The sequence below is a fragment of the Kordiimonas sp. genome (assembly GCF_048264555.1).
Classification (GTDB): Bacteria; Pseudomonadota; Alphaproteobacteria; order Sphingomonadales; family Kordiimonadaceae; genus Kordiimonas.
On record NZ_JBLXCX010000001.1, the window covers coordinates 623,354 to 681,024 of the forward strand.

42 protein-coding genes and 1 tRNA gene (2 of these 43 running past the window's edge) are annotated in these 57,671 nt (G+C 55.4%); 19 read left to right on the forward strand and 24 right to left on the reverse strand.

Going from position 1 to position 57,671, the window contains the following annotated elements; genetic code table 11:
* Both ACN0XZ_RS03035 and ACN0XZ_RS03040 read right to left on the reverse strand, forming a co-directional pair.
* Window positions 1–430, reverse strand: the 5' portion of a protein-coding gene (locus ACN0XZ_RS03035) for a DUF6916 family protein (protein ID WP_417456235.1). It extends 14 nt beyond the left edge of the window; only the first 430 of its 444 coding nucleotides appear in the window; the start codon lies at window positions 428–430; its stop codon lies off the left edge, out of view.
* Between the two features lie 54 nt (window positions 431–484).
* The gene (locus ACN0XZ_RS03040) at window positions 485–1,120 is read right to left on the reverse strand and encodes a phage tail protein (protein ID WP_417456236.1); all 636 of its coding nucleotides are present in this window, start codon (window positions 1,118–1,120) and stop codon (window positions 485–487) included.
* 539 nt (window positions 1,121–1,659) lie between these two features.
* On the opposite strand from ACN0XZ_RS03040, the gene ACN0XZ_RS03045 reads away from it, so the two are divergent.
* The 6 genes from ACN0XZ_RS03045 (at window position 1,660) to ACN0XZ_RS03070 (ending at window position 14,314) form a co-directional block, all read left to right on the forward strand.
* On the forward strand, window positions 1,660–9,234 hold the full coding sequence (locus ACN0XZ_RS03045) for a VCBS domain-containing protein (RefSeq protein ID WP_417456237.1): 7,575 nt from the start codon (window positions 1,660–1,662) through the stop codon (window positions 9,232–9,234).
* 137 nt (window positions 9,235–9,371) lie between these two features.
* A complete protein-coding gene (locus ACN0XZ_RS03050) occupies window positions 9,372–9,959 on the forward strand; it encodes a hypothetical protein (RefSeq protein WP_417456238.1) in 588 nt (195 codons plus the stop codon).
* Window positions 9,960–10,124: 165 nt separating this feature from the next.
* Complete coding sequence (locus tag ACN0XZ_RS03055; RefSeq protein WP_417456239.1) at window positions 10,125–10,910, forward strand: hypothetical protein; 786 nt, start codon at window positions 10,125–10,127, stop codon at window positions 10,908–10,910.
* 14 nt (window positions 10,911–10,924) lie between these two features.
* Window positions 10,925–12,739: a CHASE domain-containing protein gene (locus tag ACN0XZ_RS03060; RefSeq protein ID WP_417456240.1), complete on the forward strand. Its 1,815-nt coding sequence runs from the start codon at window positions 10,925–10,927 to the stop codon at window positions 12,737–12,739.
* Window position 12,740: 1 nt separating this feature from the next.
* On the forward strand, window positions 12,741–13,226 hold the full coding sequence (locus ACN0XZ_RS03065) for a response regulator (protein ID WP_417456241.1): 486 nt from the start codon (window positions 12,741–12,743) through the stop codon (window positions 13,224–13,226).
* Complete coding sequence (locus tag ACN0XZ_RS03070) at window positions 13,223–14,314, forward strand: sensor histidine kinase (protein WP_417456242.1); 1,092 nt, start codon at window positions 13,223–13,225, stop codon at window positions 14,312–14,314. Before ACN0XZ_RS03065 ends, ACN0XZ_RS03070 begins: the two co-directional genes overlap by 4 nt.
* Window positions 14,315–14,445: 131 nt before the next feature.
* Here the strand turns inward: ACN0XZ_RS03070 and ACN0XZ_RS03075 are convergent.
* A tRNA-Arg gene (locus tag ACN0XZ_RS03075) sits at window positions 14,446–14,522 on the reverse strand.
* Window positions 14,523–14,693: 171 nt separating this feature from the next.
* On the opposite strand from ACN0XZ_RS03075, the gene ACN0XZ_RS03080 reads away from it, so the two are divergent.
* Window positions 14,694–16,223 (forward strand): ATP-binding protein, encoded by a 1,530-nt coding sequence (locus ACN0XZ_RS03080; protein ID WP_417456243.1) that lies wholly within the window; start codon window positions 14,694–14,696, stop codon window positions 16,221–16,223.
* On the opposite strand, the gene ACN0XZ_RS03085 is transcribed toward ACN0XZ_RS03080, so the two are convergent.
* Window positions 16,220–16,954 carry an HAD family hydrolase gene (locus ACN0XZ_RS03085; protein WP_417456244.1) on the reverse strand — a complete coding sequence of 245 codons (735 nt, stop codon included), beginning with the start codon at window positions 16,952–16,954 and terminating at the stop codon, window positions 16,220–16,222. The two genes, ACN0XZ_RS03080 and ACN0XZ_RS03085, sit on opposite strands and share 4 nt — an antisense overlap.
* Entirely contained in the window at window positions 16,951–17,889 is a 939-nt protein-coding gene (locus ACN0XZ_RS03090; RefSeq protein ID WP_417456245.1) for an aminotransferase class IV, read from the reverse strand. The genes ACN0XZ_RS03085 and ACN0XZ_RS03090 overlap by 4 nt, the downstream gene beginning before the upstream one ends.
* Before the next feature lie 68 nt (window positions 17,890–17,957).
* Here ACN0XZ_RS03090 and ACN0XZ_RS03095 point away from each other — a divergent pair, with 68 nt between their 5' ends.
* Window positions 17,958–18,755, forward strand: coding sequence for a thermonuclease family protein (locus ACN0XZ_RS03095; protein ID WP_417456246.1), 798 nt, complete (start codon window positions 17,958–17,960; stop codon window positions 18,753–18,755).
* A gap of 41 nt (window positions 18,756–18,796) precedes the next feature.
* On the opposite strand, the gene ACN0XZ_RS03100 is transcribed toward ACN0XZ_RS03095, so the two are convergent.
* Window positions 18,797–19,678, reverse strand: coding sequence for an RNA polymerase factor sigma-32 (locus ACN0XZ_RS03100; protein WP_417456247.1), 882 nt, complete (start codon window positions 19,676–19,678; stop codon window positions 18,797–18,799).
* A 233-nt stretch (window positions 19,679–19,911) separates the two neighbouring features.
* Here ACN0XZ_RS03100 and ACN0XZ_RS03105 point away from each other — a divergent pair, with 233 nt between their 5' ends.
* Together ACN0XZ_RS03105 and ACN0XZ_RS03110 are read left to right on the forward strand one after the other, a co-directional pair.
* Window positions 19,912–20,295 carry a BlaI/MecI/CopY family transcriptional regulator gene (locus ACN0XZ_RS03105; protein ID WP_417456248.1) on the forward strand — a complete coding sequence of 128 codons (384 nt, stop codon included), beginning with the start codon at window positions 19,912–19,914 and terminating at the stop codon, window positions 20,293–20,295.
* The gene (locus ACN0XZ_RS03110; RefSeq protein ID WP_417456249.1) at window positions 20,285–22,474 is read left to right on the forward strand and encodes a M56 family metallopeptidase; all 2,190 of its coding nucleotides are present in this window, start codon (window positions 20,285–20,287) and stop codon (window positions 22,472–22,474) included. Before ACN0XZ_RS03105 ends, ACN0XZ_RS03110 begins: the two co-directional genes overlap by 11 nt.
* A gap of 98 nt (window positions 22,475–22,572) precedes the next feature.
* Here ACN0XZ_RS03110 and ACN0XZ_RS03115 read toward each other — a convergent pair whose 3' ends face one another.
* From ACN0XZ_RS03115 to ACN0XZ_RS03130, 4 genes are all read right to left on the reverse strand, one after another.
* Entirely contained in the window at window positions 22,573–23,073 is a 501-nt protein-coding gene (locus ACN0XZ_RS03115) for a CarD family transcriptional regulator (protein WP_417456250.1), read from the reverse strand.
* A gap of 467 nt (window positions 23,074–23,540) precedes the next feature.
* Window positions 23,541–23,876 (reverse strand): ferredoxin FdxA, encoded by a 336-nt coding sequence (gene fdxA / locus ACN0XZ_RS03120; protein ID WP_417456251.1) that lies wholly within the window; start codon window positions 23,874–23,876, stop codon window positions 23,541–23,543.
* A gap of 172 nt (window positions 23,877–24,048) precedes the next feature.
* Window positions 24,049–24,450 (reverse strand): RNA-binding S4 domain-containing protein, encoded by a 402-nt coding sequence (locus ACN0XZ_RS03125; RefSeq protein WP_417456252.1) that lies wholly within the window; start codon window positions 24,448–24,450, stop codon window positions 24,049–24,051.
* Window positions 24,451–24,459: 9 nt separating this feature from the next.
* Complete coding sequence (locus tag ACN0XZ_RS03130; RefSeq protein ID WP_417456253.1) at window positions 24,460–27,450, reverse strand: helicase-related protein; 2,991 nt, start codon at window positions 27,448–27,450, stop codon at window positions 24,460–24,462.
* Window positions 27,451–27,544: 94 nt separating this feature from the next.
* On the opposite strand from ACN0XZ_RS03130, the gene ACN0XZ_RS03135 reads away from it, so the two are divergent.
* Together ACN0XZ_RS03135 and rpmB are read left to right on the forward strand one after the other, a co-directional pair.
* Complete coding sequence (locus tag ACN0XZ_RS03135; protein WP_417456254.1) at window positions 27,545–29,287, forward strand: amidase; 1,743 nt, start codon at window positions 27,545–27,547, stop codon at window positions 29,285–29,287.
* Window positions 29,288–29,442: 155 nt separating this feature from the next.
* Entirely contained in the window at window positions 29,443–29,736 is a 294-nt protein-coding gene (rpmB, locus tag ACN0XZ_RS03140) for a 50S ribosomal protein L28 (protein ID WP_417456255.1), read from the forward strand.
* A gap of 101 nt (window positions 29,737–29,837) precedes the next feature.
* Here rpmB and ACN0XZ_RS03145 read toward each other — a convergent pair whose 3' ends face one another.
* From ACN0XZ_RS03145 to cobS, 4 genes are read right to left on the reverse strand one after another with little or no spacing between them, the layout of a single operon-like run.
* Window positions 29,838–30,731, reverse strand: coding sequence for a sulfotransferase family 2 domain-containing protein (locus ACN0XZ_RS03145; protein WP_417456256.1), 894 nt, complete (start codon window positions 30,729–30,731; stop codon window positions 29,838–29,840).
* A gap of 9 nt (window positions 30,732–30,740) precedes the next feature.
* A complete protein-coding gene (locus ACN0XZ_RS03150) occupies window positions 30,741–31,736 on the reverse strand; it encodes an esterase-like activity of phytase family protein (RefSeq protein ID WP_417456257.1) in 996 nt (331 codons plus the stop codon).
* Between the two features lie 6 nt (window positions 31,737–31,742).
* Complete coding sequence (cobT, locus tag ACN0XZ_RS03155; protein WP_417456258.1) at window positions 31,743–33,599, reverse strand: cobaltochelatase subunit CobT; 1,857 nt, start codon at window positions 33,597–33,599, stop codon at window positions 31,743–31,745.
* Window positions 33,600–33,633: 34 nt separating this feature from the next.
* Window positions 33,634–34,632 carry a cobaltochelatase subunit CobS gene (gene cobS, locus ACN0XZ_RS03160; RefSeq protein ID WP_417456259.1) on the reverse strand — a complete coding sequence of 333 codons (999 nt, stop codon included), beginning with the start codon at window positions 34,630–34,632 and terminating at the stop codon, window positions 33,634–33,636.
* Between the two features lie 97 nt (window positions 34,633–34,729).
* Here cobS and ACN0XZ_RS03165 point away from each other — a divergent pair, with 97 nt between their 5' ends.
* Window positions 34,730–35,077: a BolA family protein gene (locus tag ACN0XZ_RS03165; RefSeq protein WP_417456260.1), complete on the forward strand. Its 348-nt coding sequence runs from the start codon at window positions 34,730–34,732 to the stop codon at window positions 35,075–35,077.
* 112 nt (window positions 35,078–35,189) lie between these two features.
* On the forward strand, window positions 35,190–35,822 hold the full coding sequence (locus ACN0XZ_RS03170) for a hypothetical protein (RefSeq protein ID WP_417456261.1): 633 nt from the start codon (window positions 35,190–35,192) through the stop codon (window positions 35,820–35,822).
* Between the two features lie 40 nt (window positions 35,823–35,862).
* Here ACN0XZ_RS03170 and ACN0XZ_RS03175 read toward each other — a convergent pair whose 3' ends face one another.
* Both ACN0XZ_RS03175 and ACN0XZ_RS03180 read right to left on the reverse strand, forming a co-directional pair.
* Complete coding sequence (locus tag ACN0XZ_RS03175; protein ID WP_417456262.1) at window positions 35,863–36,120, reverse strand: DUF3303 domain-containing protein; 258 nt, start codon at window positions 36,118–36,120, stop codon at window positions 35,863–35,865.
* Window positions 36,121–36,488: 368 nt separating this feature from the next.
* Window positions 36,489–39,266 carry a bifunctional aconitate hydratase 2/2-methylisocitrate dehydratase gene (locus tag ACN0XZ_RS03180; RefSeq protein ID WP_417456263.1) on the reverse strand — a complete coding sequence of 926 codons (2,778 nt, stop codon included), beginning with the start codon at window positions 39,264–39,266 and terminating at the stop codon, window positions 36,489–36,491.
* 217 nt (window positions 39,267–39,483) lie between these two features.
* Between ACN0XZ_RS03180 and acnA the strand changes: the two genes are divergently transcribed.
* Window positions 39,484–42,159, forward strand: a complete 2,676-nt coding sequence (acnA, locus tag ACN0XZ_RS03185) for an aconitate hydratase AcnA (protein ID WP_417456264.1) — start codon at window positions 39,484–39,486, stop codon at window positions 42,157–42,159.
* 84 nt (window positions 42,160–42,243) lie between these two features.
* Here the strand turns inward: acnA and ACN0XZ_RS03190 are convergent, their stop codons facing one another.
* A complete protein-coding gene (locus tag ACN0XZ_RS03190; protein ID WP_417456265.1) occupies window positions 42,244–42,840 on the reverse strand; it encodes a hypothetical protein in 597 nt (198 codons plus the stop codon).
* Between the two features lie 87 nt (window positions 42,841–42,927).
* On the opposite strand from ACN0XZ_RS03190, the gene ACN0XZ_RS03195 reads away from it, so the two are divergent.
* A complete protein-coding gene (locus ACN0XZ_RS03195) occupies window positions 42,928–43,689 on the forward strand; it encodes a DUF1223 domain-containing protein (RefSeq protein ID WP_417456266.1) in 762 nt (253 codons plus the stop codon).
* A gap of 281 nt (window positions 43,690–43,970) precedes the next feature.
* Entirely contained in the window at window positions 43,971–45,686 is a 1,716-nt protein-coding gene (locus ACN0XZ_RS03200; protein ID WP_417456267.1) for a DEAD/DEAH box helicase, read from the forward strand.
* Here ACN0XZ_RS03200 and ACN0XZ_RS03205 read toward each other — a convergent pair.
* Window positions 45,683–46,186, reverse strand: coding sequence for a hypothetical protein (locus ACN0XZ_RS03205; RefSeq protein WP_417456268.1), 504 nt, complete (start codon window positions 46,184–46,186; stop codon window positions 45,683–45,685). The genes ACN0XZ_RS03200 and ACN0XZ_RS03205 overlap by 4 nt on opposite strands.
* A 107-nt stretch (window positions 46,187–46,293) precedes the next feature.
* Between ACN0XZ_RS03205 and ACN0XZ_RS03210 the strand changes: the two genes are divergently transcribed.
* Window positions 46,294–47,589: a hypothetical protein gene (locus tag ACN0XZ_RS03210; RefSeq protein WP_417456269.1), complete on the forward strand. Its 1,296-nt coding sequence runs from the start codon at window positions 46,294–46,296 to the stop codon at window positions 47,587–47,589.
* Here ACN0XZ_RS03210 and ACN0XZ_RS03215 read toward each other — a convergent pair.
* The 5 genes from ACN0XZ_RS03215 to ACN0XZ_RS03235 all read right to left on the reverse strand — a co-directional run bounded on the left by ACN0XZ_RS03215 (window position 47,574) and on the right by ACN0XZ_RS03235 (window position 55,612).
* Window positions 47,574–47,876 (reverse strand): hypothetical protein, encoded by a 303-nt coding sequence (locus tag ACN0XZ_RS03215; RefSeq protein WP_417456270.1) that lies wholly within the window; start codon window positions 47,874–47,876, stop codon window positions 47,574–47,576. The two genes, ACN0XZ_RS03210 and ACN0XZ_RS03215, sit on opposite strands and share 16 nt — an antisense overlap.
* A gap of 5 nt (window positions 47,877–47,881) precedes the next feature.
* Window positions 47,882–48,925, reverse strand: coding sequence for a tRNA epoxyqueuosine(34) reductase QueG (gene queG / locus ACN0XZ_RS03220; RefSeq protein WP_417456271.1), 1,044 nt, complete (start codon window positions 48,923–48,925; stop codon window positions 47,882–47,884).
* Window positions 48,926–49,594: a glutathione S-transferase family protein gene (locus ACN0XZ_RS03225; RefSeq protein WP_417456272.1), complete on the reverse strand. Its 669-nt coding sequence runs from the start codon at window positions 49,592–49,594 to the stop codon at window positions 48,926–48,928. It abuts the gene before it with no gap.
* Window positions 49,595–49,658: 64 nt separating this feature from the next.
* The gene (gltB, locus tag ACN0XZ_RS03230) at window positions 49,659–54,167 is read right to left on the reverse strand and encodes a glutamate synthase large subunit (protein ID WP_417456273.1); all 4,509 of its coding nucleotides are present in this window, start codon (window positions 54,165–54,167) and stop codon (window positions 49,659–49,661) included.
* A 17-nt stretch (window positions 54,168–54,184) separates the two neighbouring features.
* A complete protein-coding gene (locus tag ACN0XZ_RS03235; protein ID WP_417456274.1) occupies window positions 54,185–55,612 on the reverse strand; it encodes an NAD(P)-dependent oxidoreductase in 1,428 nt (475 codons plus the stop codon).
* 389 nt (window positions 55,613–56,001) lie between these two features.
* Here ACN0XZ_RS03235 and ACN0XZ_RS03240 point away from each other — a divergent pair, with 389 nt between their 5' ends.
* Window positions 56,002–56,832 carry an undecaprenyl-diphosphate phosphatase gene (locus ACN0XZ_RS03240; protein ID WP_417456275.1) on the forward strand — a complete coding sequence of 277 codons (831 nt, stop codon included), beginning with the start codon at window positions 56,002–56,004 and terminating at the stop codon, window positions 56,830–56,832.
* Here ACN0XZ_RS03240 and ACN0XZ_RS03245 read toward each other — a convergent pair whose 3' ends face one another.
* On the reverse strand, window positions 56,833–57,671 hold the 3' portion of the coding sequence (locus ACN0XZ_RS03245) for a complex I NDUFA9 subunit family protein (RefSeq protein ID WP_417456276.1). 103 nt of this gene lie beyond the right edge of the window; 839 of the gene's 942 nt are visible here — the last part of the coding sequence; its start codon lies off the right edge, out of view; its stop codon occupies window positions 56,833–56,835.

Here is a 57,671-nt window from a genome sequence, read left to right on the forward strand (position 1 = left end):
TTTCATAGAGCACACTCGGCTCCGGTTCGCTTGGTGGCGCGGCATCGTCATCCGAGTCGGCTTTCTTGCCTGCGGCCGCGGCTTTCTTCGCGGCCTTGATGGCCTCCGCCGCTTCCTTGGCCGCCTTCGTATTGAAGTCTTTGCTTTCCGGATTGTCAGACTTGTTGTCCACATAGACGTGCTCAAGAAGGCCGATCTTCTCAAACGTCACATCATAACTGCCGTCAGGCGCCTGATGCGATTCGGTGCCGCTGAGAACAACACTGAAGGGCTTCTTGCGGCAGCTGTCCGGCCGTTCGTCGTCCTTCGTGAGCTTGATCTCATGTACTGCCTGCACGGTCAGTTCAATGTCGGGTCCATCCATGATGGTAATCGTGGCTTTTGTGCCCACGATATCCTTGAAATTTTTCGATGTTACCTTGTCCAGCATGACTATACCTCCTTCGTATAAGGGCTGGAAAATCTGGTGCCCGTCAAATGGAGGTTAGCTGCGGCTTGGGTAATGACCCTGCATGCAGACAGCAAAATTGATGACCGAGCTTGGCTGAACGATCGGGAACGGATTGTTCTGGCCGCTGCTCAGGATGGAGAAGGCGGTCGAATCGAACCCGCCGCCACCCGTGACGGTAACACCACCAATGAGAGCCGTTGAGGTTACATCGGTTGGGGCAAGAAACAGATTATCCTGTACCGCACCAAAGGCATTTCCTGGGCCCGCGATATAATCACCGTCAGCCGGTGTGGCCTTCTTGCCGCCGCTGTTGGACGCCACTTCAACCACGGCCACCGCCGGTGTACCGCCGCCGCCGCTGGCTGTATAGGTGTGCGCGTGGGTATGCGCTGGCAGGTGGGTGCTGTTGAGCGTGACGGTTTCAGTACCCGTTCTCTGGCCCATGATGAAAGGCGGCAGCCCAGGCCCGGTGCCAAAGCCCATTGGCACGCGGCCCCGAAGCTCCGGGAGGCCGAAGGTGCTGCGACCATCGCCCCCGAATGCGGTGCCCAGCAGTGAAAAGAGCGCACTATTCTGCGAGATTGCAATCAGCGCGCCTGCACAGGCGCCGTAATGGAGCGGTGTGAAGTTGAAACCAAGCGCCTCGATGACTCCAAGATAACCTTCCATGGGTCTCTCCCCCTCAAGATTGAAATAAGATATAGCAACCGATAGTAGCAATATTCAATGTTAAGAGACCACATGAGTCAATTTATATTTATAACTTATTGGTGAATTTAGAACATTATTACAAATATAGATTGTGTTACGAGAGCTATGGTCATCGTCGGATTTTCATTTAAATCAGATAACTCAATATCTTACCGACCTGCTAGGCAATGGCGACATCATAAAATATTAACAAAAAGTTAATATCGTATATTTTTTATTAATTACTTATTAATTATTTAGGAACCTTGTCATTATGTTTCTAGTTTTGATTTTTTTGTTATCCAGTTTTTAAGTTAGATAGAATTACGCTAAAATTCTATCATAGTTACTTGTTTTTAATATTTTCCTGCACAATAATTCTGGCGGACGTAATTCTAGTTTCATATGTTGCTCAAAATTAGCAATACAGTTGTGTAAACATTGCTAATTGGTAGAACACATGACTTGAACCGACCAAATAAACCCGATGCGTGTTTTGATGTGTAAAGGCCATTCAAATGAAATTCGATTCCAACTTCAATAATCAAGACATGCAACGCCAAGAGGTTGAGCCCAAGGCGACCCACGCCACATCGGCACCCTCGCATGATGTTGTGGTTGTTGACACCACAGTGGACGGCTACGAAACACTGCTGGCAGGCGTCTCTCCCGGTACCGAGGTGATCTTGATTGGGGCCGAAGGGCTGAGTGAGCTTGCCTCCGCTCTTGAAGGGCGAAGCGATATCGACTCCCTGCAGATCCTCTCACACGGTGACGTCGGCTCACTCCGGCTGGGAAATGACGAGATCAATGCCTCCACTGTCGCAGATCATGCAGATGCGCTCGCGCGCATTGGTGCAGCGCTGAGTGAGGATGGCGACATACTGCTTTATGGCTGTCGCGTAGCTGAAGGTGGTGCGGGCTTTGAGTTCATTCAAATGCTTGCCGATGTGACAGGCGCCGATGTTGCGGCTTCCGACGATTTGACTGGTGCTTCTTCCCTTGGTGGTGACTGGGACCTGGAAGTCAACGTTGGTAACATTGCAGAGACCACCGCCTTTTCCGAAGAAAGCATGGGGGGCTTCGACGCGCTTCTTGCTGCGCCATCCGTCGGCACCGAGGATTTCGGTACAAGCTTCACTTTCTCGCTGGACACCACAAGCGTTGCCAATGTTGCGGGCTCGGGCTTCGACGCCAACGCAAGCGGCAGCTCCGAGATCGACATCACCACATCTCAGCGGTCCGACATGGGCACGGTCAACATCCAAAGCACCAGTCTTATCGGCGAGGATGTGATCTGGAGCGGTAAGTCCGTTGTCTTTGGTGACCTGGAGATCAACCACAACTCACAGACGGTCAACTATATCTCGCTCAGCACCAATGACGACAGTTCGTTCCAGCTGAACGGCTTCGATTTCTGGTACAAGGCGAGCGGAACAAGGACCTTTACCATCACCGGCCATGATGCATCCGGCACCCAGATTTCCGGCGCCACCTTCAGCCTGACCAGCCTGACCGAAGGCACGGATGACGGCGGTCGGCAGTTTGGCTACGCCACCATTTCGGCGGACAATCTTGGCAGCAGCTTCGACAATATCGTGGAATTCCGGATTACGCCGTCCGATACCAGCATGATGCTGATGGGCATCGATGATGTGGTGGTTGCGACCGCTGTTTCCAACGCTGCACCCGAGCTTGGTGGCTCACCGGCAGATACCTCCGCGACGGAAGATGTGGCGACAGCGATTGATCTCTCAAACTACACCATCTCAGATGACGGCGTTGGCGACATCACGCTCACGCTGGCGGTTGACCGTGGCACAATCTCATCGGCTGACGGAAACGGCGCATTCGGCGGTGTGACAATCGCGACCTCAGGCACCACCTCAATGACGCTCGCGGGCTCTGTCGCTGACTTGAATACTTATCTCAATGATACTTCTCACATCCTGTTCACCACGGACCAGAATGACACAACAACCGCTACACTGACCGTAACCCCGAACGACGGCACGATAGACGGCACAGCCGATACCATCTCCATCACCATCACGCCCGCTAATGATGCACCGGTGCTGGATAATTCCGGCGCGCCCACCCTGACCGCCATCAACGAAGACGCGGGCGATGATGACGGCTCTGGCGCCGATGGGGATGACGACGCCACCAACAACGCCAACAACACCGGCACAAGCATTGCCGACATGGTCACCGATGGCTCCATCACCGATGTTGACGGCAGTGCGGTTGAAGCCATTGCGGTCACGAATGTGGATAACACCAATGGTGTTTGGCAGTACTCAACCAATAATGGCTCCAGCTGGACCAATTTTTCAGGCGTCACGGGCAACTCGGTAGATATCGAAAGTGCATCTGTTCTGCTTGATGGAACGCTCACCGGCGCCTCTACCAACCTGATCCGCTTTGTGCCAGATGCGGACTATAACGGCACAGCCACTATCACCTACCGAGCGTGGGACAAATCTTCAGGTTCCGTCGGCAGCACAGCAGACACGAGCACAAACGGCGGCACGACCGCCTTCTCGAGCGCGACCGAAGATGCCACATTGACGATCAACTCCGTCAATGATGAGCCGACGCTGACCGCAACCGGCGAGGACCCGGATTTCACCGAAGGTGGTTCAGCCGTTGATCTCTTCAGCAGTGTGGCACTTTCCACCGTGGACGGTAACGGCGTTGCCAGCTACACCATCACCGTTACCAATGTGACCGACGGCGCGAATGAGATTATCAATGCAGGCGGCAAAGCCTTCGCGCTGACGAACGACACAACGGATACCATAAACGGCGGGTTGATCACTGTTCACGTCGCGATCACCGACACCACAGCCACCCTCACCTTCACCGATTCAAGCGGCTCCCCGGCTGCGAGTGAGAACATTCTGGAAGGCATGTCTTACGAGAACACAAGCGAGAACCCTACCGAGGGTGACCGTGTTGTTACGATCACAAGCCTCAGCGACAATGGCGGTACGGCAAACGGCGGGGACGATACGGCCACGCTATCCCTAAGCTCAACAGTGACCGTAATAGCTGTCAATGATGCGCCAACATCTGCGGATGCACCGACAGACGTGACCGTGCTTGAAGATACCGAAAGCAGTGTTGACCTGTCGGATATTACCTTTGACGACCCGGATAGTGACATTATCACCGTCACGCTTACGGCAAGCGCCGGGACATTCAGTTCGCCTGCTGACGGCGAAGGCGTTGGCTCAGGCGTCACCGAAACCTTACTCAACAGCACCACGATTTCGCTCGTTGGCACCGCCGCCGATATCACCAGCTATCTCGATGACACCGACGCGATCCAATTTACCGGTGCGGAAAACGTCAACGGCGAAGATGCTGCAACCATTACCATCACAGCCAACGATGATGATGGATCGGGCGATGTAACGCTGGACACGATCAACCTCGACATCACAGCCGTGAACGACACGCCGGTGTTTGCAGGCCTTGACGGCACACCGGCCTTCACCGAGGAGGGTGCTGCGGTTACGCTTGATAGCAACGTGACCGTAGCAGATGTGGAGCTTGATGCGCTCAACGGCGGCAATGGGTATTACAGCGGTGCAACACTCACCATTGCCCGGAATGGCGGCGCCAACGCAAATGACAGTTTCAGCTTCGATACGAGCGGCAACACCTTTGTTACCTCCGGCAGTGCAAGCGCAGGTGCGCTCAACACCTTTGTGGACGACGATACCTTCGCCAGCTATACGGTGTCGGGCGGCACACTCACGATTACGTTCACGTCAGCCGCAACGGCGGCCACCACGTCACTTGTCAACGACGTGCTCCAGCATATTCGGTATGAGAACACCAGCGATGACCCAGGCGACAGTGTACAGCTTGACTGGACCTTCAGCGATGGTAACTCAGGCAATGCACAAGGTTCGGGCGACAATCCCGGAACCGATACTGGTTCCACCACGGTGTCCATTACCGAGGTGAATGACGCGCCAACGCTGGATGCCACCGGTAGCAATCCGACCTTCACGGAAGGTGGTGCTGCTTCGGATGTGTTCAATACAGTTACAGCATCGACCATTGAGACTGGCCAAACTATCTCCGGCCTGATCCTGACGGTTACTAATGTTTCCGACACTGAGAATGAAATACTGAATATTGGTAATACTGCAATCACGCTGGACAACGGCGAAGGGGGCACGACAGCCACAAACAGCCTGACCTATTCGGTCAGCGTATCAGACGGCACAGCAACCGTTACCCTGAGCGGCGGCACGATGTCAGCGGCGGCGACACAGACTCTTGTGGATGGCATCAGTTACGAGAATACTTCGGATAACCCCACCACCGGGGCTAACCGGGTGGTTACCATCACTGGCATCACGGATAGTGGCGGCACTGCAGATGGTGGCAGCAACGCGTCTGCACCAAACCTGGTGTCAACAGTGTCTCTCACGGGGGTCAATGACCCCCCGGTTGTCACCGGTGTGGATGGTGACAGCTCAGATGTGATTGTTGGCTCCGGCTCACAGGTCGTATCGCTCTTTAGCGACGCGGACGTCACCAACGTTGATTCCCCTGATTTTAACGGTGGTTTCCTGACCATCACACAGAACACAGGCACCACAAATGGCGATTGGGCCGTGGACGGAACGACCGTTGCTTCTGGTGGCGACGGCACGGTCAGTGCCGGCGAAACCATTGAAGTATCCGGCGTCTCAATCGGTACGGTTGATGCAACCGATGATGGCCAGGGCGGCACCGACTTTACAATTAACTTTAACAGTAATGCGACCCCAGAGCGCGTCGAGACGTTGCTGCAAAACCTGTACTATGGGGCTCCCTCGGGCATTGATGCCCGCACCTTCACATTAACGCTGAACGACGCCGACGGCACGGCGAACAGCGGGGATCAGGACACCACGGCTGACTTCACGATCAATGTGACACCAAACCCGCCCGTTCTTGGCAATCTGGACGGTGACAGCTTTACCTTCACCGAAGGAGACGACGCCACCAACCTTGATGTGGACGGCGATGTTACGCTGACGGACGGTGATTCCACCGACTTTAATGGCGGCAATATCACCATTGATTTCCAATCCGGTCAGACGACGGATGATCGGCTGGTACTCGATACCGGCACGGTAACACTGTCTGCGGGTCAGACGGCGGGCTCAACCGTTACCGTAGGCGGGGTCGTTATCGGTACAATTGAGGCTGGCTCCACCGGCGGTGAAAGTGAAGACCTCGTTATCACCTTCAACAGCAACGCAACACCGGCGCTTGTGCAAACGCTGATCGGTGCCATCCAGTATGACAACGCATCCGATGATGCCCCGACAGACGGCAACCGCGTGATCCGTGTCACGGTTACAGATTCTGACACAAATCCGGCAAGCGATAGTGCGGATATCACCGTCAATGTTGACCCGGTGAACGATACGGCGACATTTGACGGTGACCTCACAGGCACAATGAACGAGGACACCGACACGCTGAGCGGTGACCTTGATGTCACCGACCCCGATACCGATGAAGCGCATGTTGGTGACGACCCGATCAACGGCATGAGTGTGGTGGGCACATACGGCAACCTTGATATCGATGAAAGCGGTGCCTGGACGTACGATCTTGACGAGGACAATGCGGCGGTACAGGCGCTTGCCGACGGCGATACGCTGGGGGACACCCTCACCATCAACTCGGTTGACGGTACTGAGCAAGATATCGTCATCACCATCACTGGCGTCAATGACGCCGCCACTTTTGGTGGCGACCTCACCGGTGCGCTCAATGAAGACGTGGATACCACCATCACGGGCACGGCAACCGTTGACGATGTCGACACCGGTGAAGATGTTTTCACAGCGGGAACCATTAACGGTGCATACGGTGACCTCACCATCGCCGCGAATGGGGACTGGTCGTATGACCTCAATGAAACGCTGGCGGGTGTTCAAGGCCTTGGCGATGGTGACACTCTGGGTGATACGCTCACCGTCACAAGTGACGACGGCACGGAACAGGACATCATCATCACCATCAATGGCGTGAACGATGTCGCCACCTTTGATGGCAACCTCACCGGTACCCTCAATGAAGATGTGGATACCACGATCACCGGCACAGCAACCGTTGACGATATCGACACTGGTGAAGATGTTTTCACTGCGGGAACCGTTAACGGCACATACGGTGACCTCACCATCGCCGCGAATGGGGACTGGTCGTATGACCTCAATGAAACGCTGGCGGGTGTTCAAGGCCTTGGCAATGGCGATACTCTTGGCGACACCCTGACCGTTACCTCCGGTGATGGCACCGAGCAAAATATCACGATCACGATCACAGGCGTGAATGATGTTGCGACCATTGGTGGCGCACTTTCAGTCAGCGTCGATGAAGACGCCACCTATTCGATCGGCGACACAGCCACGGTCACTGATGTGGACACAGGTGAAGATGTCTTCGATGCGGAAGTGATCAACGGTACCTATGGCAACCTGACCATCGCTGCCAATGGCGAATGGTCGTATGACCTCAATGAAAATGACGCCACGGTGCAAGGCCTTGGTGCAGGCGACACACTCGGTGATACACTCACTGTATCGAGCGCTGATGGCACCACTGAGGACATTGTCATTACCATCAATGGGGCAAATGATGCTCCAACCGCTGCTTCCAACTCGGTTGCTGTGGACGAAGATACCACTCACGCGTTGACGGTTGATAATTTCGGTTTCGATGACGCGGATTCTGGCGATAGCCTTACCAGCGTACGCATCGACAGCCTCACATTGGCGAGCGGTGACACCCTCAAACTTTCCGGCACGGATGTTTCTGTAAATGACGTGATATCCGTAAGCGACATCACTGCAGGCAATCTGGTCTACACGCCGGCAGCAGATGCCTTTGGCACCGCGCGCTCCAGTTTCACCTTCTCCGTGCACGACGGTACGACATATGCCGTCAGTGCCTCTACGCTCACGTTCAACGTAGCAGATATTGCAGATGCCGCACCACCGACGAGCCCAACCCTCAGTAATCGGTCCGTGAAGGAAAACGTTGCAGGGGCTGTTGTTGGTACCATTTCGAGTACAGACCCGAACGGGGATAACATCACATTTTCAGTGAACGACAGCCGCTTTGAGGTTGCAGGCACCACGCTGAAGCTTAAAGCTGGTATCAGCCTCGATTTCGAGACGGAGCCAACCGTAGATCTGAGCTTGCGAGCGACCGATTCCACCGGTCTCTCAATCATTCGCGTCGTTCGGTTGTCCGTTGTCGACACCGACGAACCCACTAGCAAAAAAGGTGGTGAAACCGCTGATACCCTCTCTGGCACCAACAGTGGTGACACTCTGGATGGTGCCAATGGCGATGACACACTTGATGGCGGTGAAGGTAACGACACCCTGCTAGGCGGCAACGGCAATGATACGCTGTTTGGTGGCGATGATGACGATTCCCTCAGGGGTGACGCGGGTGACGACACCCTTGACGGCGGTACCGGCAACGATACGCTGCGGGGCGGCGACGGCAACGACACCCTCGAAGGGAACGACGGTGACGACCACCTCTGGGGCGGCAAAGCTGAGGTTGCCAACGACAGCCTCGCGGGCGGCGGCGGAAACGACCGGATGGGTGGCGGCCGCGGCAATGACATCATCGAGGGGGGAGACGGCGACGACACCCTTTATGGTTATATTGGCGATGATACTCTCTTGGGTGGTGATGGTAGCGATCTCATTTTCAACGGCCTTGGCGATGATAGCGTTGATGGCGGTTCTGGCAGCGATATTCTCTGGGCCAGCGCGGGTGATGATATACTCACCGGCGGTGACGGTGGTGATACCTTCGTCTTTGGCGCACTCGCTGGCAATGACACCATCACGGATTTCAGCACAGAAGAAGACACACTTGACCTCAGCCTCTCAGGCGCAGGGTTTACAAGTGCAGGCGACGTGACGGATGCCTCAATCGAGACCATCGTGGGCGGTGAAGCAGGCGTGTTGATCGACCTTGGTGGCGGAGAAAGTGTCTTCCTCATGGGGCTGTCCCTTGATGACCTCAGCGGTGCACAAATTCTGATCTAGATCAGGATAAACCATAGCTGCCACGGCTCCATGAAATGGGGCCGTGGTAGGCATGCATGTGTCTCGCCCGTTCGAAATCCTGTTTTCGGTCGCCTCACTGGGCCCGATCCTATAGCCTATAGCGTATGGCCTATTCTTTGAGACAAACGCGATCTCGCCTTCCGCGTAGCCCTATTGTTGCGGCTCTGTTTTTCCTGACATTTATTATAGCGCCTGCCGCAATGCCGCCTGTCGCGGCAGACGAGGAAAAACCACCTCTCCCGACAGATGAAGATGTGCGCACCGCCTATGGGGTGTTGATGGAATGGGGCACCGCGTATCAGAAGGGCGATTACCTTCAGCAGTGGCGCCTGACCGATTTCCGCATCCGGCACTGGCATGACCGCAAGCGTTTCAGGAAATGGATGCGACGTGCCCGCAAGCGTGACGGCAAGCTTCTCTCTTTCAAGGTTGAAAAGGCGCTGCCCCTCTATGCAACACAACTGCCTTGCACAGAAATGGGCCACTGCTACCGGAAGGATGTGGATGTCATCCTTTTCCTGATCGCCAGCAAATATGAAAAAGCCTATCCGCCGCAACCCGAGTATATCGTCATGGCCCGCTCAAAAGAGGGGTGGCGCTTCGGTGGTGGCACTTTCCCGAACCGCCCGATGGGGGAAACATCGCTTATCCTCGACCGCAAGGACGAGCGGCGCTATGAGCCGAGCTTAGAAATCATGAAATAGACAGTCACGCCTATGCACTCACGCCGTGGCGGTTAACTGCCAGATGAAGTTTGTGAGTGGCTAAAATGGCGGAAACGTGCCTTAAACCCGCATCCCTAACCTTTCATTAAGAGCTCAATGGTATCTCTACAACCGGGGGTCATTCTAGCGAGAAAGTTCTCAGGCATGACAGACAGGATTGAGGCGCCAAGCGCGGCGGCAATGTGGGATACACGAAACACCGGCAAAACCCTCAAAAGGTTGGCAGGTGTATTGATCCTATGCGCAGTGACGGTCGCAGCGCAGGCCGCAAGCAATCAAAAGCGCGGCGCATTTCTGGATTTCAATTACTACCCCTATATGAGCGAAACCAAGAACGACAATTTTTTGACCATCAATGCGGGCGCGAAGCTTGGCCATGGATTGTCATATTTCAGCTTGAACAATTTCGGCCAGATCAAAGGCACGGCGGGCGCCCCGGACCAAAATACATTCTATACCGAGCAAAATCTGCGGTGGGCTTTCTCAGAAGAGCTTCCACTCGACCTGACACTGCAATTGAATTTTAGGAATGGCGCCAATAATGACCGGCACCGTTTGGGGGTAAGATGGCGCCTGAATGACACCAAAGCCTTTGCTGATTTTTTCAAGTCTGTGGGCCTTGTGTATGCCATCAACCTTCATCTCGTGCAGTTCGACCACGAAGACCCCTACGTCTGGCAGATCGAACACGCTTTCAACCTGAAACTTCCCGCCCTCAGCGACCGCATCTATATCGCGGGGTTTGTCGACCACACTTTCAACCAGGACCTGCCCGATACCTTTCCCGCGCGGCCCATTGTAGGCGAAGTTCAGGCTGGCGTCCGGCTGTTTGACCAGTTGCACGCCGTGGCAGAGTACCGCATCAACGAATACCGCCGCTCGGATGTGGATAATCTCGCCCTTGGGCTTCAGTATAAAATCGTTTGGTAATGAAGGGGCAAAAGATGCACGAAACCATCAGCAATGCCATCCCTGACCCAAACGCGGGCGCACAAGCCCGCCGGGCACTGGTGCGCGGTACAATGCTGCACTGGAGCCACTGGCTGGTTGTGGGTTGCTCCTTACTGCTAACATTTGGGGCATGGTATATTTCAGACCAGCAAGTGAAAGAAAAAAACCGGCTGGAGTTTGAACGGCAGGCCGAACAGGCTGTGGACCTTGTCGTCGAACGCATGCAGCTTTATGAAAATGCCCTTTGGGGCGGGGTCGCGTTTATTGATGCAAGCGATAGTGTGGTAACCCATGCATCATGGAACGGATATGCAGAAAGCCTGCACATTGAAAGAGCTTATCCCGGCATCAATGGTATTGGTGTAATTTTTAACGTCACACCCGCAGGCCTGCCAGCCTATCTGGCCCGTGAGCGCGCGATGAGACCAGAATATTCAATTCACCCTGAGCACAACCAAAGTGAATTTTGGCCGATCACCTACATCGAACCTGAAGCCCCAAACAGTAAGGCAGTCGGGCTGGATATGGCGTTTGAGACAAACCGTTACACAGGTATAAAAAAAGCCCGGGATACGGGTACCGCTCAGGTAACAGGGCCAATCACACTCGTGCAGGATTCGAGGCAAACCCCAGGTTTCCTTTTTTACGCTCCTTTCTACCGGGACGGCGCAAAACCCTCCAACCTTGATGACCGGCGATCACAAATTGTCGGTGTAACCTATGCGCCCTTCATCATGAGCAAGCTGATGCAGGGCACGCTTTCAAGTGGTAACCGTCAGGTTCAGGTCAAAATCAGTGATGGTCCTGACCTGCTATACGATGACGCCCACTCCGAAAACGACAGTCAGGCTAGCGTTGACCCCACGCCGCTTTTTTCAACTGTTTTTGAGGTAGATATGTATGGCCGCATATGGTCTTTCAACATCGATTCCAATGCTGCGTTCCGCACAGCCTACCAAAGCAGCCAACCCCTCATCATCCTTTTTGGCGGCATCATCATTGATATAATGCTCATTAGCCTGTTCTTCGTGCTGGTGCGGGCAAATCGCCGGGCCCTGAGTTATGCCGATGACATGACCATTGAACTGCAGCACCAGTCAGACCTGCTGGCTAAATCCAATCAGGAACTGGAGCAATTCGCCTATATCGCCTCACACGACCTGAAGGAACCGCTGCGGGGCATGTCCAATCACGCGCGTTTCCTGCTGGAAGACTATGAAGACAAACTTGGGTCTGATGGTGCAAAGCGCCTCAAGCGCATGACTATCCTGGCCGATAAACAGGAGCGCTTAATAAAAGACCTGCTGTATTATGCGCGACTTGGCCGCACGGAAGACGCCCGCCGGGTTGTCGACATCAATCTTAAAATTGAGGACGTGCGCGAAAGGTTGCATGAGCTTTTCACGGAACAGAATGTTGCACTCACCTGCGATGACAACTTCCCCCAGATTCATTGCGATGCGACAAAGGCAAAGATTGTTCTTTACAACCTTATTTTGAATGGTGTGAAATACAATAACTCTCAGGTGAAGAAAATTCACGTCGGGTTTTTACCGCTAATGCAGCAGGGCAAAATCGTTCATGAAAATGTCCTCTATGTCCAAGACAATGGCATAGGTATTCCCAAGGAGTTCCACGAACAGGTGTTCCGGATCTTCAAACGGCTCCATAACGAAAAGGAATACGGAGGAGGCACAGGTGCCGGCCTCACAATTGTAAAAAAGATTATCGACCTACATGGTGGAAGTATCTGGCTACAGTCATCTAAGGGTGAAGGCACCACAGTTTATTTTACCTTCGGAAAGTAACATGCAAACAAACCGCGTTCCCATATCCAGTAAAGCGCCTATTCTATTGGTCGAAGATAGCGACGACGATTATGAAGCCGCTATCAGAGCCTTTCAGAAGTCAGGCAACCTGAGCAACGAGATTATCCGCTGCCGGTCCGGCGAAGAAACGCTGGATTATCTTTTCCAGCGGGGTGAGTTTGGCCCGGCTCCCGGCGTGCATGCTCCGCGCCCTGGCCTGATTTTGCTAGACCTTAACATGCCGGGCGTTGACGGCCGCGCTGTGCTCAAGATCATCAAGGGGGACCGGCGGCTCAATGAAATCCCGGTCATTGTCATGACAACGTCAGACGATGAACGGGACGTGTCGGAATGTTATGGGCACGGCGCAAATTCTTATATCAAAAAGCCAATCGACCTCGATGGTTTCTTTCACGCTATCAAGCGTTTGAAAGAATTCTGGTTTGAGATTGCCTTGCTGCCCAAGGATATACATGACCGCCTATGAATAAATCTATCAATGTGCTGATCATCGACGACGATGAGGATGGACGTTTTGCGTTCAGACGCTTTCTGACGCAGCTGAGCGGGTTTGAGGCCAACGTCATCGAAGCCGAGACCGGCGAAGACGGCTTGGACATGTATCGGTCGAATAGTTTTGACGTTGTTTTGCTGGATTATTCGCTTCCCGGCATCAGCGGTATTGATGTTCTGGAGAAGCTGAAACAGTTGGATGCAGATGCGCCTGTCATCATGTTAACGGGCCTGGGTGATGAAAATGTCGCCGTGGAAGTAATGAAGCTGGGAGCGGTCGACTATCTGCCTAAAGACAGGGTCAGCACAGACTCAATGCACCGGGCAGTGACACACGCCATTGAACAGACTGAGTTGAAGCGTCAGGTTAGAACCCAGCGTCACGAGCTTGAAACCTTCGCCAATGTGCTCGCGCACGACCTCAAAACACCGCTCAACGGTGTGATGGGTTTTGCGGAGCTACTGCTTCTGAAATCCGAAGAAACAGATGAATACAACAATATAAAACAAGAGATACGTTTCATATATCAGTCCGCCCACCATATGAACGCGCTGATAAGCTCGCTTCAGCAGTATGCCAATGGTGGCTTGGAGCTGGAGGCCCATGAGTTCGACCTTCAAGAAGCTTTGGACCAGGCAAAAAATAATCTAGCAACCACCATTGCTGAACATAAGGCTGTTATCCATGTTGATACGAACATCCCACGTATTTTCGGGTGTAAAAGCCAAATCATTCAGCTTTTTCAAAACCTTATAGCGAATGGCATAAAATATTGCGAAGCCACAACGCCCGAGATCATCATCCGCGCGGGGGATACGGGCGATGGGACTGTTATAACAGTGAAAGACAACGGGATAGGCATTCGGGAAGACCAGACCAAAGACATATTCACCGCCTTTTCTCGCCTTCATGCAGATCAGGAAGTGTACGAGGGTACAGGGCTTGGTCTGGCAACATGCAAACGTATCGTTGAGCGCCATAATGGTCGCATATGGTGTACATCGCAACTTGGGCACGGAAGTACGTTCCATGTTTATCTACCCGCCCAGGTAAACCGATAGACCTTGTTCCGGATTTTGCTGCAACACAGACACGCCACCTGCCTTCGCGACTTTATTGGCTCAGGCTTCACACACCCAAAAAATGCGCAGCCATCATGAGGGACTTCAATTGAGCCTAAAGGGAGAGATGGTGGTGACCCCGACTGGATTCGAACCAGTGGCCTACAGATTAGGAATCTGTCGCTCTATCCTGCTGAGCTACGGGGCCTCACAAACAGCGCTTTTCCTGTAACCCCAACCGGCGCGCCCGTCAACTATCCTAAGGATATGTTGGTAAAACACCAAGGGGCCGGTTAAGCTCACTTTTCTCCGGGAGCATTACTGAAAATTAAGGTTTCTGCTCTTTGATGGCACTTGGGGGTCTATCAGGAAATTACGTTTGAGTTTTCGTAGGCTTGTTGCACCGGTTTTTGTGGCTGTCGCGGTTAGTATCGCGGCACTTGTTGCGCTTGCTGCTTTTGCGGCGCGGCAACAGGATGCGGCTGCGCTCGCCGCGGAAAAACAAGTGCTCCAGCAAGAAATGCGTAGCATCCATGGCTCACTGGCGGTGCTCGCGGAAGATAACGCCTGGTGGGATGCTGCGGTCGAGAACATCTCCCTTGAGGAGAATATCGACTGGATCGACAGCACGCTTGGCGAATCTGTTATCGGTATCAGTCAAATCCAGGGGGTGTTTATCGTCCGGCGGGACGGCACCATGGCGTATGGCAATTTTGTCGCGGCCCTGCCGCCACCGCATGTGTTTTTGGATGCAGGGTTTGCAAACCTCGCGAAAACCATAGAGATACCGGAAAATTTCAAGCCCAGCAGCACGTCTGGCCTTCTGGAGATTGACGGAGACCTGATCGCCTTTGGCGCCAGCATGGTGCAGGCGGGGGAAGTGAAGTCACTGCCGCCAATCCCCGATGAAAAACGCGCGCTTATCATCTTCGTATCGCTTGTGGACAAAGACGACATTGAACGCATCGGCGAAGACAATGCAGTCAAGGGTCTCAAGTTCACCACCACACCGAGCGCCGAAGATAATACCTTGCCTGTCCTCTCCCACAATGGTGACCTGATTGGGCATCTGTGCTGGCGGCCCTCAGCACCCGGCAGTGAAATGCTCCGCTACATGGTGTTGCCTGCCAGCATACTGCTTGTCATCGTGATCATCGCGCTGGGGCGATTCCTCAGGCAGGCCAACAAAGTGCTGGAAGAGCTGGCCCGCGCAGACAAGGCCAAATCGGCTTTCCTCGCTTCCACCAGCCATGAGATACGCACGCCACTCAACTCCATTATTGGCTTTACGGAGCTGATCTCGCTTGAGCTCTACGGCAAGGTTGAGGGTGAAAAGAACAAGGAATATCTGCAACTGATCAGGGAAAGCGGCGAACACCTGCTCTCAATCATCAATGATATTCTCGACATCTCCAAGCTGGAGGCCGACCGGTTCGAAATTTATGCGGAGAATGTTGATCCGCGCGCCGTGGTTGCGTCTGCATGCAAGCTGGTATCTGCGCCCGCACTTGAACGCGGCGTAACACTGAGCACCGACTGCCTGCCCGCCGAAACACTCTCGGACGAGCGCATCATGCGCCAGGTTCTGATCAACCTGCTTTCAAACGCGATCAAGTTCACTGAACCTGGTGGCAGCGTGACAGTGACGGGCCTGAGCCGTGGTCGCTTCTACGACATCACCATCACAGACACCGGCATTGGCATGAGCGAACACCAGATCGAAACGGCGCTCTCACTTTTTGGTCAGGTTGAAGGGGAGCTTTCACGCCAACATTCAGGCACAGGTCTTGGTCTGCCGCTTGTCACGCGCTTTATGGACCTCCTTAACGGTCAGTTCGACATTTCATCCAAACCCGGTGCGGGCACAACCGTCACCGTACGCTTCCCGCTATACCGTGAAGACGCCTAAGTGATCTTGTGGGCGCGCATGCGCTCATAAAGCGGAAGGGCTTGATCTGCGATGCGTTCAAGCGCTGCGTTAAGATGAACCTTCTCGCTTTCCTCACGCTTCATAAAACCGGTAGATTTTTGCACATTTTCGTACCACCACGGTGCCCACACGCCGTCGGTATCGCGCGCGCCTGAGGGCCAGCTCAACATCGCCTGATCAAACGCGATGCCCAGCGCCTCGCACAGTCGGCCAAGATAAAACTCGGGGTCCCGCAGGATATCGCTCCCCTCTATCACCGGCGGGGCAGAACCGAGCCTGTCTGCCTCACGCTCAAAAATATCAACCTGCCTTACGAGGCCGATGTCGTCGAGGGTAACCTCAGCCCGGCTTTTCACATAGCTCGCCAGCATGGCGCGCGGGTCACGGATGAGAAATGCATGCTTAAGGGTTCGCGCCCAAGCCCAATCAAGGCTCCCAACCATGTGGTGGCACATATGCTTCTGATAAAAAATGTCATAGCCGTCTGGCACAGCGGCGGTCAGGTCGTTTGCTACCTGCCGCCAGTCCGTGCTCTGGGCCTTGAGAACAAGCTGCCGCCCCGGATGATCTATCCCGGTTTCTTGAAGGAAACAGGCATAAAACGGTTCATCCACCACCATGGTATCAGGCCGGTTTTCAAACGACCGCATGAGGGCCGTTGATATATTCCTCGGCCCCGACCACATGGCGATGCGGATCACATCCCTCACGCGTCGCGCCCTTTTGACGCCTCGTCCTCAATACGTTTGATGTAGAGCTTGCGCAGCTTTGCCACCATCGGCCCGGGCATGGGTGGCGTGTCACCCTCCCCAATTATGCGCCCGTCCACTTCTCCAACGGGTACGAGCCCAGCAAAGGTGCCGGTGACAAAAGCCTCATCGGCACCATAAACATCCGTGAGGCTGAAATCTTTCTCAAAAACCGGGATGCCCGCTTCTTTCGCGAGGGTGATCACCGTGCCCCGCGTGATGCCGCCCAGACAATATTTCCCGCTTGAGGTCCACAGCTCCCCGTCCCGCACGATGAAGAAATGCGTGCTGTTGCATGTGGCCACAAAACCGTGGGGGTCGAGCATCAAGGCTTCATCAGCCCCGGCTTTTGCGGCCTGAATGCAGGCGGTGATACAGTTCAGTTTTGAATGGCTGTTGAGCTTTGGGTCCTGCACGTCAGGGAAACCCCGCCGCACGTGGGCCGTGAACAGACGAATACCCCGGTCCAGCGTTTCTTTAAGCGGCGCTTTATATTCAGGAATAATCACAATGGTGGCGGGGCCAATGGTGACCCGAGGGTCCTGATACGGCGTCGCTTTGATACCCCGCGTGACCATCAGGCGGATATGCACACCGTCATGCATCTTGTTGGCGTCAATCGTGTCATAGAGCCGCTTGGTGAGTTCAGCCTTCGTGAGCCCGATATCCATATCAATGGCCTTGGCACCCTCATAAAGCCGCTTGAGGTGCTGGCTAAGGAACACCAATGTGCCGTGATGCAGGCGCAGACCCTCCCACACCCCATCACCAAGAATATAACCGCTATCAAAGACGGAGACTTTGGCCTCATCGCGCGGAAACAGCTCCCCGCTCACGTTGATCAAAATATCCCGGTTTCTTGGATCGTCGATATAGTCATGGGTGCCGTGCGCCACAGAGATTCTCTTTCTTGTCAAATTCGGGGTTTGGTGTAACTGTTCAAGCCTCAGCTGGAGGATGAAACATGCTGAAAGCGCTTGCAATCCTTATTCTTGCCGCACCTGCCGCTTTGGCAGAAGACCTGAGCCTCGACACCAGCGGCCTTCAGGATTGTGGCACCACAACCGCCGCTGAAACGCTTGGTGGTGCCAGGTTCAAAACACCGGAAGGGCTTACGGTCAAACTTGCGCTCGTCAAGGCGCCCGAGTTTTGGGAGCCATCAAGCGAATACACCAGCTGGCCGCATGCCGTTGAAGCCAAAAAACACCTGATGGAGGTGCTGCGCGACCAAACCGTAACGCTTTACTGCGAAGGACAGAAAACCAACCGCCTGGGTGAACTTGTGGCCCACGCAGTAATGCCGGACGGCAGCTGGCTTCAACATAACCTTGTGCGTGACGGGCATGTTTTTGTTTTCCCCAGTCCCACCCGCAGACGTGGCCTTGATAAGCTTTATGATGCCGAGCTGGAAGCACGCGCCGGGAAAAAAGGCCTATGGATATTCAAAAACCTGCAACCGGTTGCCGCCACCGGCAACAGCGTGAAAGCGGGCTGGTTCCAGATCGTGGAAGGTGTGGTGGTTGATGCCGCAAAGGTGCGCGATACCATCTTCCTCAACTTCGGGGACGACTGGCGCACGGATTTCACCGTTGAGATCCCGGCGCTCACCACGCGGTATTTTGACCGCATCGGGCTCGACCCCCTAAGCCTTGAAGGCCAGCATATTGAAGTGCGCGGCTGGATCGATTTTAAATCTGGGCCGCGACTATTATTGCAAGGCCCCGGACAAATCCGGATCATAAAACACGAAAGCCAGCCCTGAGACGCGCTGGCTTTCTGGTAGTGGTTCAGATGGTAGATGGGTTAGCTGCCTGCAAGCCCCGCAAGCACCGGGTCACCCACATCTTGCATCAAAGCTTGCTTCAGCTTGCCAAGCGCCTGGGCCTCCAGCTGGCGTACCCGCTCCTTGGAAATACCGAGCTGAGTACCAAGGACCGCGAGGGTCACACCATCTTCACGGAGCTGACGCTCACGAATGATAAAGCTTTCCCGCTCGGTCAGATGCCTCATGGCACGCTCAATCAAAGCAGCTTTTTTGCTGCTGTCATGGTTTTCCATATAAAGATCATCTGGCCGTGGCGAATCGCTCACGAGAAGATCCTGCCATTCCTGCGCGCTTTCATCAGCTACCGGCGCATTCAACGACCGGTCAACACCTGAAAGCCTGCCCTCCATGGCCTCAACATCGCGAAGCCGCACGCCCATCTCATCGGCGATCTCGTTCCTGGCTCCCATAGAAAGCGGCCGGTCCGGGTCAACGCCCATACGGGCCTTGAGGCGCTTCAGGTTAAAGAACAAAGCTTTGTGGGCGCTTGTGGTGCCGGTGCGTACGATCGACCAGTTCCTGAGAACATAGTCCTGCACAGCGGCACGAACCCACCAGCTTGCGTATGTTGAGAAACGCACGTCCCGCTCCGGCTCAAACCGGTATGCGGCCTCCATAAGGCCAACAGTGCCTTCCTGAATGAGATCAGCAACCGGCAAGCCATAATGCCGGTAGCGGCTGGCTGCCGCAATCGCGAGACGCAAATGCGCTTCGGTCAATTTTTTGAGGGCTCGCTCGTCCCGTTCCATTTGCCACGCAAGCGCCAGTTCGCCTTCTTCTTCCCTGTCCAGCATTGGCGCACGCATTGCGAAACGAATTAAGCGGCGATCTTCCCCAGTGGCCCAGTTTCCTCGGCTCACTCTCACCTCCCAATTTTTAATGACCTTGATTAATGGATCGCATTATGACGAAGTTTTTTTGGCTTTGCAGCAACTTTTTTTAATGTCTGCATAAATTCGGCGTGAGCGCCGGGAATCCTCAACTTTGTTGCAAAACAGGTCTGGGAGAAGCATTCAACGCACGCCGAATCGCGTCGATTACAGATGTAAACATAAAGCTTGCTATTATTGATTACATGTGTAAACGTAATCTCATGAGCGAGGAAAAAAAACAAATCAGCATAGCTGAAAGCAAGGTGATGGAAACGCTTTGGCGTGCCTATCCCCTAAGCGCGGAAGACGTCACCAACGGCGTTGCCGCTGAACAGAACTGGAGTGTTGGCACCGTTAAATCGCTGCTGAACCGCCTTCTGTCGAAAGGCGCCATATCGGCAGAAAAAGACGGCAGACGCTACCTATACAGCCCGGTCCTGAGCCACGACGACTATATAACCCATGAAGGCCAAGGGGTGCTGGACCGTCTTTTTGACGGCCGAGTCTCTGCCCTCCTGACCCATTTTTCCCAGCATGAAAAGCTAAGCGGCGAAGACATCGCGGAGCTAAAAAAACTGATAAAGGAGCTGGACGATGACGAGTGATATTTTTACGCACCTCTTTCAAGCCATGGTCGGCACCAGCGCGGGCATATTGGCTGTTCTTCTATTGCGGCGCCATGTGCGTGCGGCCTTTGGCGCCAGAACGGCCTACGCCCTTTGGCTTATTGTGCCAATCGCTCTGATCGCGAGCCTGCTGCCCGCGGAGCTGATTTTCACGCAAACCATGAAACCCACGGTCACAGATAAACCCGCCATCACCAGCATGCGCGAGACCCAGCCTATCGCCCAGGCTATGCCCACACCACAGCAACACACTATTCGGGCGGCTACACCCCACAATACTGAAACGCCAACAGACCTTAGCCCATGGCTTTTTGGTCTCTGGTTTATGGGAGTGGCCGCAAGCCTCACCATCCTTGGGCTCCGGCAGAAGCGCTTTTATAAGCAGCATGGGCTTACAAGCTCCAAGGCCCGTGTGGCTCGTCATGCGAAAGTCGGACCTGCTGTGTTCGGTTTCCTGACACCGCGCATTGTCGTGCCGGACAATTTTACAGCTGCCTATAACGCACTCGAGCGCCGCCTGATTTTGGCACACGAGCAAGCCCACATTCGCGCGGGCGACATGCAGATGAACGCCCTTGCAATCGCGCTAAGGTCCCTCAACTGGTTTAACCCGCTGGCCTATGTGGCGTACGGGCTTTTCCGTACCGATCAGGAACTGGCGTGCGACGAGCGGGTCATGCGCCGGTTTGGCCAACACCGCCGGGCGTATGCGGAAACGCTGCTCAAGTCCCAACTGATGGGTGATCAGGCTCCGCTTGGTTGTGCATGGTTCGGGAATGGGCGTCACCCGCTCACGGATAGGGTGAAACGCCTTGCCCGGCAGGAGCTAAGCCTCGTCCGTCGCGCCCTTGGCATGCTGACCCTCATTGGGGCCACGAGCCTCTCGGGTGTTGCGGCATGGGCTGCTCTTTCAAGCCAGGTTGTCTATATCGCGGACAACAGCGCAGCCACAGATGCGGATGCACCTGTCGCACCGCTTGAGCGGGTAGTGGCAGCAAATTCAAACACCACAGCACTCCAGGACGCACAGGGCGCTGCCCTTGTTGACGCTATCCTTGAAGGCCGCACCCGGCATGCAGAAGCGCTGCTTGGCGCTGGCGTGAATGTGGACTATGACGCGCCGGGCGACGGCACCCCCCTTCTTGTCGCGGCTTTGAAGGGCGATTTCAGCATGGTCAAAACTCTGCTGGATGCCGGGGCAGACGTGAACAAGGTTTCACCCGGCAGCGGCACGCCTCTGCTCGTTGCAGCGCGGAGCGGTAACGAAAGCATGGTTAAAACCCTGCTGGAGGCTGGCGCGGACATCAACAAGGCGGCCCCCGGTGACGGCACACCGCTTCTTGTGGCGGCACGCCGTGGTGACAAATCCATGGTGCAAGCCCTCCTGCAGGCCGGTGCGGATGTAAATGGCTTCTCACCTGGTGACGGCACACCGCTTCTCGTGGCGGCACGGCGCGGCAATACAACCATGGTGAAGGCTCTTCTCGAGGCCGGTGCTGACATCAATCAGGTTGCACCGGGTGACGGTACGCCTCTCCTCGTTGCTGTAAGGGCGGGCGAGACCGCCACTACCGAACTGCTGCTGGAGGCAGGAGCCGATATAAACGGTATCGCCCCCGGTGATGGCACGCCGCTCATTGTTGCTGCCCAGCGCGGTGACGACGTGATGGTCAAGGCCCTCTTGAATGTGGGCGCGGACGTGAACGGCTACGCGCCGGGCGACGGTACGCCGCTTGTAGTCGCCGCGCGCGGCGGTAACCAGAAGATGGTGAGCCTTCTCCTCGACGCTGGCGCGGATGTGAACCTTGCGGCGCCGGGTGATGGCAACCCGCTGATCATGGCATCCGTGGTGGGTAACCTCCCCGTGGTGGAACAGCTTGTTAGCGTTGGCGCGGATGTGAACGGCTTTGTGCTCGGTGACGAAACACCCCTCATTGGTGCGGCGCGGGCCGGACATCTGGATGTAGCTGAGTTCCTGATCGCAAAAGGGGCTGACGTTAACCTTCGGGTAAAAGCCGGCAACGTGTGGAACGGCCGCGTCGCGGGGAGAGCCATTCACCGGTCACCCCTCGGCCAAGCGCTGCGGTACGGCCATGATGATATGGCTGCCCTCCTGCGCAAACATGGTGCTACAGAACCCGTTGAGGAAGAAGAGTAGCGCGATTATCCCAACGGCCAAGCCGAGCCAGTAACCAACAAAAAACCCGCCTCTCATTTGAGGCGGGTTTTTCTATAACTGATCGAGAGAGGAGAGGCTTAAGCAGCCAGCTCTTTCTCAAGCTTAACCATCGCTGCCGCTTCGTCGATATCCTCAACAGCTGCAAGCTCACGAGCCAAACGACCAAGAGCAGATTCGTAAATCTGACGCTCGCTGTATGACTGCTCAGGCTGGTCAGCACCACGGTGAAGGTCGCGAACAACCTCCGCAATGGAAACAAGATCACCAGAGTTGATCTTTGCTTCATATTCCTGTGCCCGACGGCTCCACATCGTGCGTTTGATGCGCGCTTTGCCCTTAAGCGTGGTGAACGCTTCCTTGAGCGTGGCATCATTGGAAAGACGACGCATGCCGCTGGCTTCCGCTTTGCCTGTTGGTACCCGAAGCGTCATGCGCTCTTTTTCAAAACGAATCACATAAAGTTCAAGCTTCAGGCCAGAGATTTCCTGAACCTCAAGCTCCGTGATCCGGCCCACGCCGTGCTTGGGGTATACAATGTAATCACCGACTGCAAAGGGATGTTTACTGGATTTTGCCATAGTGGTTCTATGTCCTTCTTATCTAAGGCAGGCGCACCTGCCATAATATCCGGGTCCCGACGGGCACGGTCCTCGCGCGCTCAAAAGCTCAGCAAGGCTGCGGAAACCCTTAAGAAAAGCGCTTTCAAAAGCTTTTCGGTCAAACTGCGTCAAAAAAACCGTTGCACCACCCCGCCCAGGGCGGCACAATCAAGCCTCAAATCAGCATCTTCAAATTTCGGCGGTTCCAGCCACCACGCACGAGTCCACTTGCCGCAATTGGATCGCGCAATCTCCTCTTGTAACACAAAATTAGTAAATTTTACAGTCAAATCGCGTTTTTTGGCTCTATTGCTCAATCCTGCGGCGATAGGACGCATGAAAAAACCGGGCCAACTAGCCCGGTTTTCAAAGTAAGCAATTGATGCAAAAGCAATAATATTGTGCGCAGAAGCCGCTAAAAACCTCGGCTCCGTGTCATGCGCGCCCTAGTTGCTCTCACCCGGATTTTCGGAGAAGTGCTCCATCTTGCCTTCTTTGCCTTTCCAGTCATCCGCATCTGCAGGCTGTTCGCCTTTTGCGGTGATGTTTGGCCAAAGCTCGGAAAACTTGGTGTTCAGCTCCAGCCATTCTTCCATGCCGTCTTCTGTATCCGGCAGGATAGCTTCGGCCGGGCATTCAGGTTCACACACGCCGCAGTCAATGCATTCGTTGGGGTTGATCACCAGCATGTTTTCACCTTCGTAAAAACAGTCAACCGGACAAACCTCAACACAGTCCATATATTTACATTTGATGCATGCCTCAGTGACGACATAGGTCATGGGCGTCTCCTTTATTCCGCAAACCTGTAAACCCGTGGTTCTTTCTTTGGCTTTATGCCGAAAAGCGCGGCCTTGGGCAACGGCTTTATATGCAAGAGATTCTTATGTGCACAAATTGTTTGGCTATCGCGAGCAAACGGGTAAGCCCTTGCAGCACAAGACACACGGGGCTTTAGTCACGGTCCATCAGCTTATCAATGGCGCGGCGTTCAGCCTTGGTGGGGCGGCCAGCGCCTGCATCCCTGAGCGCCGGGGCTGTCTTCTTCTCTTCGGCCAGCTCTTTTTTCTGATCCTCGACGGGTGAGAGGTCTTCATAAAGCGTTTGCGCCTCAAGCGCCGGGCCACGGCGCGTGCCAAGCGCGAGGATTTTGACCACGCGGATATGAGCGCCTTGCGGGAAAGTAAGGACCTGCCCCACCTTTACGGTCGCGGCAGCTTTGGAAACCACGCTGCCATCAAGCCGAACCTTGCGGGCTTTGCAGACAGTGCTGGCGATGGAGCGGGATTTAAAAAACCGGGCATGCCAGAGCCATTTATCCAGCCTGATCTGCCCGGTCTCGGTATGCTCAGCCATCAGAGGCTGCTATTTCTTCTTTTGCAGGGTCTCTTTTAGGCCTGCAAGTGCTGCAAAAGGCGAATCCGGATCGGCCTGCTTCTCTTTGCGAGGGGGGCGCGCCGAATGCACACGCTGGCCTTGTGGTTTGCCACCCTTGCCTTTAGGGCCCTTACCCGGACCTTTTCCTCTGGGTCGGTCTGACTTCTCCCCGCGCTCGCCACCTTTAGCAAAACCTTTGCCTTGCGGTTTGCCGCCCTTGCGGCCTTCGCCGTGCGGGCGGGCTTTGCGCTTTGGTGCCCAAGAGAAGAAGTAACGCTCTACAAGCTCTTCTTCAGCCACTTCACCTTCAGAAGCTTCATCCTCTGCGGTATCGGCCTCTGATGTATTCGCTTCTGGGGTGTCTGCCTTTGCTGCTTCCGCGTCCGATGCTTCAGGAGTTGAAGCCTCGGCAGGTGCCGCTTCTTCTGCTGCAGGTTCAACTGCTGGCGTTTCTCCGGCACTTTCGGTTGTTACCTCAGGTGCGGCTGCCTCTGATGCTTCTGGTGTTGCATCCTCGGCTTTAGCATCGTCCGCAGGTTTTTCTTCCGTCTTAACGGCAGGAACCTTGCGCACTTCGTGCTTATAGCCCGCGGCCTGCATGACCTCAGCGAAGTCCTCACCCGACAGGCCAACAAGGCCCATGATTTCAGGTGTAACCTCAAACCAGCCACTGCCCTGGCCCATGGGGCGCACAGCGTCCGCGAGGCGCTCCAGCATATCCATGCGCACAGCTTTTTTGCCGCACACCTGGAAACCCGCCATCTCGTAAAACTCGCGCGGAGCTGTCGCTTCGGTTTCCACCCACACCATGCCCGGTGTTGGCAGGTTTGGAAGAGCCGTCAACTTCCCGGCCATGGCCCACATCATCAATCTCAGCTCATTGGCGTGTGGCTTAAGAATAACGGGAATATAAAGGCTGGAGGCACCGATACGGATACCAAAGCGGCGCAAGCCTTTACGGGCATCCTGATCAAGCTGCCGGAGGTCACCATCCACAAGGCTGCGTGAAATAACCCCGTAGTTCTCAAGCAGGCGATACGCCACACCGCGCGCGAGGCCGGATAGCGGCGCGGCACCCTCAGGCGCTTCGCTCTCTCCGTTCAGTTCGCCAGCAAGTTTAAGAAGCGGCTCAAGCTTTTCCGCGATACGCGTGTCCAGCCATTCCTGTGCCTTATCGCGCACCAGATCGGCATTCTCACCCTGCAACAGGGTGGAAGCCACAAGCTTCACGCGCGGCGCAAACAGGGCACCACTGTCATGCAGGGTCGCGATAGGCGCGCCTTCCCACAAAAGCTTCGGGTACGCGAGGCCTTCTGAAAAATCAAATGCCAGCGTCTTGAAGCCCACATTGGCAAAAAGCTTCGCACGGCGGGTCAATTCCACCTGCAGTGCTGCTTCTGCCGCTGCCTTGAGTGTCTTCTGGTCGTCACGGGCCGCACCCGGCTCGACACGGAAGGAAAATCCATTCAGTTCACCGATCTCGTGTCCTTCGACCGAAACCTGGTTTGTCTCGTTATCAATGCTCACGCTAAGTTCGCCCCTATGCCTGAGCGAGCGCATCAGAACAGCCGTTCGCCTGTCCACAAAGCGCTGGGTTAATTTTTCATGCAGGGCGTCGGACAATCTGTCCTCAACACTGCGCGTTACATGCGCCCAATGGGCTGCATCCTGAAGCCAGCCTTTCCGGTGCGAAACATAAGTCCATATCCGGATACTGGCAATTCGACCGGCCAAGGTATCTATATCGCCGCTTGTATTGTCAAGGCGCTTGACCTGCCTTGCGATCCAATCATGCGGAATTGTGCCTTTTGGACCCATCAGATCAACAAAGATGCGGCGTAGAAGAGAAATGTGATCATCGTGTGACAATTTCCGGAAATCAGGAATTTGGCAAACATTCCAAAGCCTTTCCACGGCTTCAGCGTGGGTAACAAGCGAACTGATACTCTCGTCTGCGCTCATTTTCTTAAGCGCCGTGAGGTCAATGGCGTCCCGGGTGCGGTGAAGGCCCTCTGTGCGCGCAGGCTGCTCAAGCGAGCGAATAAGGCGTGTGATGGTCGAAAAATCGAGCCGGTGATTCCGCCAGAACAGCCGTTTTACTGGTTCAAACTGGTGTTCTTCTATCTGCGCCACCATCAGTGGGTCCATCTGCTCACCGCCAGAGAGGGTGGAGAAGGTACCGTCTTTCTTATAGCGGCCCGCCCGACCCGCAATCTGCGCAGCTTCTGCGGCGGTCAGCTCACGATAGGTGCGGCCATCAAATTTGCTGAGGCCCGCGAACGACACATGCCCGATATCCAGGTTGAGCCCCATACCAATCGCATCCGTTGCCACCAGATGGTCAACCTCACCGCTCGCATACATCTCAACCTGCGCATTGCGGGTGCGCGGGGACAGGGCGCCCATCACGATCGCCGCCCCCCCCTTTTGGCGGCGGATCAGCTCTGCCATGCCATAAACATCGGCGCTTGAAAATCCGACCACAGCGCTTCGGCGCGGCAAGCGTGAAAGTTTGTTCGCGCGCACAGCCTTCAGCTCTGAAAACCGGGGCCGGGTGACAATTTCGATCTCGGGGATCAGGCGGATTAGCACCCCGCGCATGGTCTCCGCGCCCAGAAGCAGGGTTTCATGGGTGCCCCTGCTATGGAGCAGATGCTCTGTAAAAATGTGGCCGCGCTGGGGGTCCGCCGCCATCTGCACTTCATCGAGAGCGATAAAATCGGCCACCGCATGGCGGGGCATCGCCTCAGCCGTGCAGAGAAAATAACGCGCGCCCTCTGGCACAATGCGCTCTTCCCCTGTCACCAGCGCAACCTGGTTTTTGCCCTTCACCGCCACAACACGGTCATACACCTCACGTGCCAGAAGCCGGAGCGGAAAACCCATAATGCCGGAGGCATATCCCATCATACGCTCCACCGCATAATGGGTTTTACCCGTGTTGGTGGGGCCAAGAACCGCCTTGATGATGCCAGTCATAGATACGCCTAAAGATCACATACTTTTAAAGTTTTAGATAACGGTTCCCCCACAGAAAGGGAAACCCTATAATCAAAATAAAACGGGAGCGTGTATGCCTAAACCCAGACTTGACCGGCGAGATATATTAAAAGGAGCGGGCCTGCTGGGGGGGCTTGCCATTGCCCGCGCCGCCTTTGGCGAAGGCAGCAATACCCAAGCGGGGCCCATCAGCGAAAGCGACGTTGCGGCGGCTGAGAAAATCGCGGGCGTCAACTACACGGCAACTGAGCGCGCCATGGTGCTGGAAGAGCTGGACGATATGCTTGACCGGGTCAGGCGCCGCAGAAGCGCCATCCCGCTTGAAAATGATGATGCCCCCGCCCTCACCTTCGACCCGCGCCTCTCAGGCAAAAACTACTTCCAGCCAACGGGTGGTGTGCGCCTGGCCGCAGAAACGCCTGGCCCTTTGCCGCATGACCAGAGCATCGCTTTTGCCCCCCTGCATGAGCAAGCCTATTGGATCAAAAACGGGCAACTGACCTCAAGCCGTTTGACGGATATTTACCTGCAGCGCATTCGTGAGCTGAATGGCCGGCTGAACGCTTTCATCACCGTGATGGAAGCAGAAGCCAAACAGCAGGCTTATGACGCTGATGTAGAAATCCGCTCCGGCAAATATAAAGGGCCGCTGCACGGTATCCCCTATGCGCTCAAGGATTTGATCGACACGGCAGGCGTGAAGACCACATGGGGCGCCGCCCCCTATAAAGACAGAGTGCCCGAGGGGGACGCAGTGGTGACAAAGCGCCTTCAGGAAGCTGGCGCAGTGCTGATCGGTAAAGCCTCCATGGGGGCGCTGGCCTATGGTGACCTATGGTACGGCGGTATAACCCGCAACCCCTGGAACACACAAGAAGGCGCCTCTGGCTCAAGCGCAGGGTCCGCTGCCGCGACCGCCGCCGGGCTTTGCAGCTTTGCTATCGGGACTGAAACGCTGGGCTCCATCGTGTCACCCTCCGCCCGGTGCGGAGCTGTAGGCCTCAGGCCCACATTTGGCCGTGTGCCACGCACAGGCGCCATGGCGCTCTGCTGGAGCCTCGATAAAATAGGGCCTATCTGCCGCGCTGTTGAAGACACAGCACTTGTGCTCAGCGCCCTCAACGGCGCGGATGCTGGCGACCCCTGCAGTTATGACTGGGGTTTTGCCTATGACGGCAGCACGGCCGCCGCAGGTAATATCCGCATCGGCTATGACCCCAAATGGTTCGCGGGCGAAGACGCAACGGACCTTGACCGGCAAGTACTTGATACGCTCAAGGAGATGGGCTTCACTCTAACGGAGATCAGCCTGCCAGACCTCCCGTATCCTACGCTTTTATCAACAGTAGAGGTTGAAGCTGCCGCGGCCTTTGAAGGACTGACCCTTTCTGGCCGCGATGACGAGCTGATATGGCAGGGGAAAACAGCGTGGCCCAACACCTTCCGCGCCGCCCGTTTTCACAGTGCTATTGAATATGTACAGCTTGACCGCTTCAGGCGGCAGGTAATGGAAATGATGCATGCCACGTTTGAGGGTGTGGATATGATCGCCTGCCCCAATTATGCGGGCCACATGTTGGTAATAACCAACTATACCGGCCACCCGAGCCTTACGCTGCCGCTGGGACTGATCAAACGCCCCACGTTCCCGCTCACCGGCGCGAACGACAAGAAGATGGGATTGGAGAGGCCAGCCCCATATGGTTTCACGCTTTGGGGGAATATGTTCCGGGAGGATCAGTTGATCGGTGTGGGCCGGTTGCTGGAACGCGCAGCCAACTTTGCTGCCAAACGACCCGAAATAGACCCGATTTAAACAGCAAAGAACGGCGCAAAGCCTATAAAAACTTGACCGGTGAGAGCGAATCGTCTACTCACCGCGCCAGCTATTGCCGAATCCGGTCTTTAGCGAACATGGATCATAAAGATTCCCGGAGGCTGATCTCCGGCAGAAAAACAAGGATAACGAACATGTCGCGCGTATGTGAACTGACTGGCAAACGGGTAATGGCGGGTAATAACGTGTCTCACGCACACAACAAAACCCGTCGCCGTTTCCTGCCAAACCTGACGAAAGCAACCCTGATTTCCGATACCCTCGGTCGTTCTGTCAGCCTGCGTATTTCTACGCACGCGCTGCGTTCTGTTGAGCACAACGATGGTCTCGATAACTTCCTCCTGAAAGCTCGCGATACCGACCTGTCGGCTAACGCTCAGAAGCTGAAGCGGGAAATCAAAAAGAAACAGGCTGCTGCCAAGGCATAAGGCCAACAGGCAATCCCTGCCAATCAGTAGGGGCAAGCAAAAGTTTCAGAAACGCCGTAGCACCTCGCTGCGGCGTTTTTTATTTGGGCGCCCTACCGTGCTTAGAAATAGGCGCCGTAAACCTCATAGTCACGGGCATAACGCTCACGCGCTTCTTCTTCTAGCGCCGCGCTCGGCTCTATCTTCGCCATGTCTTTGGAACGGAAGTTGTGAATGGCGGGAATGTCCACACCGACCTTTTCGGATAGATGAGCCCGCAGGCTATCCATAGCTTTCACGGGACCTATCCAGTCAAAGATGCTGGCGTCTGTCCCGGCGATATCTGCGATACCGTTGGTATGCGCCCGAAGTGTGCGAAACACCTGCCGGTACCGGGTCAGGTTTGAGAGGAACTCGTCATAGCTCGGTTGCAGTTTGAGGCCAAGATAGGTATCCCGGCCTTCCACTTCCTTCGAGAGATCGTTCGTAAAAACAAGATTGAAGCGGTAGTACGACCGAAGGCGTGAGATCGGATCCCGCACCACAAGAAACTTGAACCAGTCAGCGTGAGTCTGGCCAAGGCGTGTACGGTCCTCAAACGCGTAGGGAGCGTGTTTGGATACCAGTGTGTGCGAATGCCCCTCGCCCCGCTCGCCGGTAAGCACATGATAGAGCATGTCTTTAACCGTTGTAGAGCCGCACTTCGGGATATGCAGATATAATATTTTATGGTCGCGAAGGCTCGTAAAGGCTGACCGGTTCGATTTCGCGAGTGCCAGTTCGCCAGGCGTTGGGCCTTTCACATGCTCAATAATGCGCGCCATAAGGTCCTGCGCAGCTTGCTCGTCACCCTGCATCAACAGGATGCGCCGCAGAAAACGCCACAGGCGCACATGGTCATAGTCACCAAGGGCACTTGTAATGAGCGCATGAGCTTCATCAACGGCCTCTTCCTGCAAAAGAACTTCTGCCTTCTGTACAAGGAGGTTGATGTCAGTATTTTTGGCGGTATCCATGCGGCTTGATTAGGCTACATCGAGGCTAAACACAAGGAGGAGCGTGCGCTGGCTGGCGCGAAAATTATCGTCCGAGATCATGATGATCCGTGCCTGTTGGCCTTCCGTCTCAATCACATCAAGGCCTTCCATGTTATCCACCGTGTAAGGCGGCTCAAGATGCATTAGCTCCTCGCCCTCAAGTGTGGCACCCGGCTTGATGTCTGCAGCTTTGATGCGAACAAGCTTGGCGGCCACACCGCTTAGCAGCGAAAACCGCCTGAGAAGCACGAGGACGTCGCCGTTCTTGAGCGTTGCCGCGTCGGTTGGGAAAAAATTCAGTGGCGGTTTGAAATAGATATCATCGGCACCATCCTCGCGCGCAATCCAACCTCGCAACCTGCCACGGGTGTCGAGCCCGCGTTCAACCAATAGCAAGAGCCCACAGGCCACAGGTGTGATGGCTTCAACGCCCCCATTGGCCGCGACGCCTGAGAAGTTGAGGCCCTTGTTGTGGGGCGCAAGATTCACCTTGCCGTCCGAGCCTAAGGTTACAAGCCGATGATAATTCTCAAAACTGACCATATACCCGTCACCAAAACGGATCAGGCTTTCAGCATCCAACCCCTCTTTGCTTTGGTCCTGCGCATGAATGTCAAAGGGCTGCATGGTGGCAGAAAGAAAGGGCGCCTCCCGCGCCCAATCCATCGCTGCGGTTAGCCAATCCCCTCGATCGCTGATCGCTTTAAGGCTGGTTTCATCCACAACAAGGCCCGAGAAACCGCCAAAATTCTCGTTATTTGCCGTAAGCGCCCAACCAGCTAAAAAAGTCAGTTTACCAACCTTGATAGCTGCAGGATCATCTTCATTCAGCGGGATTGGCCTCGCGGTAACCCTGACGCTTGTCACATCGGAAAGGGGGTGAGAGGGCTTGTTACCTGCCAAATTCTGATACGTGGCAAAAGCCATTAACGCGAGGGCACTCATTGCCACAAGCAAGGTTTTTCTGGGGTGCCGCAGTATCATGGAATGTTATCCAAGCCGCCTTGGTGTGGGCACCGCTTCTTCAAAAAGCGACGCAAGCTGCTCCGTCATGGCGCCACCAAGCTGCTCCGCATCCAAGATCGTAACCGCCCGTTTATAGTAGCGGGTGACATCATGACCGATACCAATAGCGATCAACTCAACGGAAGAGCGTTCTTCAATCCACTTGATGACCTGCCGGAGGTGATTCTCAAGATAAACCCCTGAGTTGACGCTCAGGGTGCTGTCGTCAACAGGGGCCCCGTCCGAAATCACCATCAGAATGCGCCGCTCTTCCGCGCGCGCCATCAAGCGGTTATGCGCCCAGAGGAGCGCTTCACCGTCGATATTTTCCTTAAGCAAGCCCTCACGCATCATCAAGCCCAGGTTCCGACGGGACCGACGCCAAGGCGCATCACCCGTTTTATAGATGATATGCCTGAGGTCATTCAGCCGGCCCGGTGCTTTGGGCCTGCCGTCCTGCAGCCACTTCTCACGCGACTGCCCGCCCTTCCAGGCTTTCGTCGTAAAACCAAGGATTTCCACCTTCACCCCACAACGCTCGAGCGTGCGGGCGAGGATGTCAGCGGATATAGCCGCGATCGATATCGGCCTCCCGCGCATGGAGCCGGAGTTGTCGAGAAGGAGCGTCACGACCGTGTCCTTGAACTCGGTTTCGCTCTCTAACTTGTAGGAAAGTGGCTTCGTTGGGCTTGAGACCACACGCGCGAGACGCCCTGCGTCCAATATGCCTTCTTCCAAATCAAACTGCCAGTGGCGACGCTGCTGCGCGAGCAACCTGCGCTGCAGCCTGTTTGCCAGTTTTGACACCGCGCCGGAGAGATGCGCCATCTGCTGGTCGAGATACTTTCTCAAGCGCTCAAGCTCTTCGAGGTCACACAATTCTTCGGCTTTCAAAACCTCGTCAAACTCTTCGGTGAACACCTGATAGAAGGGTGTATCTGGCAGATGATCGAGCGGCCGGTTGGGACGCCAGGGGATGGTGCCCTCATGTTTGCCTTCGCCTGCGTCAGCGTCGCTATCCTCCATTTCTTCCATGGCGGCGTCGGAAGACGCGTCGTCATCTGCGGTTTCGCCTTCGCTATCGTCTGAGCTTTCCGCCCCGTCAGCTTCGCCGTCACCGTCATCGCCCGGGTCACCGTCCGGGCTATCGGGCGCGTTGCCGTCACCCTCTTCGGGCTGATCTTCCTCTTCCCGGTCCCGTTTTTCGCCGTCTCCATCGCCAATAAGCTCGGCAATGATGCTGCGGCTAATAACCGAAAGCCCTTTCTGGTCTTCAACCTTGGCCTCAAGACCATCAAGCAGATGCCCAACACTTTCCTCAAGCCACTTGCGCTGGCTTTCAACGGCCACAACGGCGCTCTCGGGCGGCGGTGCGCCAGTAAGCCGTTCCCGCACCAACAGCCCAAGCACAGACGCAAGCCGACCAGATTCATCGTCTGTTGGGCGTGAGAGCCCTGCCTCAAGCGCGCGCTTTTCTGCAAGTGCGCCGAGGTTCACCTTGACGCCAGACATGGCGCGCGCGCCAATAGCCTCAAACCGCGCCTGCTCAACAGCATCAAAAATCGCGCGCCCTATCGCACCGCTTGGGGACAGCTTACTGTGGAGTTTGGGATCATGATGGCGGTGTTTGAGCGCAAAACTATCCGCGATGCCACGCACTTCCGCCACATCACGAGCGCGCACCTTATGCGGCAGGTGCGGCACGCGCATCTCACCCGCGACAAGACCGGGTACATCAGCCGTGAATTTGACATCAAGCGACTTGTCCTCCGCCACGGCGCGCGTGGTGGCGGCAAGTGCATGCTCAAATGTCTCTTTCGGTTTTTGGCTGCCGTCTGCCATCAAATGTACCCTAAACTCTTCTTGTAATCAGCCGTTAGGCGCTAATCACGAGATTGCTTGCCGATTCTTTCAGGTCTTCGCCAAACGAGCGCTGATAATATTCAGCCACGATAGACCGTTCCGCTTCATCGCATTTATTGAGGAAGCTGACCCGGAAGCCGAAGGACACATCACCAAAGATACGGGCATTTTGCGCCCATGTGAGCACGGTGCGTGGGCTCATAACCGTTGAGATATCACCCGCCATGAAACCCGTGCGGGTGAGATCCGCCACACGCACCATATTGGCGATGGTTTTCCGGCCTTCCTCACTGTCATAGCTTGGCTCTTTCGCGACAATGATATTGGTTTCCGTTGAATGCGGCAGATAATTGAGCGTGCCCACGACGTTCCAGCGATCCATCTGGCCCTGGTTTATCTGTTGCGTGCCATGATAGAGGCCTGTGGTATCGCCAAGGCCCACCGTGTTAGCCGTCGCAAAAATGCGAAAAGCCGGGTGCGGGCGGATCACACGGTTCTGGTCAAGAAGCGTCAGCTTGCCCTCAACTTCCAACACACGCTGGATCACGAACATCACATCAGGCCGGCCCGCATCATATTCATCAAACACAATTGCCGTTGGGCTTTGTAGCGCCCACGGCAGGATACCTTCCTGAAACTCGGTCACCTGCTTGCCGTCCCGCAGGACAATCGCATCCTTGCCGACAAGATCAATACGGCTGATATGGCTATCGAGGTTCACCCGAATGGTAGGCCAGTTGAGGCGCGCGGCAACCTGTTCAATATGGGTTGATTTACCTGTGCCGTGATAACCTTGGATCATCACGCGCCGGTTGTGGGCAAAGCCTGCGAGAATGGCGAGCGTGGTATCAGGGTCAAAAACATAAGCCTCATCGATATCCGGCACATGTTCAGTATGTTCCGCGAATGCTGGCACTTCCATATCAAGGTCGAGGCCGAAGGTTTCGCGCACGGACACTTTATTCTCAGGCAATGTCAGGCTGGGGAGCTTTTCAGCCGTTGCGGCACTCATGGACTAATCCTCTTGTCTAAAATCTTTTGATAACCATTCTAAAGAATGCATCATGGGTTTACCAGCGGCTGGGTCAATATGAAACAGCACATTTCACATGGCTGTTATACGATTGGCGCGTTATAACCAGCGCCGCACCACCCCCGCGTATGTTGAAGAGAGTAAGTCGAATATGGGTAAAGTCACTGAAACCATCGAAAAAAAGCTGCAAGAAGCCTTGGCACCCGATCACCTCGAAGTGATTGACGAATCGGAAGGGCATCGTGGTCACGCAGGCTACAGGGACGGTGGCGAAAGTCATTTCCGTGTTGTGATCCGCTCAAAAGCATTTGAAGGGCAAAGCCGTGTGACACGGCAACGCATGGTGATGGGCGCCCTCAAGGAAGAGCTGGCTGGGCCCATACACGCACTTTCGATACAGGCAGACACCCCCGACGCGCATTAGATTAGTGGCCCGCAGTAGACATATAATCGCAGTCCTTGCTTGCGTCCTTGGTTCGTTCGCCACGAAAGCGGACACCGAAGTGATCTCGATTGTCGCCCAGGAAATGCCAGGCTTGATCGAGCCGAAGGCCCACCTCCCTTATAATCGCCTGCTGAAAGCTCTGCTGGAAGAGGCTCCCACCCCAACAACGCAGACCATTCTGCCGGGGTATCGCGGGGTGCAAGGCTGGCTTAATCGCGACTATGACTGCATCTTTGGCGGCATCAGTGCGCCGGGCCATAAACTTCCCCCACAAGACACCACCATCACGCAGGCCGCGTGGGATACGCTTAGAATATCCACGCCCTTTAATATCTTGCGGGTGCGCGCAGCCTCAATGTTGGGTACCCCCGTTGCATCATCACTGAACGCTCTTGAGGATCGTGCTACCGCAATTGATGAAGTTTTGTTTCTGGACTTACAGCTTCACACCAACGCCACAAAAATTACCAATCCGGTGAAAGTTGGCACGGCCTTCAAGGCGCTCGATCTGCTCCAGTCGCGGCGGGTGAACTATGCGCTTGCCTACGACAATGACATTGCGCTTTACCAGATCGCAAACCCTAGAGCCCAAATCGACTATAACCGTGACCTTGTAGTGCTCGAGCTTGAAGAAAGCATGATGTGCTGGCCCGGCAAAAACATTCAGCCATTCATCACTCATATTGACACACGGGTTAAGCAGATCGGGAACAAATGGCCTTGATGTGAGGGCCACAGATATCATCAGGATTGCGTTAGTAGGACTATGTTGTCGAAGGTGCCATGGTCGCGCTCAGCCGAACGACTTCAAAATCAGCAAGGTCATCCCAAACTTTGATCCATTCGGTGATAAGTGCCGGGTCCTCTGTCTCCATAACCTGATAACAGCATCTCATATCAGCGGTCACCCAGCCTTTGCGAAGAAACAGCCCGTCCGGCAACATATGGCCCCGCTCCTCATACCTGTCAAAAACCGGCTGAGGATTTCCGTGTCTGAATTTTTCAATCACCATAAAATGCATGAGCCACCTCCCAGCAAGGTGACGACCATTTTATAGTATCCCATGCTGCTCGCGAAGAACATTTCTGCGATACATGAGGACATGTTTTGGCCTAGCCATCACTAGAAGTGGCGGTTAATCTGGCTTCTGGAGTGCCAGATTCCGGCGCAGGTCACCGCACCCAATATGGCATAAATAATAATATCCATCGCTGTCTGATCCATCATTGGTCTTTTTATAAGGTCTATAGGATCAAACTGCCTGTGCAATAAGGCAGGAAAGTGAAGGAATTGAGGTCAGTTTGTTGCATTAACGCAGATGTGCGTGAGGATAAAAAAAAGCAGCGCGGGTTACCGCGCTGCTCGCTGATCTGAATGGTATGGGGTTCCCTAGTGATGGCTCACCGGGGGTTTCCCAAGTGGTGGCGCAAACTTGGTAAGGTTAATGCCTGCCACTGCAGCCTTATATTCATCGATGCTTGGCGTACGACCAAGAATGGTTGAGAGCACCACCACCGGCGTTGACGCCAGCAAGGACTCGCCCTTCTTCTCATCCGAGTCTTCCACAACCCGGCCCTGGAACAGTCGCGTAGATGTGGCCATCACCGTGTCACCCTTGGCAGCCTTCTCCTGGTTGCCCATGCAAAGGTTACAGCCGGGACGCTCCAGATACAGGATGTTTTCATATTCCGTGCGTGCAGCATTCTTCGGCGCGTTGTCGTCAAACTCAAAGCCTGCATACTTCTGAAGAACAGCCCAGTCGCCTTCTTCCTTCAATTCGTCCACGATATTGTAGGTAGGAGGCGCGACTACAAGCGGCGCGTTGAACTTGACCTCGCCTTGAGTTTCAAGATTTTTGAGCATCTGCGCGATAATTTTCATATCGCCCTTATGCACCATGCAGGACCCGACAAAACCAAGGTCCACCTTCTTGTCTCCCCCATAATAGGAAACAGGGCGGATGGTATCGTGCGTGTAACGCTTGGATACATCAGCATTGTTTACATCCGGGTCAGCGATCATCGGCTCGGCAATCTGGTCCAGATCCACAACAAATTCAGCGAAATATTTGGCGTTATCATCGGGTGACAGCGCAGGACGCTCACCTGATCTGATCTCCGCAATTCGCTTGTCCGCGATATCAATCAGGCCCTGAAGCGTCTTGGCTTCATTGTCCATGCCCTTGTCAATCATGATCTGGATGCGACTCTTCGCGATCTCAAGCGAGCCGATCAGTGTCTCATCTTCCGAGATACAGATGGATGCTTTTGCTTTCATCTCCGCCGTCCAATCGGTGAAGGTGAAAGCCTGGTCTGCCAGAAGGGTGCCAATGTGCACTTCAATCACACGGCCCTGGAAGACGTTGTCGCCAAACTCTTTCAGCATCTGCGCCTGCGTTGCATGTACCACATCACGGAAATCCATGTGATCCTTGAGGCTGCCTTTGAAGGTCACCTTCACAGATTCAGGGATCGGCATGGTGGCTTCGCCTGTGGCAAGCGCAAGCGCCACAGTGCCTGAGTCTGCACCAAATGCAACACCCTTGGACATACGTGTATGGCTATCGCCGCCAATGATCACAGACCAGTCATCAACGGTAATATCGTTGAGCACCTTGTGGATCACATCGGTCATGGCGTGATAGGCGCCCTTCGGGTCCCGCGCGGTGATAAGGCCGAACTTGTTCATGAAGCTCATCAGCTTCGGAATATTCGCCTGTGCCTTTTTGTCCCATACGGACGCTGTGTGACAACCAGACTGGTACGCGCCGTCTACCGTTGGGGAAATAACCGTAGCGGCCATTGCCTCCAGCTCTTGTGATGTCATCAGGCCGGTTGTGTCCTGCGAGCCAACGATATTCACTTTCACACGCACGTCTGAGCCCGCGTGCAGCACCTTGCCCGGCGTCACACCAACGGCGTTTTTGTTGAAGATTTTTTCAACAGCCGTCAGGCCCTGGCCCGCATGAGAAACTTCCTTTGAAGGTGCGAACACCGCTGGCGCACTGGTGCCGAGCGTTTCAGCGGCGAATGTCTGGAGCTTTTTACCAAACACGATCGCATAGGAGCCACCAGCTTTGATGAATTCAACCTTTGGCGGTGTGAGCGCTGACGAAATATCAACGAGCTCATCACCCGCAGCGCTGTAGAGCTTTTTCGTTTTGGTATTGATGGTGAGAACCGTACCGGTCTCAACGGAATAAACCTGCTCAAGCACCGGGTCACCGTTTGCATCCAGCACCGGCTTACCGTCCGCATCCAGTTTCTTGACCCAGTTCTTGAGGTCGAGACCGATGCCGCCGGTTACGCCAACCGTTGTGAGGAAGATGGGGGAGATGCCGTTGGTGCCGCCAACAATCGGGGCGATATTCACAAAGGGAACATAAGGGCTGGCTGGTTTGCCAGTCCAGAGCGCGACGTTGTTCACGCCGGACATCCGGGAAGACCCCACACCCATGGTGCCTTTTTCAGCCACCAGCATCACGCGTGCATCCGGATGCTGTTTCTGAAGCGCCTGAATTTCAGCCTGCGCCGCTTCCGAGATCATGCATTTGCCATGCAGTTCACGGTCCGAGCGGGAGTGCGCCTGATTACCCGGTGACAGAAGATCTGTTGAAACATCACCTTCTGCGGCGATGTATGTAACGACCTTGATTTCCTCATCGATGGCAGGGAGCTTCGTGAAAAACTCGGCCTTCGCATAACTTTCAAGGATATCTTTGGCAACCGCGTTGCCCGCCGCGTGCGCGCTCGCGAGACGGTCGGTATCAGCCTCATAGAGGAACACTTGTGTTTTGAGGACATCCGCCGCTTTCCCGGCGATCGCCGCGTCATCCCCAAGCGCCAGATCGAGAAGAACCTCAACCGACGGGCCGCCTTTCATGTGCGACAACAGCTCAAAAGCAAAGTCCGCCGAAATTTCTGCAACAGTGGCTTTGCCGAGAATAATCTCTTTCAGGAACTTCGCTTTTACGCCAGCTGCACTCGTGGTGCCTGGCAGGGTGTTGTATATGAAAAACTGAAGTGAATCTTTCCGGTGCTCATTCTCCAGGTCGGTGATCTGGGAAATAATCGCTTCCACAAGGGCGCCGTCTTCAATGGGCTTAGGATTCAACCCTTGTGTTTTTCGAGTTTCGATCTCATTTAAATATTCGGTGTACAAACCCATGACTATCCTGACAAAAAGTGTTAGATGAAGCTTGAAACCCGGGCCGCAGAGAGGTCTGCGGGCGAGGGAAAAGCGGGCCGGCGCGCATACTATTTCAACGCGCCCTTTCATGCAAGGTAGTTCGGCCCCGACAACGTCTGTTTTCTGCCAATTTTTGCGCTTTCCCCCGCGCAAATTCGGCCTATTTTAAACCCTTTGAACTGGAGGGCACGATCTTATGGCATCCACCCCGCAAGATAGCTTGAACACCCGCCGCACACTGACGGTTGGCAACAAAGAGTATGATTATTACAGCCTGAAGGCTGCGGCCGCGACGATAGGCGATGTCTCGCGCCTGCCTTATACACTCAAGGTTCTGCTCGAAAACCTCCTGCGTTTTGAGGATGGCACCAGCGTCACCACCGCAGACATTCAAGCCCTTGCAGACTGGCAGAAAGACAGGCGTTCAGACCACGAAATCGCCTATCGCCCCGCCCGTGTGTTGATGCAAGACTTCACCGGCGTTCCTGCGGTTGTTGACCTCGCGGCCATGCGCGCCGCGATGGCAGAGATGGGCGGTGACCCGGAGAAGATCAATCCACTTGCACAGTGTGATTTGGTGATCGACCACTCAGTGATGGTGGACAAATTTGGTACACCACAAAGCTTCAAACAGAATGTTGATCTTGAGATGGAGCGCAACGCGGAACGGTACGAGTTCCTCAAATGGGGGCAATCGAGCCTCGATAATTTCAACGCAGTTCCTCCCGGCACCGGTATCTGTCACCAGGTTAACCTCGAATATATCGCCAAAACGGTTTGGACTTCGGTTGAAAACGGCCGCACCGTCGCCTACCCGGATACGTGCGTGGGCACCGACAGCCACACCACCATGATCAACGGCCTTGCGGTTCTCGGCTGGGGTGTGGGCGGCATTGAGGCGGAAGCGGCCATGCTCGGCCAGCCGGTTTCCATGCTGATCCCCGAAGTGGTGGGCTTCAAGTTGACCGGTAAACTCAATGAAGGCATCACCGCAACCGACCTTGTGCTCACCGTTGTGCAAATGCTGCGCGAAAAGGGTGTTGTTGGTAAATTTGTCGAGTTTTACGGCTCGGGTCTCGACCAGCTTACCCTCGCGGATCAGGCAACAATTGCCAATATGGGCCCGGAATATGGGGCAACATGCGGCTTTTTCCCCATCAGCCAGCAAACGCTCGATTATATGAACTTCACCGGCCGTGACGCGGACACCCTCGCCCTTGTTGAGGCTTATGCCAAAGAACAAGGCATGTGGCGGGACGCCAATTCGCCAGAACCGGTGTTCACCGATACGCTTGAGCTGGATATCTCCTCCGTTAAGCCGTCGCTGGCTGGCCCAAAGCGCCCACAGGACCGTGTTGAACTTGCTGTCGCGGCAGAGGAATTTACGAAAGTCCTCACGTCCTTCGGCAAAGATGGCACCGCAGAGTATGCTGTTGCTGGCGAAGACTATAAGCTGAAAAATGGCGACGTCTGCATTGCGGCCATTACCAGCTGCACCAACACCTCAAACCCGGACGTGCTTGTGGCGGCAGGCCTCGTTGCCAAAAAGGCCAATGAGCTTGGCCTCAAACGCAAACCCTGGGTGAAAACATCGCTCGCCCCCGGCTCACAGGTGGTAACGGACTATCTGGACCGCGCCGGGCTCACGGAGCACCTGAACGCGCTGGGTTTCAACCTTGTTGGCTACGGCTGCACCACCTGCATCGGCAACTCCGGCCCGCTTGACGGACCGATCTCCAAAACCATCAACGACAACGACATGGTTTGCGCGAGCGTGCTGTCAGGCAACCGGAATTTTGAAGGCCGGGTCAGCCAGGACATCAAGGCAAACTATCTTGCCTCACCGCCGCTGGTGGTCGCCTACGCCATCGCTGGTTCAATGAAGATCAACGTCAGTAAAGACCCGATCGCAACCGACAAAGATGGCAACGACGTTTATCTCAAGGACCTATGGCCCACCAACGCAGAGGTAAAGGCCGCCATCGCATCCGCCCTCACCCGCGACATGTTCATTGAGCGCTACGCCGATGTTTTCCTCGGCACACCTGAATGGCAGGCTGTACCGGTGAGCGAAGGCAAAACTTATAACTGGAACAGCAAATCCACCTATATTCAGCACCCGCCTTACTTCCAGGGCATGGGGCATGAGGTAGCGGATACCGCCAACATCACAGGCGCCCGCCCGCTTGCCCTTCTTGGTGACAGCATCACCACTGATCACATCAGCCCTGCGGGTGCCATTAAACCGGACAGCCCGGCGGGCCAGTATTTGCAGTCCAAAGGTGTCGCGGTTGCAGATTTCAACAGCTACGGCTCCCGCCGCGGCAACCACGAAGTGATGATGCGCGGCACTTTTGCCAACATCCGGCTTCGGAATCTGATGGCACCGGGCACGGAAGGCGGCTGGACCACGCACCAGCCAACGGGCGAGGTGATGTCTATCTATGACGCATCCATGAAATATCAGGAGGCAGGCGTACCGCTCGTAGTCGTCGGTGGCAAAGAATATGGCACCGGATCAAGCCGGGACTGGGCCGCAAAAGGCACCAACCTCCTTGGCGTGAAGGCTGTTCTGGTTGAAAGCTTTGAGCGCATTCACCGCTCCAACCTTGTGGGCATGGGCGTGCTGCCGCTTCAATTCAAGGAAGGCGACAGCCGTGAAAGCCTTGGCCTGCTTGGCACCGAGACGTTTGATATTACCGGCATCGAAGGCAGCATCAGCCCACGTCAGGACGTGAGCGTGACCATCAACTATGTTGACGGTACATCAAAGTCCATCACCGTGCTTTGCCGGATCGATACAGAAAATGAGGTCGACTACTATAAAAACGGCGGCATCCTGCACTATGTGCTGCGCCGCCTCGCCGCCTGATCCCAGGCAGCTTACCCAAATGTAAAATGGGCGGCCTTCGGGTCGCCCATTCCTATTCTGGCTTAGCTTCTCGTCAAGACTGTTCTACTTTTTAGCAACCACCCGGTGCACTGGCTTAGCGCGTTGTATTTCCCGAATGAAGGACATCAAGTAGCGCGGTGTGCCTTCTTCATCCACCACGGGTACGTCCATGATATCCGCGAACACATGCTCGCGGCCCACATGGGGAAGATACCCCTTATAGCGGCCAATAAAGGGCCCGGTCAGCAACTCCCGGAAATAGTCATCGATATCCTGAAGGCTGGGGCTTTTGGTTTCCGACACGCTCATGCCCTGCCAAAGCTCACCACCATAAAGCGTTTTATAGGTTTCCCCCAAAATACGCATGCGGCCTTCCCGCAGGTCTTTCCCGAACTCAATCAGGAAAAAGCTTGAATGCCAGCCTCGCAAGTCCTGGAAGGTGATGGCCTTGCGGCTGGGCATGGCATGGCCTTCCCGTTTCTTGCGGTAAAGCTCCACAACGGATTCGAAACCCGGAATAACAGGCAATTCACCCTCTATGGGGTAGAAAAAAAGCTTACCCTGCTCCCGCTCTACGGTTTTGCGCGGTGTTGTCTCGTCTGTCGAACCGACATTTGTGTCGGTATTGTTTGTTTTATTTGTTAAATCAAAACCATCCATGGCATATAGCGCCTCATACTCGTGAACTGGTGCCGGCTCACACACAGGTGATTGGCAAGTGACCTATACTCTTCGTAAGTTAGAAACATGAGAAAGTGGTTAACAGCTGTATTTTTTATCCTGAGCGGGGCGATATCAACATCACCCTCGTTCGCCGATGACCTGCGCCTGACTGTGGTCGAACTTTTCACCAGCCAGGGCTGTTCAAGCTGCCCGCCAGCTGATGCGGCCCTTAAATCCATGCGCGACCGGCCGGGCATTCTCACGCTTTCCTGGCCGGTGGACTATTGGGACCGATTGGGCTGGGAGGATACCTTCGCGCTGCCGCACAATGCCATGCGACAGGCTGCCTACAACAAGCGCCTGGGCCGCGGCGGTGTTTTCACACCACAAATGATCGTGGATGGCCGCATCCAGTGCGTGGGCTCCAAACCGGAGAAGGTACGAGGCTCCATTCAAAAAGCCCGCGATATTGAGCGCATGGTGCTAAGCCCGTCCCTGACACGCGCGGGTGATAGCGTGACACTCAACCTTCCCGCCACCAAACTCGCAGGCACGGCAGCCGTGCGTGTGGTGTGGTTCCTGGCCGATGCGGAAGTTGAGATTGGGGACGGTGAAAACCAGGGCCGCCGCCTGCATTATACCAATGTTGTGCGCGCAACCGACCTTATTGATATGGAATGGAACGGCAACGAGCGCAGCTTAAGCCTGAACGTAACAGACGGTTTGGACGTGGGCGCGGACCATGTGGCGATCCTGATACAGGAAGATTATGGCCATGGCCCTATCATTGGTGCCGCGAGCCTGAACCTTGGTGCAGACGACACACAACCGTCAACCAGCCGCTAAACTGATTTCTTGACATTTGATGCCGTACACGTCATAGAGCGCGCGGCGAATATGACCGCCGCATGTAAAATTGCGGCATGGGCAGGCAAGCCACCCGGATGTTTAGGGTACAATGCCACGGCCCCATTAGAACGAAGTTTCCCGTGCGAAGTCGCACAAACCCACCGCTGCCAACAAGACGGCAAAGCTACCGGTTAAGGAAAAGGCGTTCCCGCCAGTTTTGAGAAACGCCCCGGTCTGCACAGGTTTGTACCAGGGCCTTAACCGACGCTAGGATAGAAATGACCGACTTCAGTACGCTCGCTTTGAGCGCACCGGTTCTTCGCGCTGTTGAAGAACTGGGTTTTACCACGACGACCGAAATTCAAGCTGCCACCATTCCTGCTCTTTTGAACGGCAAGGACGTGATCGGTATCGCACAAACTGGTGGCGGTAAAACCGCTGCTTTTGTGTTGCCAATGATCGAAAAGCTCCTGACCTTTGGTGAAAAGCCGAAGCCGGGTATGCCACGCGCGCTTATACTTGCGCCGACACGCGAGCTTGCCCTGCAGATATCAGAGACTGTGCGTGAGCTTTCCCGCCACACACCACTTAAGAACTGCACCATTTTTGGTGGCGCGCCGTACCGCACCCAAATTCATATCCTGCGCCGCGGCGTGGATATTCTTGTCGCGACCCCGGGTCGCCTCATGGACCATATGAAACAAGGCAACATCTATCTGGATGAAGCTGAGTATTTTGTCCTTGATGAAGCTGACCGCATGCTTGACATGGGCTTTGTGGACGACGTGCGCCAGATTGCCGCCAAGATGATGAACAACCACCAGTCGGTGATGTTCTCCGCCACCATGAACCATGGCATTCGTAGTCTTGCCGGTACGCTCCTCAATGAGCCTGAGCATATCGAGGTCGCGCGCGAATCAACCGTTGCAGACAATCTGACCCATAAGGTCGCTTTTGTACCGTTTGATAAAAAATATGAGCTGCTGCTTCATTTCATTGAGACCAAAAAGGTTAGCAAGTCACTTATCTTCGTTCGCACAAAACGTGAAGCTGATGAGCTGAGCGACTATCTGACCGCGACCGGCTTTAACGCTGATTCTATTCATGGCGACAAACAGCAGCGCATGCGCGAACGCATCATTCGCGGCTTCAAGGGCGACCGTACAGACTTCCTCGTTGCCACAGATGTTGCCGCACGTGGCATTGACGTCAAAGACATCGGCCATGTGTTCAATATCGATGTGCCCGTTGAAGCCGAGAGCTATGTACACCGTATCGGCCGTACAGCCCGTGGTGGTGCGTCAGGCGAGGCGTATACCTTCTGCAGCAAGAGCGAATTTAACCTTCTGCGCGCCATCGAACGCCTGATCAAGCTCGATATTGATGTTGAAGATGGTCACCCGTTCCCGCTCAAAGCGGCCTATCACAACAAAGGCAACGTTGGTGGTCGGCCTTTCGCTCACAAAGGTGGCAAGCGTTCCTTTGGTGACAAAAAACCATATGGCGCGAAAAAGCCGTTTGGTGCCAAAAAACCTTTCCGCGCAAAAACTACTGAGGGTGGTTGGCGCCCTGAACGTGAAGACACCGAAGGCAGAAACCGCGCTGCGGGCAAACGCCGTGACGACCGAGACAATGTGCGTTTTGAGGGTCGCCCGGAGAAAAAACGCAGCGAGAGCAAGCGTGATGACTTCCGCAAGGCTGATGGCCCACGCTTTGAAGGCCGCAAGCCAGACGGTAAGAAGTTCGAAGGTAAAAAGTTTGAGGGCAAGAAATTCTCCGGCCCACGCGCTGACCGCTCGGATGACCGCAAACCCGCCGGTAAGCGCGCTGAAGGCGGCAAGCCGTTCGCGAAACGCGCCGAGGGTAAAAAGCCTGTGGGCAAGAAGTTTGGTGCTGGCAAATTTGTCGCCAAAACAGGCGGCAAGCCAGGCAAGCCGGTACGCGCTAAACAAAAAGCTGGCGGTTCCCAAGCCCCACGCCGCAAGTCAGCCTAAACGCGGCGACGAGGCCCCATAACAAAAAAGCTATAGAGGAAGGCTAACTTGCCTTCCTCATCTGCAGCGGGCAAATCAAGCACATCAAATGTGCGGTGCGCGCGACCTTCAAAGGGAATGATGCCGGAATAGCGGCCATAGGTGCCCCCCGCCCTGATTGCCTTGAAATAGTCTGCATAGTCCTCAAACGCCACATGCGGCAGGCTCGAGAACCGATCCCCGATTTTGAGGGTGCGGCCAAACATTTCATCGATATCGTGCCCGATAATGCGAAATTCCAGATCCCCGCATGCCGGAAGACGCGAGATGATCATCCGGGCGTGCCAGCCAACAAATCCCTGAAATGACAGATCAACCCGGCGCGGAATGCCGCCACGTTCAATCTCGCGGCCCCACAGCCTGATAATCTGCGCAAAATGCGCCAGTGCCTTATCGCTCGCATGGTTCGAGGGCAGCTCCGTGAGAGCGTATGTCTTGGCAAGATAGTCTGATGCATCCATGGTTCTGGTATCTGCATTTGAAGACTTGGTACTACTCAGCACATTCAGCACGGGCCCGGTCATCCAATTTTAATTGCGTGGATAGAAACTCATTATAAGATGAGGGCATGAACAAAAGGTTTATCCGCACAGCGCTCATCCCCGCCCTGCTTTCCCTCACCATGGGGATGACCCTGCCGTCTGTTGCCCGGGCTGAAAGTGAAGAAGCATTTCAAGCCAGCCAAGCGGCGCGCGCCAAGGCGACGGAGGCCTTCCGCGCCAATGACCTGAGCGCGGCTCTTCTCGCTATGGAAGAAGCCCTGAGCCTTCGGCCCAGCCACCCTCTGTTGCTCGGGAATGTGGCCTATCTTGCAGCCGCAACAGGTGACGGTGAGCGCGCGGTAGAGGCCGCGCGGGCATATGCCGCGCTTGGGCTGGTACCCGGCGCAGCAATTCGCGACAAAATCAAGCAAGCAATAACACCAAATGCCTGGCACACACTTGAAGCGGCTTTTGAAAAAAACACTACGCCAGTGAGCTTTCCATGGATTGAAGCAGCTTTGCCCGCCGACCTTGAGCTTGTAGAAGGCATCGCGCTTGGTGAAGATGATACCCTCTATGCAGCCACCGTTGTCTCTGGTGGCATCTACCGGGTGGAGCGCGGCAAAGCCACGCTTCTGGTGGACGCAAAACAGCATGAATTTGGCAGCTTCTTCGCCATCATGATGCATGAAGGTGCGCTTTATGCGACCTTCGCCCGCGTGGAACAAACACCGGGCCATGAAGGGGATGAAGGCCAAACCGGCCTCGCTAAAATTGATCCAAAAACCGGTGATATACTGTTTACCTGGGTGCTTCCCGGCGGTACCGCAGATCAACAGATCGCTGACCTCACTGTCACCGATGACGGCACCATCTACCTGAGCGACGCACAAGGTAAAAAGGTCTGGCGGGTTGTGGGCGAAGGCCTTGATCTTGCCTTTAGCCATGACGGTTTCATGAGCCCACAGGGTATCGCCAAGCTGCCCGGTGTCGGGCTCATACTCGCGGATTATGGCCGCGGCCTGTGGTTGCTGGACGAGGGCACCGGCAATGTCACGCTGATGGACCCGCCTGAGAACACGACGCTGCTCGGGATTGATGGGCTAATCGCCCACAAGGGTAAGCTGGTTGCGATCCAGAATGGTGTGAACCCACAGCGCATTATTGAGATCAGCCTAAAAGGCCAAACTGTCTCAGGCGTTCAGATTCTCGCGCAGGAGCTTGACGGCTGGTTTGAACCAACGCTTGGCGTCAGCACGCCGCGCGGTATCCTGTATGTGGCGGCCAGTCAGTGGCCCAAATACGGCAAGTGGGGCGCTATACGGGAAGGGCACGCAGAGCCTGCCCCCACCCCGATCATGTTCCTTCAGGACAAGGACTGAGCCTTGCTATCACTGACCAGATCATAATGGTCCGGCAACAAAAGGCGGTCATACACAGCAACCTTCACCTTGTACCCCGGCCGATAGAAAAACGGTACGAGCGTTTCAATTGCCTGCACGCGGCCATCGTCAAAACGCACGGTAATCGTTCGCCACCCGCCCTGGCCTTCCTCTAACGAAACCACCTCTGCCGTCACCACACGAGCTGGCACATCCGGTATTTTGACCGAAAACCAGGCCGCCCCGACAAGTAGCACAACCAGAAAACCTGTTCGCCAGTTGATCATGCGCATCACCCTTCCCCAAGTTCACGAAGCGCCCATGATGCGGCATCCCTGACCACATCGCTTTCATCTTGGCAGAGTTTTTCAATGGCTGGCAAGTGGCTATTGTCGCCAGAATTCCCGATAGCGTAGAGCACATTACGCACGAACCTGTCTCGCCCGATACGTTTTATCGGGCTGCCGGAGAACACCTCCCGGAAGGATTGATCATCGAGCAACACAAGGTCTGCGAGCGCTGGTGCGCCAAGCTCCGCCCGGGCATGGAAGGCCGCTTCCTGGCTTGCTTTGGCAAATTTATTCCAGGGACACGCAGCCAGACAGTCATCACAGCCATAGATGCGGTTGCCCATGGCGCGGCGAAACTCTTCGGCTATTGGGCCTTTATGTTCGATGGTCAGGTAGGAGATACAGCGCCGGGCATCCAATTGATAGGGACCAGGAAACGCGCCCGTCGGGCAAGCATCAAGGCACGCACGGCATGAGCCACACTGGTCCCTGTGCGGCTGGTCCTCTGGCAAGGCCATATCCGTATAAATCGCACCAAGGAAAAGCCAGCTGCCAAAATCCGGGCTGACCATATTGGTGTGTTTACCTTGCCAGCCAAGGCCCGCCGCAGCGGATAAGGGTTTCTCCGGCACAGGCGCTGTGTCGACAAACACCTTAAGCTCACAGCTATATGTTTCCACAATCCAACGCGCGAAGGCCTTCAGGCGTTTTTTGATCAGGTCGTGATAATCCTTGCCACGGGCATAAACGGAAATATTGCCAAACGACGGCGCATCAAGCAGCACACGCGGGTCTTCCTTCGGGCCATAGTTCACCCCCAGCATGATCGCCGAGCGTGCTTCCGGCCACAGGTTTTGCGGGCTTTCCCGGTGATGGAGCCGCTCTGCCATCCACGCCATGGTGCCGTGCCGCTCAAGCGACACAAATTCGCGCAGCCGCGCAGCCACCTCAGGCGACGTAACCGCAGATGTTACCCCGAAGGTATCGAACCCGAGCTCAGTTGCTTTGGCTTCAAGCTCGGCGCGGATATCGCCGGGCGCGCCCATTTAGAAATCCAGTTCCTGATAGTGTTTGGGGGGCGTGAGGCCCGTGATGCGGTCAGCTAGCAGCGCCCGGATCGACCGGCGCGATTTTACCCGCACGTACCAGTCCTTCACCGTAGGCCACTGTTCCCATGCTATATCGCCAAAATAATCCACCACCGAAATGTGCGCGGCAGCCGCAGCATCGGCCATGGTGAACTGGTTACCCGCCAGATAGTGCCGTCGTTCTGCGAGATAGGTGATATATTTCAGGTGCACCTTGAGATTATGGGACGCGCACCGGATAGCTTCAGAATCAGGTTCGCCCATGCCAAGGAAACGTTTGAGCAGCTTTTCCGAAACGGTATGGCGGGTTACTTCCGTGCCCACTTTGGAATGGAACCACCCGGCAAGCCGGCGAATTTCATAGCGTGTGTCCGCGTCCCCAATGAGAAGCGGTGGTTCGGGGATTACTTCTTCCAGATATTCCGCGATTGCCATGGTGCCTGAATAGGCATGGCCATCATCCATCACCAGCACAGGCACCTCGCCCGCCGGGTTGAGGGCGAGGAACGCGGGCCTGCGCTCCCACTCTTTCTCCAGCCGCATATCAAAATCGACGCGCTTCTCTGCAAGAAGCACACGAATAAAACGAGCGGCGGGGCTGAGCCAATGATGATAAAGCGTAGGCATGACAGCCCCCTTCTTAACCGAGAATTCGGGGGCCGCCAATTCTGAAAATACTTTCCCTCAACAATTATGCTGTGAGTTTTTCGCCTGCCTGTTCGTCGCTTACCGGATGAGCCAGCCTGTCGATCATCTCTTTGGGCACAACCTGCCAGAAACTGCCGCGCTTGGCCTCCCAGTTCGAGAGCACCGTCGCGCCCCAGCGGGAGTGAGTTTCCTCGACATGCTCTTCAATAAGAGCTTTTAGGACACCTTCCCAATGCGCGCTTGAAAGCCGGTTATAAAGCACCGAATCGTCGTTCACGTGTTCTTCGAACGTGCCTTGCTCATCAAGGACAAACGCCATGCCGCCGGTCATGCCTGCGCCAAAGTTATCCCCGACAGACCCAAGGATCACCGCCGTGCCACCGGTCATATATTCACAGCCATTGGCACCGCAGCCCTCAACCACCACATTGGCACCTGAGTTCCTGACAGCAAAACGCTCACCCGCCTGACCAGCCGCAAACAGTTTGCCCGCCGTAGCACCATAAAGCACCGTGTTGCCAATGATGGTGTTGTCTTTCGAGTTGAAGGACGCCCGGTTTGACGGTCGCACCACAATGGTACCGCCACTGAGGCCCTTGCCCACATAGTCGTTTGCATCACCGGCAACCTCAAGCTTGAGACCCTGCACCGCAAATGCACCAAGCGATTGGCCCGCGGAGCCCCTGAGCCGCACGGTCACATGGTCGGGTTTCAACTCGTTCATGCCAAAGGTGCGGGTGATCTCGCTTGAGAAGCGCGTACCGATAGCACGGAGCGTGTTTTGCACTGAATAGGTCAGCTGCATCTTCTCACCCTTTGAGAATACGGCTTTGGCATCCTCAAGCATTTGGGCGTCAAGGCTATCCGGCACCTCGTTGCGGCCTTCAAGCGTGCACACGGAACGCCTGTTACGGCCGCCCACCTGCACGAGAAGCGGGTTGAGATCGAGGTCGTCAAGGTGCTCGGCACCGCGACTTACCTGATGCAACAGATCCGTACGGCCGATGATATCATCAAGCTTCTCGACACCCAGTTCCGCCAGAATTTCGCGGGTTTCTTCTGCGATAAAGCTGAAGAGGTTGACCACTTTTTCTGCTGATCCATCAAACTTTTTACGGAGGTCTTCATCCTGCGTGCAGATACCAACCGGGCATGTGTTGGAGTGACACTGGCGCACCATAATGCAGCCCATGGCCACAAGAGAGGCCGTGCCCACACCATATTCTTCCGCCCCCAGCATGGCGGCAATCACCACGTCGCGGCCTGTGCGGATACCGCCGTCTGTGCGCAGTGTCACACGGTGACGAAGGCCGTTGAGCATCAGCACCTGATTGACTTCAGCAAGGCCAATTTCCCACGGTGTACCGGCGTATTTGATGCTGGTTTGTGGGCTCGCGCCCGTACCGCCCGAGTGGCCGGATACCAGAATGACATCCGCATGCGCTTTTGCCACGCCTGCTGCAATCGTGCCGATACCGGCGGAAGACACCAGCTTCACACACACTTTGGCGCGGGGGTTGATCTGCTTGAGGTCATAGATAAGCTGCGCCAGGTCCTCAATCGAGTAAATATCATGGTGTGGTGGCGGTGAAATGAGCGTCACACCCGGCGTTGAGTGCCGAAGCCGTGCAATCATCTCCGTTACCTTGAAACCCGGTAGTTGGCCGCCCTCACCCGGCTTGGCCCCTTGCGCGACCTTGATCTCAAGCTCCTCACACGCATTCAGATATTCTGCCGTTACACCAAAACGGCCTGAGGCCACCTGTTTAATCGGGCTGTTGGCGTTATCGCCGTTCTCATAAGGCTTGTAACGGGATTTATCCTCACCGCCCTCACCCGAGACCGACTTGGCACCAATGCGGTTCATGGCAATGGCGAGTGTTTCATGCGCTTCTTTTGAGAGCGCACCAAGCGACATACCCGGTGTGATAAACCGCTTCCTGATCTGGGTGATCGATTCCACCTCATCAATCGGCATGGCCCGCTCAGGCCGGCGGAAGTCAAGCAGATCCCGCAGGTTCACCGGCGGCAGGTTATGAAGCCCACGCGAGTAGGTCAGGTATTTGGCATAGTTGTCCTGGCCAACTGCTGTTTGCAGCAGGTGAATAAGCTGGCCGTCATGGGCGTGCACCTCACCCCCACGGCGGTAGCGGTAAAGCCCACCAATCGGCAGCGTAAGCGCGTCTTCTGCAAATGCTTTGGCATGCTGCTCCAGCACCTTTTTCTGGATACCGGAAAGACCGATACCGGAGATTTTGGTTGGCATACCGGGGAAAAATTCCGCCACCAATGAACGGGAAAGCCCCAGCGCTTCAAAGTTGTTACCGCCCCGGTAGCTGGAGATCACCGAGATACCCATTTTGGACAGAATCTTGAGAAGCCCCTGATCGATGGCATCCGCCGCGCGGACAACCGCCTCATCAAGGCTCATGTCGCCAAAGAGGCCTTTTGCGTGCCGGTCCGAGATCGCGTCCTGCGCAAGATAGGCGTTCACGGTGGTTGCGCCCGCACCGATCAGCACCGCAAAATAATGCGGGTCAAGACATTCGCTCGCGCGCACGTTCAGGCTCGTAAACGTACGCAAGCCTTCATTGAGCAGATGGGTATGCAAACCGCCCGCCGCAAGTATCATCGGCACCGGCGCGCGGTCTTCGCTGATATTCTCATCCGTCAGGAACAGATGCCCGCGCCCCTCGCGTACGGCATCTTCAGCTTCACGGCGGATACGGTCGATCGCAACCCTGAGCGCACCCTTGCCCGCTTTTGCATCAAAGGTACAGTCGATCACCTGCGCAGAATCACCGAAGTGTTTGATCAGCGTGTTCCATTCCCGGTTCGTGATCACCGGGCTATCAAGCACGATTGAACCTGCCTGTGTGTGCCCTTCATCCAGCACATTGGCAAAGTTGCCAAACCGGGTCTTGAGGCTCATCACCCTGTGTTCACGCAGGCTATCGATGGGTGGGTTGGTCACCTGGCTGAAGTTCTGCCGGAAGAAATGCGACAGGTTACGGTATTTGCTGGAAAGCACCGCGAGCGGTGTATCGTCACCCATTGAGCCGATTGCTTCTTTGCCCGTTGTTACCTGCGGGTGCAAAATCAGCTCAAGGTCTTCATGGCTAAGACCCGCCACAATCTGTCGGCGCTTGAGGTCATCACCCGCAAAGCTTGGCATCTCGGGCCCGCGATAGTCAGGCAGCGAGTCGATACCGCCGATATCCATCGCCCACTCTTCAAACGGCTGCGACGCCGCGAGCTTATCCTTGATTTCCCGGTCATGATAGAATTGGCCGTCCTGAAGGTCGAGCGCAATCATCTGGCCCGGCCCGAGCCGACCTTTTTCCCGCACGTCTTCCTCGTCCACAACCACCATGCCGGTTTCTGAGCCGACAACAAGGAAACCGTCGTTGGTTACGGTAAACCGCATGGGCCTGAGGCCATTGCGGTCAAGCCCTGCAACAACCCAGCGTCCATCAGTGGCGGCAAGGGCGGCCGGGCCGTCCCACGGCTCCATCACGGAGTTGGTATAGGCATACATGGCGCGGTGCGCTTCCGGCATGCTGTCCTTGTTGGACCAGGCCTCTGGCACCAGCATGGTTTTCACCATGGGCGCCGAGCGACCCGAACGCACCATCACCTCAAACACGGCATCGAGCGCCGCGCTATCAGACGCACCCTTGGGCACAACCGGTTTAATGTCTTCAGAATTTTCACCAAAAGCGATCGACGCCATGCGGATCTGGTGGCTGCGCATCCAGTTCACGTTACCACGGATGGTGTTGATTTCCCCGTTATGCGCCAGCATACGGAAAGGCTGCGCCAGCCACCACTGTGGGAAGGTGTTGGTAGAATAGCGCTGATGATAAACCGCAAAAGAAGAGACAAAACGTTCGTCTTCCAGGTCAGGATAAAAGGTGGAGAGCTGCTCCGCGAGGAACAGGCCCTTGTAGATAACCGAACGACAAGACAGCGAACATATATAGAAATCACCCACTTGTGCCTTGATCACAGCGGCCTCAATGCGGCGGCGAACCACATACAGTTCACGCTCAAAGGTTTCTTCGTCCACACCTTTTGAGTTGGCGATCATGATCTGCTCAATCTCAGGCCGCGTGGCTTCGGCTTTTTCACCAATCACATCGATATCAACCGGCACTTGTCGCCAGCCGTAAATGGTATAGCCAAACGCGAGGATCTCTTTTTCCACAATCGTGCGGCAGGTTTCCTGCGCAGGCAGGTCAACACGCGGCAGGAACACCATGCCAACAGCCAAGCGGCCCTCTGCGGGCTCATGACCTGTGGCGCGTACGTGTTCCTTGAAAAATTCCTGCGGGATTTCCACATGGATGCCCGCGCCGTCGCCGGTTTTGCCGTCCGCATCCACCGCACCCCGGTGCCAGATCGCCTTGAGGGCCTCAATCCCCATCAACACCACCCGGCGTGAGGGTTTACCGTTCATGGCCGCCACAAGACCCACACCGCAGGAAGACCGCTCTTCTGCTGGATCATAGAGGCCTACAGGGCCCGGTACATGCTCGCTAAACTGTTGCATTCCTTGGGTTCCCTTCTTTACGCGGCAACCTGCGCTTTTGCGCGCAGATATTGTTTGATTTGGGTGGCTGCATCACGGCCATCACGGATAGCCCACACAACAAGCGAGGCGCCCCGCACGATATCGCCAGCCGCGAACACACCGTCCAGATTGCTCATCATGGTAGTGTGATCTACCGTCACGGTGCCCCAGCGGGTGACACGCAGCTCTGGCGCACCAAAAAGGGCGGGCAGGTCTTCGGGCTCGAACCCAAGCGCAAGCACGGCCAGATCACAATCAAGCGTAAAACTTGATTCCGGCACAGGCTCAGGGGCTTGACGGCCAGTGGCATCTGGCGCGCCGAGGCGCATTTTATAAGCGCGAACGGCCTCTACCTTATCATCACCGAGAAAAGCTTCAGGGCCAGAGAGCCAGACAAATTCAACGCCCTCTTCTTCCGCGTTTTGAACTTCCCGGACAGAGCCTGGCATATTGCCACGGTCACGCCGGTAAAGACACTTAACCGACTTGGCACCTTGACGCACCGCCGTGCGCACACAGTCCATCGCCGTGTCACCACCGCCGATCACCACCACATCCTTGCCTTTGGCGTCGAGCGCGCCGCTCTCAAACTCGGGCACCTTGTCCCCAAGGCCCTTTTTGTTAGAGGCGATCAGGTAATCAAGGGCTTCGCGGATGTTGCCAAGGCCCACGCCGGGCACCTTAAGGCCGCGCGCGCGGTAAACACCGGTGGCAATCAGAAGCGCATCGTGTTTTTTGCGCAGCTCATTCAGCCCTTCCTTGTCACCCACTTCAAAGTCCAGATGGAAGGTGATGCCGGATTGCTCAAGCCTGCCTGTGCGGCGGCCAACAATGTCTTTTTCAAGCTTGAAGCCGGGGATGCCATATATAAGGAGGCCACCGGCGCGGTCATGCCGGTCATAGATATGCACCTGAAAACCGGCTTTCCGTAGCTCCTCAGCCGCGGCGAGGCCCGCCGGGCCAGCACCGATGATACCAACACTTTCCTTAAGTTCACGCTTCGGTTTGATCGGGCCGATCCAGCCCTGATCCCATGCGTTATCCGTGATGAATTTCTCAACACTGCCGATCGTGACGGAGTTGAAATCCTTTTCGATCACACAGTTGCCTTCGCACAGGCGGTCCTGCGGGCAAATACGGCCACAAATCTCTGGCATATTGTTGGTCGCGGATGAGATTTCATACGCTTCCTGCAGACGGCCCTCTGCGGTAAGGCGCAACCAGTCAGGGATGTTATTACCCAGCGGGCAATGGATCTGACAGAAAGGCACCCCGCACTGGGAACACCGGCTGGACTGCTCTTGCGCCCCGGCCACATTATAGCGTGCGTAAACTTCCGCAAAATCGCCTGCACGCTCCTTCGCGGAACGCTTGTCCGGCATTTTTTGGTCGATCGAAACAAATTTCAACAGATCGTCGGCCATAGGGCACCCTTCTTGGTCTGACAGTTTATTGTGCGAAATCGCCCGCGATGAGCGCTGGAGAGGCAGCGGCGAACCCAAAAAGACAAAAGAAACCTTGGGCGGCTTCTCGGCTTTGTCCGGGTCGTCGGTTAGTCTCCAGGGGTGTAAGTAATTTTACTGTCCGCGATTCCGATGTTGCGCATTATATGTTCAAGTTTCGTGAATTTCACGCAAAAAATACACTATAAGTCAATAAAGCTGTCCTATTTTATCTAAGTCGCTTGAATCTAACGATTCTTTCGGCGGCAGAAAAGACTAAAATAGTACAACATTGGTACTATATGTTTCCTCGCCACCAGAAAGCACTCTTGATATAAGACAAACACAGGGAGTGAAGGGGAGAACCACACGTGACAGCCTTGCATCTGTTTGTCCTGGCGATCGTTCAGGGCATCACCGAATTTCTGCCAATCAGTTCAAGCGGCCATCTTGTTTTGGTGCCCGTGCTTACCGGCTGGCCGGATCAGGGGCTGTTGATGGACGTGTCTGTGCATATAGGCACCCTTGTTGCTGTGCTTCTTTATTTCCGGGAAGATACCAAAGGCCTATTCCTTGCAGGACTTGGCGCCGTGGGGGTGGGGCCAGCCCGCAGGGCCGTTGAGGGCACCATATACGGCAAGCTTTTTTGGGCGCTTGTTATCGCCACACTGCCAACAGTGGCGGCAGGGGTGATTTTCAAGGTTTCCGGCCTTGCGGACCTCATGCGGGGCGCCGCAATTATCGCCACAACGTCGATCGTGTTTGGCCTTCTTCTTTATATAGCGGACCGTCGCGGCAGTACGGCGAAAGCGCTTGAGCGCATGGCCATCAAGCCCGCGCTCATCATTGGCCTCGCGCAGATACTCGCACTTATTCCCGGCACCAGCCGCGCAGGCATCACCATGACCGCTGCGCGGTACCTTGGTTTCAACCGCACTGACGCCGCGCGTTTTTCCATGCTGCTTTCAATCCCCACCATTTTGGGGGCCGGTGTGTTCCTCATCAAAGACATGAGCGAGAGCCACGACCCTGTTTTATGGGTGCATGCGGGTTTTGCCGCCAGCCTGTCTTGCCTCGCGGCGCTCGCGGCCATTCACTTCCTGATGAAATGGCTGGAGCATGCCAGCATGACCATCTTTGTGGCCTACCGTGTGCTGCTCGGGCTTGGCCTTTTTGCCCTTATTGGCATGGATGTTATCTGATTAACTCGCCTTGAACTGGCCGTGACGCTTATGGTGCACCATAAAGCGCGGCAAAACCGCCTCAATGCGTGACGGTGTAATGCCAAGGGCCTTGAAGCCCAGTGCGCCTTCAGGCACCACATTATCGACCCGCAACAGCTTGACCTGATCACGGGTAAGCGGCGGGTTAGGCAGCATGCCAAGGAACAGCGCCTCCATATCTGCAATCCACCACGGCACATTCACAATGGGCCGCGTCACACCCGTGTAGCGCATCATGATCTCAAGGCAGGCGCGAAGGCTCAAGGCCTCAGGCCCGCCAAGCGAAAAGGTTTTGCCGGTAACCGCCTCGCCACCCCCACTCGCTTTCACAATCGCTGCCGCGACATCCCGCACATAAACCGGTTGAAATTTAGTCTCAGCCCCAGGCACGGGCAACACAGGCAGTTTGGCCGCGAGCGAGGCAAAACGGTTGAAGAAACCGTCTTTCGGCCCAAACACGACACTTGGGCGGAAAATCGTGGCGCCCGGGAAAGCCTCAAGTACGGCTTCTTCACCCAATGCTTTGGTGCGGGCATATTCGCTTTCTGATGCCCGCGCGGCACCAAGCGCGGACATATGCACAACATGTTTCACGCCAGCGTCCGCGGCCGCGCGCGCCACCCGGCCCGCCCCCTCGTGCTGGAGCGCCTTGAAGGTCTGCCCGCCCGCGTTAAAAAGCACGCCCACAAGGTTGATCACGCAGTCTGCGCCTACTACGGCACGCCGCACAGAAGCCTCGTTTTTCAGATTCGCTGCAATCGGCTGTACCTGCCCAAGGTCGCCAAGCGGCTTAAGAAACAGGGCATCCCCCGGGCGCC

Bases quoted from the DNA above. Each gene is read 5' to 3' on its own strand.
- ACN0XZ_RS03040 (WP_417456236.1), bottom strand. From the start codon at position 1,120: ATGGAAGGTTATCTTGGAGTCATCGAGGCGCTTGGTTTCAACTTCACA.
- ACN0XZ_RS03045 (WP_417456237.1), top strand. From the start codon at position 1,660: ATGAAATTCGATTCCAACTTCAATAATCAAGACATGCAACGCCAAGAG.
- ACN0XZ_RS03055 (WP_417456239.1), top strand. From the start codon at position 10,125: ATGACAGACAGGATTGAGGCGCCAAGCGCGGCGGCAATGTGGGATACA.
- ACN0XZ_RS03060 (WP_417456240.1), top strand. From the start codon at position 10,925: ATGCACGAAACCATCAGCAATGCCATCCCTGACCCAAACGCGGGCGCA.
- ACN0XZ_RS03065 (WP_417456241.1), top strand. From the start codon at position 12,741: ATGCAAACAAACCGCGTTCCCATATCCAGTAAAGCGCCTATTCTATTG.
- ACN0XZ_RS03070 (WP_417456242.1), top strand. From the start codon at position 13,223: ATGAATAAATCTATCAATGTGCTGATCATCGACGACGATGAGGATGGA.
- ACN0XZ_RS03095 (WP_417456246.1), top strand. From the start codon at position 17,958: ATGCTGAAAGCGCTTGCAATCCTTATTCTTGCCGCACCTGCCGCTTTG.
- ACN0XZ_RS03105 (WP_417456248.1), top strand. From the start codon at position 19,912: ATGAGCGAGGAAAAAAAACAAATCAGCATAGCTGAAAGCAAGGTGATG.
- ACN0XZ_RS03110 (WP_417456249.1), top strand. From the start codon at position 20,285: ATGACGAGTGATATTTTTACGCACCTCTTTCAAGCCATGGTCGGCACC.
- ACN0XZ_RS03115 (WP_417456250.1), bottom strand. From the start codon at position 23,073: ATGGCAAAATCCAGTAAACATCCCTTTGCAGTCGGTGATTACATTGTA.
- fdxA (WP_417456251.1), bottom strand. From the start codon at position 23,876: ATGACCTATGTCGTCACTGAGGCATGCATCAAATGTAAATATATGGAC.
- ACN0XZ_RS03125 (WP_417456252.1), bottom strand. From the start codon at position 24,450: ATGGCTGAGCATACCGAGACCGGGCAGATCAGGCTGGATAAATGGCTC.
- ACN0XZ_RS03130 (WP_417456253.1), bottom strand. From the start codon at position 27,450: ATGACTGGCATCATCAAGGCGGTTCTTGGCCCCACCAACACGGGTAAA.
- ACN0XZ_RS03135 (WP_417456254.1), top strand. From the start codon at position 27,545: ATGCCTAAACCCAGACTTGACCGGCGAGATATATTAAAAGGAGCGGGC.
- rpmB (WP_417456255.1), top strand. From the start codon at position 29,443: ATGTCGCGCGTATGTGAACTGACTGGCAAACGGGTAATGGCGGGTAAT.
- ACN0XZ_RS03145 (WP_417456256.1), bottom strand. From the start codon at position 30,731: ATGGATACCGCCAAAAATACTGACATCAACCTCCTTGTACAGAAGGCA.
- ACN0XZ_RS03150 (WP_417456257.1), bottom strand. From the start codon at position 31,736: ATGATACTGCGGCACCCCAGAAAAACCTTGCTTGTGGCAATGAGTGCC.
- cobT (WP_417456258.1), bottom strand. From the start codon at position 33,599: ATGGCAGACGGCAGCCAAAAACCGAAAGAGACATTTGAGCATGCACTT.
- cobS (WP_417456259.1), bottom strand. From the start codon at position 34,632: ATGAGTGCCGCAACGGCTGAAAAGCTCCCCAGCCTGACATTGCCTGAG.
- ACN0XZ_RS03165 (WP_417456260.1), top strand. From the start codon at position 34,730: ATGGCTGTTATACGATTGGCGCGTTATAACCAGCGCCGCACCACCCCC.
- ACN0XZ_RS03175 (WP_417456262.1), bottom strand. From the start codon at position 36,120: ATGCATTTTATGGTGATTGAAAAATTCAGACACGGAAATCCTCAGCCG.
- ACN0XZ_RS03180 (WP_417456263.1), bottom strand. From the start codon at position 39,266: ATGGGTTTGTACACCGAATATTTAAATGAGATCGAAACTCGAAAAACA.
- acnA (WP_417456264.1), top strand. From the start codon at position 39,484: ATGGCATCCACCCCGCAAGATAGCTTGAACACCCGCCGCACACTGACG.
- ACN0XZ_RS03190 (WP_417456265.1), bottom strand. From the start codon at position 42,840: ATGGATGGTTTTGATTTAACAAATAAAACAAACAATACCGACACAAAT.
- ACN0XZ_RS03195 (WP_417456266.1), top strand. From the start codon at position 42,928: ATGAGAAAGTGGTTAACAGCTGTATTTTTTATCCTGAGCGGGGCGATA.
- ACN0XZ_RS03200 (WP_417456267.1), top strand. From the start codon at position 43,971: ATGACCGACTTCAGTACGCTCGCTTTGAGCGCACCGGTTCTTCGCGCT.
- ACN0XZ_RS03205 (WP_417456268.1), bottom strand. From the start codon at position 46,186: ATGGATGCATCAGACTATCTTGCCAAGACATACGCTCTCACGGAGCTG.
- ACN0XZ_RS03210 (WP_417456269.1), top strand. From the start codon at position 46,294: ATGAACAAAAGGTTTATCCGCACAGCGCTCATCCCCGCCCTGCTTTCC.
- ACN0XZ_RS03215 (WP_417456270.1), bottom strand. From the start codon at position 47,876: ATGATCAACTGGCGAACAGGTTTTCTGGTTGTGCTACTTGTCGGGGCG.
- queG (WP_417456271.1), bottom strand. From the start codon at position 48,925: ATGGGCGCGCCCGGCGATATCCGCGCCGAGCTTGAAGCCAAAGCAACT.
- ACN0XZ_RS03225 (WP_417456272.1), bottom strand. From the start codon at position 49,594: ATGCCTACGCTTTATCATCATTGGCTCAGCCCCGCCGCTCGTTTTATT.
- gltB (WP_417456273.1), bottom strand. From the start codon at position 54,167: ATGCAACAGTTTAGCGAGCATGTACCGGGCCCTGTAGGCCTCTATGAT.
- ACN0XZ_RS03235 (WP_417456274.1), bottom strand. From the start codon at position 55,612: ATGGCCGACGATCTGTTGAAATTTGTTTCGATCGACCAAAAAATGCCG.